48 protein-coding genes are annotated in these 49022 nt (G+C 50.7%); 24 read left to right on the forward strand and 24 right to left on the reverse strand.

From position 1 onward, the window contains the following. Positions 1 to 311 precede the first annotated feature (311 nt). Entirely contained in the window at positions 312 to 1565 is a 1254-nt protein-coding gene (locus CX651_RS12450; RefSeq protein ID WP_101056313.1) for a uracil-xanthine permease family protein, read from the reverse strand. A gap of 211 nt (positions 1566 to 1776) precedes the next feature. On the opposite strand from CX651_RS12450, the gene CX651_RS12455 reads away from it, so the two are divergent. Both CX651_RS12455 and hda read left to right on the forward strand, forming a co-directional pair. Beyond that, on the forward strand, positions 1777 to 2922 hold the full coding sequence (locus CX651_RS12455) for a DUF2066 domain-containing protein (RefSeq protein ID WP_101056314.1): 1146 nt from the start codon (positions 1777 to 1779) through the stop codon (positions 2920 to 2922). A gap of 77 nt (positions 2923 to 2999) precedes the next feature. After that, entirely contained in the window at positions 3000 to 3710 is a 711-nt protein-coding gene (gene hda, locus CX651_RS12460) for a DnaA inactivator Hda (RefSeq protein WP_039032924.1), read from the forward strand. Between the two features lie 79 nt (positions 3711 to 3789). On the opposite strand, the gene CX651_RS12465 is transcribed toward hda, so the two are convergent. Then, positions 3790 to 5739, reverse strand: coding sequence for a PKD domain-containing protein (locus CX651_RS12465; protein ID WP_101056315.1), 1950 nt, complete (start codon positions 5737 to 5739; stop codon positions 3790 to 3792). Between the two features lie 325 nt (positions 5740 to 6064). On the opposite strand from CX651_RS12465, the gene CX651_RS12470 reads away from it, so the two are divergent. Beyond that, the gene (locus CX651_RS12470) at positions 6065 to 6343 is read left to right on the forward strand and encodes a peptidylprolyl isomerase (RefSeq protein WP_025010268.1); all 279 of its coding nucleotides are present in this window, start codon (positions 6065 to 6067) and stop codon (positions 6341 to 6343) included. Here the strand turns inward: CX651_RS12470 and CX651_RS12475 are convergent. From CX651_RS12475 to CX651_RS12480, 3 genes are read right to left on the reverse strand one after another with little or no spacing between them, the layout of a single operon-like run. Next, entirely contained in the window at positions 6340 to 6609 is a 270-nt protein-coding gene (locus CX651_RS12475) for a hypothetical protein (protein ID WP_101056316.1), read from the reverse strand. The genes CX651_RS12470 and CX651_RS12475 overlap by 4 nt on opposite strands. 1 nt (position 6610) lies before the next feature. After that, positions 6611 to 6766 carry a hypothetical protein gene (locus tag CX651_RS19870; RefSeq protein ID WP_157822684.1) on the reverse strand — a complete coding sequence of 52 codons (156 nt, stop codon included), beginning with the start codon at positions 6764 to 6766 and terminating at the stop codon, positions 6611 to 6613. Further along, entirely contained in the window at positions 6763 to 7236 is a 474-nt protein-coding gene (locus CX651_RS12480) for a mechanosensitive ion channel family protein (protein WP_093982769.1), read from the reverse strand. The genes CX651_RS19870 and CX651_RS12480 overlap by 4 nt, the downstream gene beginning before the upstream one ends. Before the next feature lie 391 nt (positions 7237 to 7627). On the opposite strand from CX651_RS12480, the gene CX651_RS20265 reads away from it, so the two are divergent. The 6 genes from CX651_RS20265 (at position 7628) to CX651_RS12505 (ending at position 13002) form a co-directional block, all read left to right on the forward strand. Further along, on the forward strand, positions 7628 to 8677 hold the full coding sequence (locus CX651_RS20265; RefSeq protein ID WP_198552053.1) for an EAL domain-containing protein: 1050 nt from the start codon (positions 7628 to 7630) through the stop codon (positions 8675 to 8677). 23 nt (positions 8678 to 8700) lie between these two features. Next, positions 8701 to 9006, forward strand: a complete 306-nt coding sequence (locus CX651_RS20270; RefSeq protein ID WP_268249216.1) for an EAL domain-containing protein — start codon at positions 8701 to 8703, stop codon at positions 9004 to 9006. Continuing rightward, positions 9006 to 10874, forward strand: a complete 1869-nt coding sequence (locus tag CX651_RS12490) for a VRR-NUC domain-containing protein (protein WP_101056317.1) — start codon at positions 9006 to 9008, stop codon at positions 10872 to 10874. The genes CX651_RS20270 and CX651_RS12490 overlap by 1 nt, the downstream gene beginning before the upstream one ends. 165 nt (positions 10875 to 11039) lie before the next feature. Beyond that, on the forward strand, positions 11040 to 11573 hold the full coding sequence (locus CX651_RS12495; RefSeq protein WP_373296827.1) for a PepSY-associated TM helix domain-containing protein: 534 nt from the start codon (positions 11040 to 11042) through the stop codon (positions 11571 to 11573). A 67-nt stretch (positions 11574 to 11640) separates the two neighbouring features. Next, a complete protein-coding gene (locus CX651_RS12500) occupies positions 11641 to 12174 on the forward strand; it encodes a DUF2271 domain-containing protein (protein ID WP_101056319.1) in 534 nt (177 codons plus the stop codon). 3 nt (positions 12175 to 12177) lie between these two features. Continuing rightward, entirely contained in the window at positions 12178 to 13002 is an 825-nt protein-coding gene (locus CX651_RS12505) for a DUF4198 domain-containing protein (RefSeq protein WP_025010276.1), read from the forward strand. Positions 13003 to 13293: 291 nt separating this feature from the next. On the opposite strand, the gene CX651_RS12515 is transcribed toward CX651_RS12505, so the two are convergent. The 3 genes from CX651_RS12515 to bepA all read right to left on the reverse strand — a co-directional run bounded on the left by CX651_RS12515 (position 13294) and on the right by bepA (position 15614). Beyond that, positions 13294 to 13671 carry a DUF2069 domain-containing protein gene (locus CX651_RS12515; RefSeq protein WP_101056321.1) on the reverse strand — a complete coding sequence of 126 codons (378 nt, stop codon included), beginning with the start codon at positions 13669 to 13671 and terminating at the stop codon, positions 13294 to 13296. After that, positions 13672 to 14022 carry an arsenate reductase (glutaredoxin) gene (arsC, locus tag CX651_RS12520; RefSeq protein ID WP_101056322.1) on the reverse strand — a complete coding sequence of 117 codons (351 nt, stop codon included), beginning with the start codon at positions 14020 to 14022 and terminating at the stop codon, positions 13672 to 13674. Between the two features lie 122 nt (positions 14023 to 14144). Next, positions 14145 to 15614, reverse strand: a complete 1470-nt coding sequence (gene bepA, locus CX651_RS12525) for a beta-barrel assembly-enhancing protease (RefSeq protein WP_101056323.1) — start codon at positions 15612 to 15614, stop codon at positions 14145 to 14147. Between the two features lie 102 nt (positions 15615 to 15716). On the opposite strand from bepA, the gene CX651_RS12530 reads away from it, so the two are divergent. Next, entirely contained in the window at positions 15717 to 15962 is a 246-nt protein-coding gene (locus CX651_RS12530; protein WP_101056346.1) for a sulfurtransferase TusA family protein, read from the forward strand. Positions 15963 to 16023: 61 nt separating this feature from the next. Next, positions 16024 to 17118, forward strand: a complete 1095-nt coding sequence (locus tag CX651_RS12535) for an AI-2E family transporter (RefSeq protein WP_101056324.1) — start codon at positions 16024 to 16026, stop codon at positions 17116 to 17118. A gap of 86 nt (positions 17119 to 17204) precedes the next feature. Here the strand turns inward: CX651_RS12535 and CX651_RS12540 are convergent, their stop codons facing one another. Beyond that, entirely contained in the window at positions 17205 to 18098 is an 894-nt protein-coding gene (locus CX651_RS12540) for a LysR family transcriptional regulator ArgP (protein WP_101056325.1), read from the reverse strand. Positions 18099 to 18254: 156 nt separating this feature from the next. On the opposite strand from CX651_RS12540, the gene CX651_RS12545 reads away from it, so the two are divergent. Continuing rightward, on the forward strand, positions 18255 to 18881 hold the full coding sequence (locus CX651_RS12545; RefSeq protein ID WP_101056326.1) for a LysE/ArgO family amino acid transporter: 627 nt from the start codon (positions 18255 to 18257) through the stop codon (positions 18879 to 18881). Positions 18882 to 19011: 130 nt separating this feature from the next. Here CX651_RS12545 and bcp read toward each other — a convergent pair whose 3' ends face one another. Together bcp and CX651_RS12555 are read right to left on the reverse strand one after the other, a co-directional pair. Continuing rightward, positions 19012 to 19479: a thioredoxin-dependent thiol peroxidase gene (bcp, locus tag CX651_RS12550; protein WP_101056327.1), complete on the reverse strand. Its 468-nt coding sequence runs from the start codon at positions 19477 to 19479 to the stop codon at positions 19012 to 19014. Positions 19480 to 19519: 40 nt separating this feature from the next. Beyond that, positions 19520 to 20068: a glycine cleavage system protein R gene (locus CX651_RS12555; protein WP_101056328.1), complete on the reverse strand. Its 549-nt coding sequence runs from the start codon at positions 20066 to 20068 to the stop codon at positions 19520 to 19522. A gap of 174 nt (positions 20069 to 20242) precedes the next feature. On the opposite strand from CX651_RS12555, the gene dapA reads away from it, so the two are divergent. The 6 genes from dapA to CX651_RS12585 all read left to right on the forward strand — a co-directional run bounded on the left by dapA (position 20243) and on the right by CX651_RS12585 (position 29134). Next, a complete protein-coding gene (gene dapA, locus CX651_RS12560; RefSeq protein WP_101056329.1) occupies positions 20243 to 21127 on the forward strand; it encodes a 4-hydroxy-tetrahydrodipicolinate synthase in 885 nt (294 codons plus the stop codon). A 4-nt stretch (positions 21128 to 21131) separates the two neighbouring features. After that, positions 21132 to 22232 (forward strand): outer membrane protein assembly factor BamC, encoded by a 1101-nt coding sequence (bamC, locus tag CX651_RS12565; RefSeq protein ID WP_101056330.1) that lies wholly within the window; start codon positions 21132 to 21134, stop codon positions 22230 to 22232. 414 nt (positions 22233 to 22646) lie between these two features. Then, a complete protein-coding gene (locus CX651_RS12570; protein WP_101056331.1) occupies positions 22647 to 23732 on the forward strand; it encodes an efflux RND transporter periplasmic adaptor subunit in 1086 nt (361 codons plus the stop codon). Further along, on the forward strand, positions 23729 to 26821 hold the full coding sequence (locus tag CX651_RS12575; protein ID WP_101056332.1) for an efflux RND transporter permease subunit: 3093 nt from the start codon (positions 23729 to 23731) through the stop codon (positions 26819 to 26821). The genes CX651_RS12570 and CX651_RS12575 overlap by 4 nt, the downstream gene beginning before the upstream one ends. A gap of 448 nt (positions 26822 to 27269) precedes the next feature. Next, entirely contained in the window at positions 27270 to 27542 is a 273-nt protein-coding gene (locus CX651_RS12580; protein ID WP_052247918.1) for a hypothetical protein, read from the forward strand. A 233-nt stretch (positions 27543 to 27775) separates the two neighbouring features. Then, complete coding sequence (locus CX651_RS12585) at positions 27776 to 29134, forward strand: transporter substrate-binding domain-containing diguanylate cyclase (RefSeq protein WP_198552054.1); 1359 nt, start codon at positions 27776 to 27778, stop codon at positions 29132 to 29134. Between the two features lie 71 nt (positions 29135 to 29205). On the opposite strand, the gene dgt is transcribed toward CX651_RS12585, so the two are convergent. After that, positions 29206 to 30663: a dGTPase gene (gene dgt, locus CX651_RS12590; RefSeq protein ID WP_268249215.1), complete on the reverse strand. Its 1458-nt coding sequence runs from the start codon at positions 30661 to 30663 to the stop codon at positions 29206 to 29208. A gap of 189 nt (positions 30664 to 30852) precedes the next feature. On the opposite strand from dgt, the gene CX651_RS12595 reads away from it, so the two are divergent. Beyond that, complete coding sequence (locus CX651_RS12595; RefSeq protein ID WP_146226000.1) at positions 30853 to 31314, forward strand: hypothetical protein; 462 nt, start codon at positions 30853 to 30855, stop codon at positions 31312 to 31314. A 175-nt stretch (positions 31315 to 31489) separates the two neighbouring features. On the opposite strand, the gene ttcA is transcribed toward CX651_RS12595, so the two are convergent. The 11 genes from ttcA to ccoN form a co-directional block, all read right to left on the reverse strand. Beyond that, on the reverse strand, positions 31490 to 32452 hold the full coding sequence (gene ttcA, locus CX651_RS12600; protein ID WP_101056336.1) for a tRNA 2-thiocytidine(32) synthetase TtcA: 963 nt from the start codon (positions 32450 to 32452) through the stop codon (positions 31490 to 31492). Positions 32453 to 32529: 77 nt separating this feature from the next. Beyond that, positions 32530 to 33456 carry a universal stress protein UspE gene (uspE, locus tag CX651_RS12605; RefSeq protein ID WP_039032955.1) on the reverse strand — a complete coding sequence of 309 codons (927 nt, stop codon included), beginning with the start codon at positions 33454 to 33456 and terminating at the stop codon, positions 32530 to 32532. 89 nt (positions 33457 to 33545) lie between these two features. After that, on the reverse strand, positions 33546 to 34298 hold the full coding sequence (gene etrA / locus CX651_RS12610) for an electron transport transcriptional regulator EtrA (protein WP_025010389.1): 753 nt from the start codon (positions 34296 to 34298) through the stop codon (positions 33546 to 33548). 55 nt (positions 34299 to 34353) lie between these two features. Then, positions 34354 to 35046 (reverse strand): sulfite exporter TauE/SafE family protein, encoded by a 693-nt coding sequence (locus tag CX651_RS12615; protein ID WP_101056337.1) that lies wholly within the window; start codon positions 35044 to 35046, stop codon positions 34354 to 34356. After that, the gene (ccoS, locus tag CX651_RS12620) at positions 35036 to 35263 is read right to left on the reverse strand and encodes a cbb3-type cytochrome oxidase assembly protein CcoS (protein ID WP_101056338.1); all 228 of its coding nucleotides are present in this window, start codon (positions 35261 to 35263) and stop codon (positions 35036 to 35038) included. Before ccoS ends, CX651_RS12615 begins: the two co-directional genes overlap by 11 nt. Continuing rightward, a complete protein-coding gene (locus CX651_RS12625) occupies positions 35260 to 37656 on the reverse strand; it encodes a heavy metal translocating P-type ATPase (RefSeq protein WP_101056339.1) in 2397 nt (798 codons plus the stop codon). The genes ccoS and CX651_RS12625 overlap by 4 nt, the downstream gene beginning before the upstream one ends. A gap of 8 nt (positions 37657 to 37664) precedes the next feature. Further along, positions 37665 to 38144 (reverse strand): FixH family protein, encoded by a 480-nt coding sequence (locus tag CX651_RS12630; protein WP_101056340.1) that lies wholly within the window; start codon positions 38142 to 38144, stop codon positions 37665 to 37667. A 104-nt stretch (positions 38145 to 38248) separates the two neighbouring features. Next, entirely contained in the window at positions 38249 to 39229 is a 981-nt protein-coding gene (gene ccoP / locus CX651_RS12635; protein WP_101056347.1) for a cytochrome-c oxidase, cbb3-type subunit III, read from the reverse strand. Positions 39230 to 39234: 5 nt separating this feature from the next. Beyond that, positions 39235 to 39411 (reverse strand): CcoQ/FixQ family Cbb3-type cytochrome c oxidase assembly chaperone, encoded by a 177-nt coding sequence (locus CX651_RS12640; protein WP_039032950.1) that lies wholly within the window; start codon positions 39409 to 39411, stop codon positions 39235 to 39237. A 10-nt stretch (positions 39412 to 39421) separates the two neighbouring features. Then, positions 39422 to 40027, reverse strand: coding sequence for a cytochrome-c oxidase, cbb3-type subunit II (gene ccoO, locus CX651_RS12645; RefSeq protein ID WP_025010382.1), 606 nt, complete (start codon positions 40025 to 40027; stop codon positions 39422 to 39424). Between the two features lie 12 nt (positions 40028 to 40039). After that, positions 40040 to 41476: a cytochrome-c oxidase, cbb3-type subunit I gene (ccoN, locus tag CX651_RS12650; RefSeq protein WP_028779894.1), complete on the reverse strand. Its 1437-nt coding sequence runs from the start codon at positions 41474 to 41476 to the stop codon at positions 40040 to 40042. 265 nt (positions 41477 to 41741) lie between these two features. On the opposite strand from ccoN, the gene CX651_RS12655 reads away from it, so the two are divergent. Continuing rightward, a complete protein-coding gene (locus tag CX651_RS12655) occupies positions 41742 to 42203 on the forward strand; it encodes a hypothetical protein (protein WP_101056341.1) in 462 nt (153 codons plus the stop codon). A gap of 36 nt (positions 42204 to 42239) precedes the next feature. On the opposite strand, the gene CX651_RS12660 is transcribed toward CX651_RS12655, so the two are convergent. Beyond that, on the reverse strand, positions 42240 to 43817 hold the full coding sequence (locus tag CX651_RS12660; protein ID WP_101056342.1) for a DUF3369 domain-containing protein: 1578 nt from the start codon (positions 43815 to 43817) through the stop codon (positions 42240 to 42242). Between the two features lie 506 nt (positions 43818 to 44323). Here CX651_RS12660 and CX651_RS12670 point away from each other — a divergent pair. The 4 genes from CX651_RS12670 to CX651_RS12685 all read left to right on the forward strand — a co-directional run bounded on the left by CX651_RS12670 (position 44324) and on the right by CX651_RS12685 (position 48737). Further along, positions 44324 to 45601, forward strand: a complete 1278-nt coding sequence (locus tag CX651_RS12670) for a tyrosine-type recombinase/integrase (RefSeq protein ID WP_101056343.1) — start codon at positions 44324 to 44326, stop codon at positions 45599 to 45601. A 956-nt stretch (positions 45602 to 46557) separates the two neighbouring features. Continuing rightward, the gene (locus CX651_RS12675) at positions 46558 to 46815 is read left to right on the forward strand and encodes a hypothetical protein (protein ID WP_101056344.1); all 258 of its coding nucleotides are present in this window, start codon (positions 46558 to 46560) and stop codon (positions 46813 to 46815) included. Next, the gene (locus CX651_RS12680) at positions 46812 to 47099 is read left to right on the forward strand and encodes a hypothetical protein (RefSeq protein WP_028779881.1); all 288 of its coding nucleotides are present in this window, start codon (positions 46812 to 46814) and stop codon (positions 47097 to 47099) included. The genes CX651_RS12675 and CX651_RS12680 overlap by 4 nt, the downstream gene beginning before the upstream one ends. Continuing rightward, positions 47100 to 48737, forward strand: a complete 1638-nt coding sequence (locus tag CX651_RS12685) for a PepSY-associated TM helix domain-containing protein (protein ID WP_101056345.1) — start codon at positions 47100 to 47102, stop codon at positions 48735 to 48737. Positions 48738 to 49022 lie beyond the last annotated feature (285 nt).

Raw genomic sequence — 49022 nt, forward strand, 5'->3', positions numbered from 1 at the left:
GTCTGCGAGGAGACTTGTCCATCCTCTTTATAGACAAACGCCCTAAGCCAAATCGGCCTAGGGCGGTAAAAATATCAAAGACCCGATATCCTGTTAATCACAAGGCAGCTCCGCTTAAGTGAACTACGTTGCGGGTATGTCCTGGGGATTTTTGTTTGCTGAACATCCCAGACGGTTTTTATTCGAGTCTGTGAGGCTCGTTAGGTGTTCTTATGCTCCCCATTGGGAAATGACAGATTAGAAGTAAAAAAACCGATGACAATGGCATCGGTTTTTTTACTTAATATGTTTTAACGCAGCAAGTACTCAGTTTAGGTTTCATCTGCTACAGAGTTAACGGTTTTGCTCGTGTGAGGCTTGCTGTTTGGCAGCAACAGGTTCATCAATATGGCTACGATACCACAAAGGCTGATGCCGGTGAGGCTGAATGAACCTATACCGAAAGCCATACCTCCGATACCGAATACCAGTGTCACTCCAACGATAGAAAGGTTGCGAGGCTCACTGAGATCCACCTGGTGTTTGATTAGTGAGTTGAGGCCCACTGCAGCGATAGAGCCGAACAACAGACACATGATACCTCCCATTACAGGTACCGGAATGGTCTGCATCAGAGCACCCAGCTTGCCGACGAAGGCCAGCAAAATAGCAGTAATGGCTGTCCAGGTCATAATTCTAGGATCGAAGTTGCGCGTCAGGGTTACTGCGCCAGTGACCTCAGAATAAGTGGTGTTGGGTGGGCCGCCAAAGGCGGTAGCTGCTATGGTGGCAACACCGTCACCTGCTAGAGTGCGATGTAAGCCGGGCTTTTTCAGGTAATCTTTACCGGTAACATTGGAGATAGCCAGAATATCCCCTATGTGCTCCACCGCAGGGGCGATGGCAACCGGGATCATGAAGGCTATGGCGTGCCAGTTAAATTCAGGAGCGACGAAGTTAGGCATGGCCAGCCAGGCGGCTTCGTGTACAACATTGAAGTCCACTATGCCGTAATACAGACTCAAGCTGTAACCGACGACAATGCCGGCCAGGATTGGCATCAGCCTCAGCAGTCCCTTGGCAAAGATGGCCACGGCTATGGTAGTCAGGAGTGATGCCAAAGAAACAAACAGCGCGGTATCTTGGGCAACAATTACTTGGCTGCCATCTCCGCTTTTACCAAGCGCCATATTCACCGCAACTGGTGCCAGGCCGAGACCTATGATGATAATAACCGGCCCCACCACTACAGGGGGCAGAAGCCTCATTATAATGCCGCTACCACGCAGCTTTACCACAGAGGCCAATATTAGGTAAACACAGCCGGCAGCCATCAACCCGCCCATGGTGGCTGGGATGCCCCAAGTTTGGACGCCATACATAACAGGTGGAATAAAAGCAAAAGACGACGCGAGGAAAACAGGGATTTGACGTTTGGTGATCAGTTGGAATAACAGGGTGCCGAATCCGGCGGTAAACAGGGCTACGCTGGTATCGAGGCCGGTGAGCAACGGCATCAGCACCAGGGCTCCGAAAGCGACAAACAACATTTGTGCGCCTTGCAGAGGACGGGCAAGGTATTTCATTTTTTTATCCGTATTGTGGTTAAACCGGCCAATATTACCAGATGGCCACAATGTGTGGGGGGCTATTTGCCGTTTCAGATCAAATTTTTCACAATTTCCGCAGCTGAACCCGAGATGAACCAAGAGGCAGGTTTTTCATCTCCATCGGCTCGCCAAGTGGGGCATATATGATACACTTTTGCCATTCCGACCATTTTTTACCGTCGCAAAGATGCTGAATTCATTTGTAAAGCCAGTTGTTTTTCTTTCCCTGTTCTGCGCCACAACTTTGGTTCAGGCTGTAGAGGTTAAACAGCTGGATGAAGCTACTGTAGCCGTTGGGTCTAGATCCAGTGCCGAGAAGAGCAAGGGGCTCAAGAAGGCATTGGAAGATGTTATTTTAAAAAATTCCGGCTCACGCAGCGCTCTCGAAAGTCCTGAGATCCAAGCCAAACTTGCCAATGCCAATGCCCTGGTCAGTCAATTTGGTTATCTTGATACCGATGAAGGGCTCAAGCTAAAAGCCAATTTCGATCACCGTAAGATAGTCGACATGTTGCGTAACGCAGGCTTGCCTGTATGGGGCAAACAGCGCCCTTTAACTCTGTTTTGGCTTAGTACGGATATCAACAATGAAAGGGTTATCCTAAGTGATGACTCAAGCGCTGAAGAGCGCAAGGCGTTTGCCGATGCCTCAATGGAACGTGGTGTGCCGCTGATGTTTCCTTTGATGGATCTTGATGATTTGATGCGTATCAATGTCAATGACGTGCGCGGTTTGTTTGCCGATACTGTTGCTACGGCCTCCGCTCGCTATCAGGCTGACTTCTTTGCGATGGGCGCACTTGAGGCAAATGGCAGTGAATTCAACTATCAGCTAGTACTTTATCCCAAGACAGATATCAGTCAGTCCTTTGGCCAACCTCTGCTCAATCGTCAGGGACAAGCTGCCAGTAAAGACGAGGCTGTGGCCGAGATGATGTTGTCACTGTCCGATTACTTTGTTTCCCGTTACGCCATAGCCGACTCGGGGGATGGTTTACTGAGCAAGGTACGTTTTACCGGCATCAGCCAGATGAAGCAGTTGGTGGAAATTGAGGCATTTCTCAATCAACTCAGCGCGGTGCGTGAAGCAAGCCTTAGCACTCTGCAGGGGGATAGCGCTACTTTTAAGGTGCAACTCTTTGGCTCGGAAGATGACTTGAAAAACCTGTTGCGTTTGGAGCCTCGCTTATCTGCGGCACAGAGCGGTTTTCAAGATGTCGCCGACGGCCAGGGCTACGATGGTTTTAACTCATTGCCTCAAGCAACCGAGAACACAGAATTCAACGAGAATGTGAGCCAGCCCCTAGGTCCTTACCAGTGGCACAGCCGTTGAGGTTTTAACCGCGGCGCCAGTCATGCTAGACTTGGCGCCCGCATTTTTTGATTGACCGCGATTGGGAACGACCCTGAGTGACACAAAACTCACCCTTGCAACTTTCACTGCCCGTTCACTTGCCGGACGATGAGACTTTTAACAGTTACTATCCTGCGGCAGGAAACGATGAACTTATCCAGACCCTGAGGGCCTGTGCTGAAGGCCACAGCCAGGGGGCTGTTTATTTATGGGGACCGGTAAAATCGGGAAGAACCCATTTGATGCACGCCGCCTGTGCCCACGCTAATGAATTGGAACGCAGCAGTTTTTACATTCCTCTGGGTATTCATGCTAGTATCTCCACCGCTTTACTCGAAGGGTTGGAGCAACTCGATCTGGTTTGTATCGATGATGTCGATGCCATAGCCGGTCATCCTTTATGGGAAGAGGCGATATTCGATCTTTATAACCGGGTAGCCGAACAGAAACATTGCGCTCTGGTGGTCAGTGGCAGTGCTGCGCCCATAGATGCCGGTTTTGCCTTACCGGATCTGGTCTCAAGGATGCAGTGGGGACTCAATTATCAACTCCAGCCCATGGCCGATGAAGAAAAGTTGGTGGCATTGCAGCGCCGAGCTGCAATGCGTGGCCTGCAGTTACCAGAAGATGTAGGCCGCTTTCTGCTGAATCGTTTGGCCAGAGACTTACGAACCTTGTTCGATGTGCTGGACAGGCTGGACAAGGCTTCTATGGTTCATCAACGTAAGTTGACCATTCCCTTTATCAAAGAGATGCTACGGCTTTAGTCCTTAGTTCGCTAAAGATAGTAAAAGCAGCGCTGCCCTAGAGCAGCGCTTTTTTTACAATGACAAACCAAAATAACAGTCAGGGTCTGTTTATCCCCACAGGAGTTCTGTGACGATCGCCACTCAAACGCAGCGGCACTTGAGTCTGTTCACTCTGTTGCTGATGCTGGATATTGCTCTTCGGCGCCATTGGCGTGGCTGATATGCCGAGGTTGGCGGCCCAGCTCAGGCCTGGCTGCATCTGCAGCGGCGCCGGCAAACTATCCAGCAGCAGCTGATTATTAAGCTCAGGCATCATCTCATTCAGCACCAAGCTTGTGCGGTTTCTAAGTTCAATGGCGCCGATACGTCCCCGTTGGCCCCAGTCAACAATGATGCTGTTTGCGGTCACGGTTACGGGTTTATCTGTGACTGCCACATCCCGCTGTACCCCAAGGCGATAGCTCATCATGGCTTCTTCAAACAGCATGGCGGCGTCTTCTCTAGAGGTGCTGTAGTTGTAAAAATCATTGGCTCTGTCGGCAGAGAAGAAGCTGCTGACATCCCCGGGCGAGTATGCCTTTTGGGTGGCTGTGGCGGTTTCACCCATAAAGCTTACGCTGGCCAGGGCACTCATTTCTGTGCTATTCAGCGGATAGGCGTTGCTGAGTTGATCCGATATCAAGGCTTTTTGCGTCGTGCGCCGGTAAAAGTCGTCCAACAAAGTCGGCCCCTCAAGGCTTGAATGAACACTGCGCGGGAAAAAGTCATTGGCATGGGCCAACTCGTGGTATAGAAGCGAGGAGAGATCGGTTGTCAACTCGCTTATAGGGCGGTTGCTGCGCTGGCTGCGTTCACGGTAGAGAGAGGCATAATCGTTGTCTTTGACATAACGCCAGGGGATCAGGAACTGCAGCTCATTACCGAAACCGGCACGATAGTCCGGCGCTTCATTGATACTATCGCGCTCGGTTGCCGTCAGCCAAAGGTCTTCCGGATCCAGGTAAATGGCGCCGGTAACCACCCAGTAAAAGGAAGGACGGATATCGTAGCTTATCACCACGGCGGTGACAGATTGCAATAAAGTGGCAAAGTCACCATGAGTGTCCATCTGTTCGATAAAGGCTTCAAAATTACGCCCCATCCAGTCGTGGGATACCAGTACCCGGTCCATTATCACTTCTTTATCACTGATACCGCCGGCGCCTTGCCCAATCAAAGGTAAGGTGTTGAGCTGGCAAGCGCTTAACTGATTGGAATAAGTGCAGCGTTTTAGTACATCGGCATAAGGTGAGTTACGCCTGTAGGCATGGGTGCGAGCAACTGGCGCATCAAAGTACTCTGAGGTAATTTGCGCTTCATCAGTTATCAGTATGCTGACTTCATCGCTTAAGATCTCGCCATTAACATTGGCGCTGGCTCTCAAGATCACCCCCGTATCCTGGCTAACCTCGGGGGCGACAAATAAAGGACGTTCAAGGTTGGACAAGTCCAGATTAAGATCAGGCCCGGCAGCAATACACCAGTTGATGTTGTTTGCCGCAGCGCCATTGACTCTATCCAGTCGTACGCTGACATTGTTGCCCTCTACCACCTGATGATCCTGGCGAATGTTAAGGCCATTTTCCACTGCCACTGTCAGGCTGACAGTCTCTTGCAAGCTGAGATCATTGCCGCTGACATTCAACTGAAAGCGGTAGTCACCGCTTTGTGGCGGCACAAACGCCAGCACTGGGCTGTCATTAATGGCTATATCGACACTGGGCCCTGACAATTGCTGCCATTGGAACAGCATATTTCGGCTGTTAAGCGTGCCCAGAGTGGCAATAACACTACTTTGCTGGCCGGCTAAGTAGTGGCTTTGCAACTTAAAAACCAGACCCGATGCCGTTGTTTGATTGTTGAATTCACTTTGTTGCTCACAGCGCGACAAGGCCGGAGGTGGAGTAACGACAGGAGGGATAAGGTCACCACTATCATCGTTGCCACCACCGCCACAGGCGGTGAGTAAGAGGGTACAGCTTAAAGGGAGGTAAGACAGTATCTTCATGGCACGACTCCACTTGGTTGACTGCTTGTTATTGTTTGTTGTTGTTTTATATAAAAATGGTTGTAACTATTGGGTACTATAGCACGGGCCAGTAGGGTCACCAATAGTCCGGGAGAATGGGAATTTTGTTGCAAACTATGTAGTAGGAGAGTGGTGGCAGAACCTATTTGAAGCTCTGACATAAGTTTGGTTAAAGTTTGCCCCAAGGCAAATAAGGTCAAAATTGCGCAGCTTGTTTCATGTCGAATGGGGGGAGGATTCAAGATTATGGTAAAATCGCCTGTTATTGGTTAGCGAACGAAGATGACTCAGGAGAAACAACAACATGGCCCGAGCTTGTGCCCGACACATTTTGGTTAAAACCCGTGAAGAAGCGGAAAAACTCAAGGCCCGGATCGCCAAAGGGGAAGACTTTGGCAAGCTGGCGAAACAATACTCTCAGTGTCCTTCCAAAAAACGCGGCGGCGATCTCGGGGAGTTTGGCCCGGGGCAGATGGTCAAGGCCTTCGATCAAGTGGTGTTCAAAAAGCCTGTGCTGGAAGTACATGGTCCGGTCAAAACACAGTTCGGTTTTCATCTGATCCAGACTATTTATCGTAATTAAGCTAAAGCCTGCGGCGGTTTTCTGGCAAAGGCTCGATAGCTCTGAGCCGTATCGTCGGCCAAAGTTCTACAGGCTGTGACTTCATCTTTCAGGTCGACAAAGTCTTCCAGCAGCTCCTGCAATTGCATGGGCGTGTGGTAACACATAGGCGTGCCCAGCCCTGAGGTGAAACATTTCGCCATGGGGGCGCAAAACTCAGTCAGGTGGAACAAGCAACCCGGCTTAAGCACGCGTTTAAGCTCCAATATGGCGGCTTTTTGTGCCATTTCAGATGGCATGCAGGTCAAAACGGCGCAGCTCAACACCGCATCCAAACTCCAGTATTCTGGCATCGGGTTTCACCAAGTGGCAGAAGCGCTGCACATCGATTTCCAGATTGAAATTGACCTGGTTGGCAACCTTATCCCAAAGCTGCGCCGTCATTGCTTATCCTCATCAATAATGGAAACTTTATTGTTGAGGAACAAAGAGTTGGGAACCAGATGCGTCACGCCTTCATCCTTTACCGTGATATAACGCAGATTGAGATCCACCACAGTCCCCTTGGAGCCGGTAATATCGATTTTATTGCCAAGTTTTATCGGCTTATAAAGCACTATCATAATGCCGGCAATCAGGTTGGATATGGCATCTTTGAGAGCAAAACCCAGAGCAAAACCCGTGAGCCCGAGCCCGGCAACCAAGGCGCCAACATCAAAGCCCAACTTGGATAAGGCCAAGACGGCACCGATAAATATCAGTACCACGCGCTGGGAATTGGAGATCAAACGAAACGATTCGCTGGCTGCCGAGTCAAAGCGGGCGGCCACTTGTTTCAGGAAACGGTCGATAACCAGGCTGACCACCACAAATGCAGCAAACACCAGGATTGCCTGGATGACATTTTCATTCATTCTTCTGCTCCGAATAATTAAATCTTAATCGTTGAAATTTTCAGTTTTCCGCCCCAAATAACCAAATGTTGAGATAGAAGCAAGAGTCAATCTTTAAGTTTCAGTCACTTACGAAAACTAGGCTCGACGTTTTATCGAGCAATTCCCCTGGTTCTGACTGCAAACGGTTTTATACTGCAGAATAGAGTATTTGCTACCAGCGTTATTGTATCTGGCACTCTGGCTGGGTATAAGTGGATAACATTTTGCGAGGACGATAATCATGAAGGCCGTATCCGAGAACAAACGGGTTTTGTTACTGTTGCTGTTACCTGTTGTTCTCTTGCTGCTATCAGCGGAGTTATTACTAAGGCCAGTGACCTCTATAATAGTCAAAAATCAGTTCAAGCTCATGGAAGAGTACCTTAGTCAGAGACAGCACTCTATCAATGACATTATTCTCCACCAAGTACCAGAGTTTCATTTTGATTGTGGCCCGCAAGACGCCAAACTATTGCGATCACCGGAAAATTACAATCGCTATTTTCGGGTGATGGGGATAAAAACCAAAACCGGCATGGGCTGCAGTTCGCTCGGCTCGGATTTACTATTGCCGGATCTTCCCGATGAGGCCTTCATAGGGCGGGGCTTTGGCCTTACCACTACAGGCGCCATGTTCGACACCGAGCAGGAACTCTTGATTTATTTCAGAAGCAATGGCAATACCGCTTACTGGATTTTGGACAGCAGTTGGATCCGTGAAATTATCAATCTTCCCTGCCGCGATTGTTTTTACATAGAGTTTCTACATCATGCCCCAGGTTCCGAAGGGCTGGTATTTGAGCGCGGCAATCGCTCGGTACCCAAAGAATCTCATGTGCATTTTCTCAGTGTGATGGACAAGCAGCATCAGGTGGAGCAAAAACTCTGGTTTGGAAAGAAACTCGATGATTATGCCAGAGAAAAGATCTTTGTTTATGGTTTACCCTTGAGCGTGTTACTCGGAATGCTGCTCGCCGGGGCTTATTGGCTCTATCTGAGCTACCACAGTTCGCTCAAGAGTATGATCCAAAGGGGAATTGCCCGGCAGGAGTTTATCCCTTTCTATCAACCCATAGTCGATATTAATCAGGGCAAAATTGTCGGTTATGAAGTCCTGGTGCGCTGGAAGAAGGGCAAGGAGTTTATTCCCCCGGCCGCCTTTGTAGAGCATGCCGAAGCCTGTGGCCTGATCATTCCCATTACCGAATCTTTGCTGCAGCAGGTACTGCAACAACTGCCGAAGCTGGAGAGCGGTACTTGGGTCAGTATCAACCTGGTGGCAAAACATCTTGAGGAGGCTCATGTCAGTCGCGTGCTGCAACAGCATAATTGGCCGGAGCCGGACAGACTTAAATTTGAGATCACCGAACGTTTGCCTATTGCCGACATTGACGCGCCAGGCAGGAAATCGCCAGGCTGACAGAGAGGGGGTACAGCTTTAAAATTGATGACTTCGGCACCGGATATGGCGGTTTTAAGTATATTCAAACCTTGGGGATCGACAGCATCAAGATAGATAAGATGTTTATCGATACCATAGGCACCAATGATCTCAAGCGTGGTGTGCTGGATGCCATTATCGCCTTTGGTATGGAGTCAGGGCTTGAGATGATAGTCGAAGGCGTGGAGACGGCGGAGCAGGTGGAGTACCTCAAAAAGCGCGGTATATTCCTGCTGCAGGGATACTATTTCGCCCGCCCCATGCCGGTTGAACAACTGAAAACCGTGAAATCAGATGAAGTTCCCTAATGGTAGAAACCTTAGCGGCAAAAACCTTAGTGAAACCGGCCACTCTTGAACTTGCAAGCGATTATTACCTGAGCAATTTTGAGCTCTTGCTGGAGGGTAGCCGCCGCTATCTGGATATTTTGCCAAGCGAGCTTGCCAGGTTACGCGCGGCATACCTTGCCTGCTCCAAGCCTTCGCGGATGTTGCTGGTGCGTCTCTTGTCCCGCAAGGGCGAGTGGTTTCGCACCGATAAGCTTAACTACCCGGAAATAGGGGCTCTGGAGCCTGCGATAAAGGGGCTTGAGCAAGCGGAGCTCATCAGCACTTCATCATTGCCAAATACTGAAACCTGGCTCAAAGGGGTCACCCTCACAGAGCTGCGCCGGGCGCTTCTCAAACTGCAACAGAGTCGAGCCTCGGAGGGCGAGAATAGTCTCGGGAGCCTGGTCGATATTGCGCAGCATCTAGGTAAAAACATAAATGGTGCCTCAAAGGAGACGCTGAAACGTACAATGCTGGCGCTCGGGCCCGAAGACTCACAGTTAGTGATTGGCGAACTGAACTCTGAGCTTGACATAGACTGGCTTGAGCTTAAATGCCAGAGGCTTCTCGATGGCCTATTGCTGCTCTATTTTGGCAACCGTTATCAGGATCTGAGCCAGTTTGTGCTCAGCGATCTGGGCTTGCAGCGCTTTGAAGTCACAGTGCTGGACAAGGCCCACCGCGCCTATGACAGCTCAGAGCAGCTTAACGTCGCGTTGGCATTTGGCCATATGAGTCAACAGATAGAAGAGGCGATTCTTGCCAAACAGCTGCTGGATATTCCATTACTGCTTGAGCAGCTTAACGCCGTTTCAGCAATGCCCGAGGCCAACCCATTACTCGAGCGGCACCGGCAAAAACTACTGACGCTGATAGGCCGCGAGGCCGAAAGGCAAGGGCAAACCACTCTTGCCATCAGTGTTTATTCGCAGTGCGAACATTGGCAGGCAAGGGAACGTCTGTGCCGTTGCCTGGAAAAACAGGCTCAGTGGCAGGCTCTGACTCATGCGCTGCTGCATCTTTGCGACCTTGCCGGTAATGAGAGTCAGTGGCAAATCATAGAACGTATTGGCAAACGCCTGCTTAAAAAATTGCCAAATGGCAAAGACAGCAAGTTTGCCTCACCATCAGGCCATGGTGAAGCGCCTGATTCCTTGGCGCTTGAATCTTTGATGTTAAGGCTGCAAGCGCTGAATGAAAATGTGCCGGGTAGACTGGGTGCGCCGCCAGCGATAGCTCTGCAACTCACTCCCAATGGTGAACGAGTTGAAATGCGTGTCGCTGCGCACTTTGAAGCGCTCGGTTACCGGGCGTTTTTTCTCGAGAATGCCTTGCTTTGTGGCCTCTTTGGACTCGCCTTTTGGGACATTATTTTTGCCCCCGTTAAGGCGGTATTCGATAATCCATTTCAGCGCAGCCCACGGGATATGTTCACCGAGGAGTTTGTCAGTCGGCGTCAAGAGGCCATCACGGCGCGTCTTGATGAAATCGCTCGGGAGCCCGGCGCTGTTATTTGGCGCCATTTTCAGCAAAAGCAAGGACTGGCAAACGATTGGGTTTACTGGGAAAACCTGCCGAAACAGGCGCTGGAGCTAACGCTGGCGGCACTTTCCGGCGCGAGGCTCGCTCAGGTATTTGAATGTATGCTTGGCGATCTCAAGCATTACCGCAGTGGCCATCCGGATCTTGTGTTATTTGACGCCGAAGGGCGTATCAGCTGGCTTGAAGTCAAAGGCCCGGGCGATAAACTGGCCGATCATCAAATATACTGGCTCAACTTCCTCAGTGACTTGGGAGAGGCACGGGTTTGCTATGTTGACTGGGTAACGGCTGGCGAGTGTAAATAAGGTAAATAGCATTAAGGTAAGAATGATTGTTATTTAATATTGACCAATAACAGTCAATTAACAGGTTGCCCACCGGCGGCCTGTGCCATGTGGAAACCTTAATTGAAGTTCAGAGTCAGCAAATCATCGCTCCATTTCGCCCGCATCGTTCATATCTATGTTTCCATGGCACTGCTGCTGTTGATGCTGTTCTTTGCCTTTACCGGCATCACTCTCAATCATCCTGATTGGTTTATCCGCCAGGGCGGAGAAAGCCTGGCATCGGAAGAAGTCCTGCCGGGATTTTTGTTGCCGGTGAATAGTGAAGATCCGGATTGGCGCGAAGCCACAGCGCATTGGCTCAGTAGCCACTGGGGAGTGGATGGTCACAGCGCCGAGTTCAGTGAAGATGAAGTGGCGCTGGTGCACAAGGGGCCTGGGCGCTATCAGAGTATTACCCTGGATCTGCTGGACGGGAAAGCCTATATCGAGCAGATAGATTATGGTCTTATCGCAGTACTCAATGATCTGCATAAGGGCCGTAACAGCGGCACCTTGTGGGTTTGGCTACTGGATCTCAGCTCAATTCTTATCATCCTGTTTTCCCTGACCGGCGCTTTCCTGCTGTTGCCTCAGAGCCGTAGATTGAAAAAATCCTTACTGGCCATGGCCGGTGTCAGCAGTGCCTGTGCCCTTATCTATCTGCTGTTTGTTCCTTGAGTTCAAAGTAACAAATAGCAAAGCATGAACTCGTACCCACCTTTGGTGTGTTGTGAATGGAGAATGTATGAATGGCAAACCTTTGAAAACCAGATTGTCTCTGTCTCTGGCGGTATTACTGAGTAGCAGCTTAACCCTGGGGCAGGCCCAAGCCGATTCGCTGGAGATTAATCTGACACTGCCGGAAATCACCACGGGCCAATACCACAGGCCTTACACAGCCGTGTGGGTGGAGGATGCCAAAGGGCAGAGCGTGCGAACCTTGAGCCTTTGGGTCATGCAGGAAGGCGAGGGGTACAAGTGGCTGAAAGACATTCGTCGCTGGTGGCGCAAGGCCGGGCGGGATGACATGAACTTTGTCGATGCCATTGCATCGGCAACACGGCCAGCGGGCAAGTATCCCATCAGCTGGGACCTCAAAGATGACCAAGGGAGCCAGGTTGCCAATGGTAAATATACCTTGCTGGTGGAAGTGGTACGTGAGCACGGTGGCCGGGATTTGGTACGACACAAATTTCAGCTCGACGGCAAGCCCTTCAAAGCTGAAATAGTGCCCACCATAGAAACCGGCACGATTAGCCTTCAATACCTAGTGGAGTAAAAGATGATGAAAACAAGCAAACTCTTGTTGGCCCTGGGGGCCTGTCTGTTGGCACAAACGGCGCAGGCCCATGACAGATTTATACTGCCCAGCCAGTTCAATGTCTCTGCCGATCCCGGTAAAGGTGTGTGGATCACTTCAGATGTCAGCGCCAGTAATGAAGTCTTCCTGTTTGACAAACCTTTTGGCTCTGAAGATGTGCAAATCATCACGCCATCCGGCACCAAGGAGCGACCATCCTCGAGCTACCGCGGCAGCCGTAAGTCTGTGTTTGACTATCGCCTGACCGAAGACGGCACCTACAGATTCGAGAAAGAGACCCAGCCAAGATATATGTCGCGCTATAAGCTCAAGGGCCAGCAAGACAGCGTCCGTAGTCGTACCGACAAGCAAACCACCAAGGCGATGATGCCCAAAGGGGCGTACGATCTCGAAGGGGCGCTGTATTTCTCTCGGGTCGAGTCCTATGTCACCCTCAACAAGCCAAGTGACAAGGCTTTTGAAGTGAAAGGGGAATACCTGGAACTCAAACCCTTGACCCATCCGGCTGACATAGTCGAGCAGGAACCCACTGAGCTGCAATTCTATTTCCAGGGTAAAGTGATTGCCGGTGTGGAAGTTGCGATTGTGAAGGAAGGCACGCTTTATCGTAACCAGAAACAGGAATTGACGCTGACCTCAGACAAAGAAGGCAAGGTGAGTTTTGAACTGCCCAGCGCCGGCCGCTATATGTTGCATGCATCATTCGAGCAACCTAACGCCGACACTCGTCTTGCGGATAAGACAGTCAGTGAAATTTTCCTCACTTTCGAGGCCGGTCTGCAATAACCTTTGGTAAATAAATTGCTCTAAGCTGGCACTTTCAAGGCTTATCACCTTATGAGTGCCTGTCACACTTGTATTGCTGCGGCTTTCAGCCGCATTGATTTTTGGAGGCACTGTATCTTGTGATCTGAACCTTTAATTATCTTGGAAAGCTTTCCTGTTTTATTATCAATAATATCAGTAGTCTCCAGCACTCTTTCTGAGCTTTTGGGGTAGAGAATAGCGAGATTTTCTTTGAACCATGTCAAGGGATTAAAAATCCCCCTGGATGTCACTGTTTCAGGGGGAAGTCTTTCAGTCCTTGGTGCGTTTCTTGAGTCCAAGCCCCAACTCGCGGCCGCGCTTGCGGGCGTAGAAGGGCATGCTGATCAGTAAGCATGCGATCAATAGACTCTCAATCAGCGCAAACCACCATTCATTGCCCTGGGCTATATAGAGCAAGGTCAAGCCGTGCAAAAAATAGAGACAGAGAATGAAGCTGGCCCAAGCAAAGGTATAGGGGTTGCCTTTGAGGATCCCCGCTAGCGGCAGCAGCAAGGGCACCAGCCAAAGACTGGTAAACAGCAGTGAGTATTCGCCGTTGAGCCCCTTATCGATAAAGGCATAGGCCAACAAGGCCGTCAGTAACAGATAGCCCGTGCGTGAGACTTGTAATAGCGCATGACTGCTCATTTACAGGATCGCCAACACGTTTTCCGGTGGACGGCCAATGGCGGCTTTACCCTTGGCAAGCACGATTGGTCGTTCTATCAACTTGGGAGTAGCTACCATGGCGGCAATCAACTGGGCTTCTGTCAGCTCAGGATTATTCAACCCCTGAGCCTTGTATTCTTCTTCTTTGGTGCGCATCAGTTCACGGGCACTGATGCCCAGTTTGGCCAACAGCTCACTGATTGTGGCAGCATCGGGTACTTGTTTCAGATACTCGACAATCTGGATTTCGACGCCTTTGGACTCCAGTAGTGCCAGTGTTTCACGGCTCTTGGAGCAGCGTGGATTATGGAAAATAGTGACCTGGGTCATGGGTTTTCTCTTTACCTTGGCTGAAAAGTGCGACGATGATAGCAAAAATCTGCGCTGACGTCAGGGGAAAGTGGCCCGGCGAATGGGCCAATGAAAACCAGCATAATCAAAGTTTAAGCAAACTATTTCTTCAATTCGTCCAGCGCCCTGTCAGCGATTCGGAATTGGCGTATCTTGGCCTCGATTCTGGCAATCTGCAATGGCTGACCATCGGCGGCCTTGTAGGCAAAGTTGAGCTGATCGATAGCCCCCTTATAATTGGCCCGCAGAGCCATGGATTCCGCATTGGAAAAGTGTTCCAGCGTCTTATTACCGGTTTGTTTGTAAGCTTCGGTGAGTAATTGATAGGGCAAGGGATTTTGCTTATCCAGAAACGCCATGTCCTCGAGGATCGGGATTGCCCGCTCTGGCTGTTTACTTTCGAGATAAACGCTGGCCAGGTTGGCGTTGATCACTTGGGAGGTAGGTTTGAGCCGTCGCTGGGCTTCCAACATCTTTATCGCGCCCTGATAATCTTTACGCTCCACCAGCAGGTCGGTTTTGGTATCGAGATAGAAGAGGTTGTCCTGATCTTTTTCCAGCAATTGATCTATGAGTTGCTCGGATTGTTTGAAGTCCTTGAGGCGAAACAGTGCCAATGCCTTACCATAGAGGGCCGCATCTTTAAAAGCATAGTTATGCTTGGCTAATTGGGTTTCAAAAAGTGACAGAGCCGCATCGTCGCTGTAGCTGGAAAAGCGCACCTGGATCCTGGCCTTGGCCAGGTGGAAGTTAAGGTTGTCTGCCACATATCTGTGTGGATACTGAGCCGCGCGGTTACGGGCATCGGTGATCCGCGACTCGGGCAGGGGGTGAGTCAGCAGCATTTGCGGCGGCTTGGAGGTAAAACGGTAACGGGCCGCCAGTTTGCCGAAGAAGTTGGCCGAGGCGTTGGGATCAAAACCTGATTCCACCAGAATTTGCATGCCTATCCTGTCGGCTTCTTTTTCATGCAAGCGGGTATAGTTTATTTTGGACTGGGTCGACAGCGCCTGAGTGGTGGCCAGTGCCGCCATCCCGGCCTGAGGCGCCGCTATGGTCAGCAATATTGCGCCGAGCAGCCCGGCAATGGTGGCCGGACTGGCTTTCTCCTGGGCTTCGAGTGAGCGCGCCAGGTGCCTCTGGGTTACGTGAGTAATTTCGTGCGCCAGTACCGAGGCCAATTCACTTTCATTGTCGGCGTTGAGAAATAGGCCTGTATGGATTGCCACATGGCCGCCGAAAAAGGCAAAGGCGTTGATTTCATCGTTTCGCAGCAGGAAAAAGTAGAAGGGTGTCTTGACTCCGGTGGCATGCGCCACCAATTTGTTACCCAGTTCTGTGGCATATTGGCTCAAAACAGGATCGGATAACACAGGCGCCTGGGAACGAATGACCCGCATATAGGCGTCACCATAGACCATCTCTTTTTCGAGACTGAAGGTGTTGACGGCGGCGGTACCGAGATCCGGCAGGTCGTTATTGGCGAAACTATGGCTGGCGGTGGCAAGTAAAAGGGTAGTGGCACCGGCCAGAATGGATTGTCGGAACTTGGAAAAAGTCAAAGTACTCAAGCTGATTAAATTTCCTGTATGCCACTAATGCATAACTGCCTGGCTTGTGGTTTCAGTTGCAACTTAGGATAATAGCCGAGGTTTATGTTTAGCAAGCTCATCATGGTTTTAATTGATTTAACTCAGAGTCGATGTCCCGAAGCCCTGGTCAAGGCCAAGATGGCGATGAAACGTTTGCTGCCCGGTGAAACTCTGTGTCTCTTGCTTTCAGACCCAGGATCGCGGCAGGATGTTCCCCGTTTCGCCAAAAAACAGGGTTATGATTGTCGGATAGCGTCCGATGAGTCGGCCGTTTTGCGTTTACATGTCTCAGTTACCCAACAGGGTAGAAGCGCAGAATCTAACTAGACAGCTTCTTGACGAAGCGATAATCAAGATGGCGTAGCCATCATCAGCACAGGAATCCCGGATGTTTAGCTATTTGAGTCGTTGGTACCAGGCCCGCTTCAGTGATCCTCAGGCTCTGACACTATTGTTTATTCTGCTTGGCATCGCCTTGACCATTTACTTTGCCGGTGGTTTGTTGATGCCGCTGCTGGTCGCTCTGGTATTGGCCTTTTTGCTGGAATGGCCGGTGGCACAGATGGCGAGGATAGGGGTAAGCCGCACTGCAGCAGCCTCTTTGGTGCTGATCCTCTTTATCGGCTTGATGATCTTGTTGTCATTCGGCTTGATCCCCAGCATCTGGCGCCAAGGGGCTGCACTGCTTAGCGACCTGCCCAATATGCTCGACAAAGGAATAATCCTTTTGCAGGAGCAGGCGCAACAATATCCGCAGTTTATCTCAACAGATCAGCTAGATACCATGGTGTCCGAACTCAAAAAATTGCTCGATACCCAGCATCTCTTGGATATTGCCACTCAGCTCCTTGGCTATTCGGCATCCTTGCTGGTATTGATGGTTTACGCCATCCTGGTGCCTTTGCTGGTGTTCTTCTTCCTCAAGGATAAAGATGAACTGATCCGCGGCAGTAAGCGTTTTTTCCCCAGCAATCGTGAGCTGGCCCGTAAGGTTTGGTTCGAGATGAATCAGCAGATCTTCAATTACATTCGTGGCAAGGTGATTGAAATTGTAATAGTCGGGGTCGTGAGCTACGTGTTCTTCGCCTTGATGGATCTGCGTTATGCAGCGCTGCTTGGGGTGTTGACCGGACTTTCAGTGCTGATCCCATACGTTGGTGCCACCTTGGTGACCTTACCGATTGCCCTGGTTGCCTTCTTCCAGTGGGGTGTCAGCCCCGAGTTCGGTTATTTGATGCTGGGTTACGGCATCATTCAGGCGCTGGATGGCAACCTGCTGGTGCCTTTACTCTTCTCCGATGCGGTGGACTTGCACCCGGTGATCATCATAGCCGCTGTGTTGGTTTTCGGCGGTCTTTGGGGCGTTTGGGGGGTTTTCTTTGCGATCCCGCTGGCCTCTCTGGTCAAGGCTGTACTGAACGCCTGGCCCAATGCCGAAGCTGATACGGCCAAAAACGCAGCCTTAGAGGCGCAAGCCGAATAGGGCGGTAAATTTCAAGTTAACCGACACAGGCGGCCTATGGTCGCCTGTGTTTTAAGCAATGCCTGTTTCTGTTTATAAGCCGGTATTTATTCCGGTAACAGGTGATTTCTGGCACTCGCCGCCAATGCCCTGAATACCAACGTGGTCTGCTTAGCCTTGAGGTTCCAGTGCTGCCAATAGAGTGGTACCCGCATCCGCATCATGGGTGTCAGCTCTATCAGGCGCCCGGATGCCAGCAACGGCCGGGCTTGCAGATGGCCCACCAGTCCATAACCCAACCCCTGCAAAATAGCTTCCAGAAAGCCTTCCGATGACGGCACTGTGTGTTGCCACCATTGTCCCGGCAGCATCTCGAAGTAGCGCTTCAAGTACTTTTCATGCAGCTTGTCGCGGGTGGAGAACACCACTGCCGGTGCCGAGGCCAGTGAATCATTATTCGGCAGGCCGTCGAAAAAGCGTTCGGCAAACTCAGGCGTGGCCACACAGGCATACTCCATTACCCCGAGAAACTCGCTGGAGCAGCCGTTCATCGCTTGTCCCAAAGTGGTCACGCAGCCAACCGCTTCACCGTTTTTCAACAGGTGATGAGTGTAAGACTCGTCATCCACTATCAGCTCCAACAGCCAACCGCGGCGGGCGAACATAGAACTGATAGCCGGCAAAAACCAGGTTGCCAGACTGTCCGCATTCACCGCGATTCTCACCACAGTGGGCATGGCCGGATCGTCGGCATCCATTTCGGCTCTAAGCTCAGTCTCTAACAATTCGACCTGAGCATAGTGGCGTAAAAGCCGCTTGCCTGTTGGTGTCGGCACTACAGGGTTACTTCTGATGAGCAGCGCCTGTCCCACTCTTTCTTCCAGCTGCTTTATCCGTTGTGATACCGCCGATTGGGTCACATGCAACCGTTTGGCTGCCCGCTCAAAGCCGCCTTCGGCTACCACCACCGACAGTGCCTTGAGATGACTGTAGTCCAGCATAACGACTCCTTGGGTTAATTCTTGCTCGGTTATAAGTTTTGCTAATGACCAATAAAAAACATTAGTTATATTAATTTTCTTGCCGGGAGTAAACTGCCGCCATTGAAAACCTTTATTGGTCGCCGATTATTGCGACGACCTGCTGTTGGAGAGATTATGCAAACCGCTTTCATTCAGGGCATGGGGATAGGTGCCAGTTTGATCATTGCCGTGGGAGCTCAGAACGCCTTTGTATTGAAGCAGGGCATCAAACGTGCCTATCCGTTTCCTATCGCCTTGACCTGTTCTTTGATAGACGCCCTGATGATTACTGCAGGGGTCGCCGGGCTTGGTCAGTTGATCTTGGCCGTGCCGGCCATTAAACATCTGGCGAGCTTTGGCGGCGCCGCCTTTTTGTTGTGGTACGGCTTTAATGCGCTGCGTTCCTCGTTCAAGAGTCAGGGGTTGCAGACAGGGGATACCGAAGCGGCGGATTCGTTTCGCAAGGCGATGATCACCACCTTGGCGATCAGCTTTTTGAACCCACATCTGTATCTGGATACCGTAGTTTTACTGGGCAGCATAAGCACAAAGTTTGATACCGAGGTCAGGGGCTGGTTTGGTGCCGGGGCCGTACTGGCTTCCTTTATCTGGTTCTTTAGTTTGAGCTTTGGTGCGCGCCTGTTGGCTCCCGTGTTTAGCCGTCCCGCGGCCTGGCGTTATCTGGACAGGTTTATCTGGTTGACCATGTGGTCAATCGCTCTGGCTATCCTGTGGCCCTATTTTCAGGGAAGGGGTTTCTGAGGGAATTAGCTATTTTGCAGAAAAACCAAAGCCCGCATCGCGGGCTTTTTAGTGTCTCTGGCTTGGGCTATAGAAGCTTAGCTATTGTAATGAATGCCAGCAATAGAAGTTAGCAAACCAGCCGCGGGATTTATCCCTTGAGATAGTCCAGCACCACCTGATGGTGATCTTTGGTCTTGAACTTGTCGAACCTGTGGCTGATGGTGCCATCTTGGTCAATCAGAAAACTCAGGCGGTGAAGACCATCATAAACTTTGCCCATAAACTTTTTCTCGCCCCAGACACCGAAGGCATCGGCTACTGCGTGGTCTTCATCGCTGAGCAGGGTGAAGTTAAGCTCATGCTTATCGATAAACTTACCCAGTCTCGCCACGGGATCAATGCTTATTCCAAGCACGGTCACATTAAGTTCGTCCAGTTCCGCCTTGCTGTCTCTCAGGCCACAGGCTTGCACTGTGCAGCCTGGTGTCATCGCCTTGGGGTAGAAGTACACCAGTACCCGGCCTTTTTTCAGGCAATCTTGCAGTGAAACATTTTCATCGTTTTGGTTTTTAAGGGTGAAGAGTGGCGCTTTATCGCCTGCTTTTAAGGTGTTCATGCGTTCAATCCTTTTGATCTTTATCTGGGACAAGTGGGATTCAATCGGCCTTGGGAACCGCAATTCCTTGCATACGTTTGATGTTGCAGGTCAGGGACATCTCTTCGGCCAAGGCTTGGATGCTGGTTTCCAGCTTATCCAATTCGACTTTTTCCGGGATATTGATGGCCAGGAAAACGTGCTGGGTCTGGTTGCCGTCCGGCAGCTCTTCCGAGTAGGAGCGCACCGCACCGAGATCCAAAGACCTGTCAGCCAGAAACTGGGATATACGCTTCATTGTGCCGCGTTGATCTTGGCCATTGAAAGTTACTTCAATACGCGAGATATAATTTTGCGGCGTGTGCTTGGAAGTGCGCTTCATCACTGTCATCAGCTCAAGCTCGACACTGAGACTGGGAAGGCTGGTTTCTATCTTGGTAATGGATGCCCAGGAGCCGGACAACATCATAATCAGAGTAAACTCGTTGCCGAACAGCGCCATGCGGCTGTCGACTATGTCACAGTCGCAATCACTGGCCAATCTTGCCAGTTTGCTGACCAGGCCGGGACGGTCGGCCCCCATAGCGGTAACGACCAGGTAGTTGGTCATGAATTTTCCTCATATTTCCGGTATCATAGAGCGAAAACTCAGCCCCTTTGAGCTGAGTTTTTTGTGCAGTCAACCATGCTACCACAACTTATTCGATTTGTTAGCCCTGACAGTGCTTGTCATTGGCTGGCTGCACCAGTACCATAGCGAATCCTGAAATCTTGGGGACATAAGATGATAAACGGAAGCATCGTAGCCTTAATTACGCCCATGCAAGGCGATGGCTCAGTGGATTTTGCAAGTCTCGAACGTTTGGTGGAATTTCATATCGAACAGGGGACTGATGCCATAGTTGCAGTTGGTACCACAGGCGAATCAGCCACTCTGCCCATTCACGAACACCTTGAAGTGGTGTCGCAAACCCTTTCTTTTGCCGCAGGTCGTATTCCCGTTATCGGGGGGAATGGCGCTAATGCCACCGCCGAAGCCATAGAACTGACCCGGGGATTGTCGAAACTCGACGTGGCCGCCATGTTGGGGGTTACTCCTTACTATAACAAGCCGACGCCCAAAGGCTTGGTTGCCCATTATAAGGCGGTTGCAGCCAGCACGGATGTTCCCCAAATTCTGTATAACGTTCCCGGTCGTACTTCGGTTGACATGAAGCCGGAAACCGTTGCCCAGCTTTGTGATGTGCCTAATATCATTGGGGTTAAGGAAGCCACAGGCGACCTCTCCCGGGTGAAACAACTGCGTGAGCTTTGCGGTAATGATTTTCTACTGTTCAGTGGCGATGACGCCACAGCGCGTGAATTTTTGACCCTTGGCGGCAATGGGGTGATATCGGTTGCCAATAATATCGTCCCTAAAGCCTTCAAGGCCATGTGTGACGCGGCATTGCAAGGACGAGCCGTAGAGGCAAAAGCCGTTGATGAATCCCTGAGCGGCTTGTACAGCGCACTCTTTTGTGAGGCTAACCCAATACCGGTTAAGTGGGCAGTTCACCGTATGGGACTCATCAGCGAAGGCACAATTCGTTTGCCTCTGACTGAACTTTCTGAAGAGTTTCATGGTCTGTTGCTTAACGCAATGCAAAAAGCCGGGATAGAGGTTGAATAATTTAATGCTAAAGCAAGTTACCCCCTTAGTGATGGTTGTCGCTGTTGCAGCCTGCAGTACGCCGATTGATCGTCGCCAGGCCAACGGCGACTTCGAATACGTAGATGCCGGCACTTCAGCACCTTTGGTGATCCCGGAAGGTTTGGACACTCCAAGATTCAGTAAAGAGTTTGAGATCCCACAGCTTGGTGCCAAGAGCAATCCTGAGTTCGTCGGTGAAAAACTCGATATCCGCCCGCCTCTACAAGTACTGCCTATGGCGGAAGGCACTCATGTGGAAGAGGGCAGTGATAATATTAAAGTCGTGGTTGAGTCCATCGACAACAGCGTTGATCTTAAGCAGGAGATCTTCAGCACAGTTAAGGGTTACCTGCAAAAGCAAGGCTACGGCATAGTCTCTGAAGATTATGATAAAGGTTCTATCGAAACAGATTGGATTGAAACTGAGCAGGTACTCGATTCTTCCTGGTTTGGCAGCGATAAAGTATACCAGCTGCGCCAGCGTTTCCGTTTCGATGTCGAAGTTCGTCCTCATGGCCGTACCGGTAATTTGCTGATCACACTTATCGACCACGAAGAACATTATGACGGCTCAGAGCTGCCGGTATTGCTCAGCGGTGAAGATAAGCGCCGTTATACCATAGACATGCTCAACAGTGCCGTGGCCTATATGAGCCTCAAGCGTGAGCAGATGATCAAGGCCAACCGCATCAAGCAAAGTCTCGGCATTGATATGTCACTGCATCAGGGCGGTGACAGTGAAAGCTACTGGGTGGCCGATGCGCCGTTCAAGCGTACCTGGGATCGTCTACGGCTAGTACTGCCTGAGCTAGGCTTGGAAGTGGTAGACATGGACTCAAGTAAAGGCTTGTTCTACGTTAATCTGAATGACAACTCCGGCTTCTGGAGTTCCCTGTGGGGCGATAACAAGTTGGCGCTCAAAGAAGGCAGTTATCGTTTGTTGCTGAAAGAAGACGCCGCCAACAAAGAGCAGACTGAAATTCGTCTGCACGATGTGGCCGATCAGCCACTCGCCAATGAAACCATTGAAGCCGTTTATCAGAACCTGGCGGATTTGATGCGCGAAGATCGTAAGGTGCGTTAAGCGCTTCTGGTTTATCACTGCGGGTTTGATTGGAAAGGCGCCGAATTCGGCGCCTTTTTTATTCAGTTGCCAAGCAATTGCGCCAGAGCCCTTTGGTAGTATCAACTGGTCCTTCCTGTAGCCACTTAACTTGTAATGTTTTTGTATGATTTTTGTGCTGCACATTCAGTTATACAGAACGCTAGATGAAATAGTTCAGTCACTGCGCAAATGGCCTTATATAGAATACTCTTTGGCTTTTGGGTTATTAGGCAGCTTTTATCTCCGCGAGCTAGTGGTTGATACAGATTCTTTAACCATGTTTCCATCTGTGTCAAATAAATGTAATTTGTAAGTAAAAGTAAAACGTATTGAAGCCGATAAGTCGCAGGGTAAACTGTTTTACCCATAAAATTCTGTACCTTCGGACAATCAATGAAAAAAATAATACTCCTAGTGGTACTACTGGCGGCAGCAGCCATTGGTTATCAACAATGGCATCAGCAGCCAGCCCCGATGGAGAAAAAAGCCCGCCCGGTACCCAATGTTGTGGTGTATAAGGCCGCTATACAGGCTGTGCGGGATGAAGTGGAGGCGCTTGGTACCTCCAAGGCTTATGAATCAGTGACCATCACCCCCAAGGTCAGCGATGTGCTGACCTCGATTCGTTTCGATGATGGTCAGATAGTCAAGCAAGGACAACTGCTTGCCAAACTGCAGGACGCCGAACAGCAAGCCAGGGTGGAATTGGCCAGGATCAAGGTGCGGGAGAATACCCGTGAGTTTGACCGTATCAGCTCGCTGGTAACCAGCAAAACAGTTGCTGAAACCGAACGCGACCGATTGCAAACCCTGATAGAAAGTGCGAAGGCCGAAGTCGAGCAAGCACAGGCGGCACTGCGGGATAGGCAGATTACCGCCCCCTTCAACGGTCGCCTGGGTTTACGCCAGGTCTCGGTCGGTAGCCTGGTGACCCCGGGAGTGGTGATCACCACCTTGGATGATATCTCGGTTATCAAGTTGGACTTCTCGGTTCCCGAGCGGTTTATTCAAGACTTGTTGCCGGGCAAAACCGTGGAAGCCCGGGCGGTTGCCTATCCGGATAAGCTGTTTCGAGGCAAGGTTGTTTCCATCGACAGCCGGGTTAACCCTACCACAAGGGCAGTTGTGGTGCGCGCCGAGATCCCCAACCCGGATGGTCAACTGCTGCCTGGCATGTTGATGAAGGTGAAGCTCATCAAGCAAAACCGTGAGGCTTTGCTGCTGCCCGAGTCAGCGATTATTCCTATCCAAAACCGCCACTATCTTTATCTGGCCAACAGCGAAGGTGTGGTGGAACAGCGACAGGTTACCATTGGGCTGCGTAGCCGTGGCTGGGTAGAAGTTCTCGAAGGCGTCGAGCTGGGTGAACAGGTGATCATTCGCGGGATCCTCAAGGTTCGTCCCGGTGACAAGGTCAAGGTGGAGTTCAAGGAACATTTCAGCTTCCTGACGGCTGAAGAGGCGAAGACCACAGCATGATACTGACAGACATTTCCGTTAAACGGCCGGTTTTCGCCTCGGTCATCAGTCTTTTGTTGATTGCTTTTGGTCTGGTGTCTTTCGGTAAGTTGCCGCTGCGCGAATACCCGGATATTGACCCGCCGATAGTTTCGATAGATACCAGCTACCGTGGTGCCAGTGCCTCTGTGGTGGAAAGCCGGATCACTCAACTGATTGAAGACAGGATCAGCGGCGTTGAAGGCATACGCCATATCAATTCATCCAGTACAGACGGCCGCTCTTCCGTGGTGCTGGAATTTGATATTGACCGGGATATTGAAGCGGCGGCCAACGATGTCCGCGATCGCATTTCAGGTTTGCTTGATAACCTGCCGGAAGAGGCCGATCCGCCTGAAGTGCAAAAGGCCAATGGCGGCGATGAAGTGATCATGTGGCTCAATCTGGTGTCGGATCAGATGACCACTTTACAACTCACTGACTATGCCCGCCGTTATCTTACCGACAGATTTTCCGTCATCGACGGGGTGGCCAATATGCGTGTCGGTGGCGGCAAGGTCTACGCCATGCGGGTCTGGATTGACCGCCAGGCGCTGGCGGCCCGTAACCTGACGGTGGCCGATGTCGAATCGGCGCTGCGATCGGAAAACGTCGAACTGCCGGCCGGCTCCATCGAATCCAAGGAACGTCACTTTACCGTGCGGCTTGAGCGTAGCTTTCGCACCGCCGAAGACTTTGCTAACCTGGCGCTGACTCAAGGGGGCGACGGTTACCTGGTTAAACTCGGAGATGTGGCCCAGGTCGAAATCGGCTCCGAAGAAGAGCGGATCATGTTCCGCGGTAACGGCGAAGCCATGATAGGCCTTGGGGTTTCCAAACAGTCTACCGCCAATACTTTGGAAGTGGCGCGGGCGGTGAATAAACTGGTAGATGAGATCAACCCGACTCTGCCCCAGGGTATGGAGATCAAACGCTCCTACGACAGCTCAGTGTTTATCGAAGCCTCTATCGACGAGGTGTATCAGACGCTGTTTATCGCCATTATTTTGGTGATCATCGTCATTTACCTGTTCCTTGGCAGCGTGCGCGCCATGTTGATCCCGGCACTAACTGTGCCCGTATCCCTACTAGCCACTTTTATCGTGCTCTACGCCTTGGGATACACAATTAACCTCTTGACCCTGCTGGCGATGATTCTGGCTATCGGTATGGTGGTGGATGATGCCATCGTGATGCTGGAAAACATTCACCGCCGCATCGAAGAGGGCGACAGTCCATTGAAAGCCGCTTTCCTCGGCGCCCGTGAGGTGGCCTTTGCGGTTATTGCCACTACGGCGGTGTTGGTGGCGGTATTTATGCCAATCACCTTCCTCGATGGCGATCTCGGTAAGTTGTTTAAAGAGTTTGCCGTCACCATGAGTGCCGCCGTGTTGTTTTCCTCGATAGTGGCGCTGACACTCAGTCCCATGATGTGTTCCAAACTGCTTAAGCCCGCGAGCCAGGATACTTGGCTGATGCGCAAGGTCGATAAGGGAATGAACGCTCTGGCAGGCTTTTACAGCCGCAGCCTTACCGGCGCCATGAAGCACCCCTTGCTGGTTTCCCTGTTGGTGGTGGCGGCTCTTGGAGCCAGTGCCTACATGGTTAAACTGATCCCGCAGGAGTTTGCGCCTCAGGAAGACAGGGGCTCTATGTTTCTGATGGTCAACGGCCCGGAGGGCGCCAGCTATGAATATATCGAAGCCTATATGAACGAGGTGGAACAGCGTTTGATGCCTCTGGTCGACAGCGGCGAAGTCAAACGTTTGTTGATCCGTGCGCCTCGCGGTTGGGGCGGCTCGGCCAACTTCTCCAACGGTATGGCGATCATAGTACTCAATGATTGGGGCCAGCGCCGTCCCGCCAAGGAGATCATCAATGATATCCGTGGCAGGCTCGCCGATCTCGCCGGCGTCAGGGCGTTTCCTGTGATGCGCCAGGCCTTTGGCCGCGGTGTCGGTAAACCTGTACAGTTTGTCATTGGCGGCCCCAGTTATGAGGAACTCGCCAGATGGCGCGACATCATGCTGGAAAAAGCGGCGGAAAACCCCAACCTGGTCGGTTTGGATCATGACTACAAGGAAACTAAGCCTCAGCTCAGAGTAGTCATCGACAAAGACAGGGCGGCTGATCTCGGGGTCTCCATAGCTCATATCGGGCGTACACTGGAATCCATGTTGGGTTCTCGCCTGGTGACCACCTTTATGCGTGATGGTGAAGAGTATGATGTGATTATTGAAGGCAACCGCGACAGCCAAAACACCGCCTCGGATATGCAGAATATCTATGTGCGCTCAGATCGCAGCAAGCAACTGATCCCGCTCTCGAACCTGGTGAGCATTGAGGAGTTTGCCGACGCCAGTCAGCTCCATCGCTACAACCGGATGCGGGCGATAACCCTGGAGGCCAGTTTGGCGGAAGGTTACAGCCTGGGTGAGGCGCTCGATTATCTCAATGATTTGGCCCACACCTATTTACCGGCAGAAGCCTTGATAAGCTACAAAGGCCAGTCACTCGACTATCAGGAGTCCGGCAGCTCCATGTACTTCGTGTTCCTGCTGGCGTTGGGAATAGTGTTCCTGGTATTGGCGGCGCAGTTTGAGAGCTATATCCACCCCATGGTGATCATGTTGACTGTGCCGCTGGCAACAGTGGGCGCTCTGGTGGGCTTACTGCTGACCGGCCAAAGTCTGAATATCTACAGCCAGATAGGCATCATCATGTTGGTAGGGCTGGCGGCCAAAAACGGTATTCTTATCGTCGAGTTTGCCAACCAGCTCAGGGATAAGGGACTTGAGTTCGACGCCGCTATATTGCAAGCGGCCAACCAAAGGCTCAGACCGATACTGATGACAGGTATAACCACGGCCGCCGGCGCCGTGCCTCTGGTGCTCGCCGAGGGGGCAGGCGCCGAGACCCGTTTTGTTATTGGCGTGGTGGTGCTCTCCGGCATCTTGCTGGCTACAGTGTTTACCCTGTTGGTGATCCCTGTGGCTTATTCACTGTTTGCTCGCCGTTCCAGCTCACCGGAAGCAGTGGCCCAACAGTTGGAAAAGGAGCTGACAGAATGACGCTATAGAGCCCAAGTACCAACTTGGGCTCTATAGTCCATGGGTATTAGTCTTTTAGAATGATATCTATCATTAGGGGTCAGCTTGAGCTGAAAATTTGGTTTTAACAAAATATCAGTCTCTTTTTTCACCAAGATCTTTCTGTGCAAATTTGCTACAATGTTTGCTCACCTTGTATTGACCTTTCCTCGGAGACTATATGTCCGAGGGGATTCTGTTTGCCCAGACCCGACTGAAAAGCTACCGCCAACTTGCCGCGGCAGGAGTACTTTTCCCTGCAGCTATCGCCACTAAAAGCGGAAGCGACTTTACAGCCAGGTCTCTCGCATTTGCTTTAAAAGGAATGGAAGCAAAAGGTGAAGCTACTGCCCGAGCTGGACGGGCAAGGTCGGGCCCGTCAGGACCTTGGATACATAGTCAGAAGCGACCTATCGGAGGTAAATGCATTATGACAATAGCTGACGTATTGACAGAGAAACACTCACCACTTTATCACACCGAAGATAAGACGGTTGTCTCCCATACCCAAAGGGATGAAGGCGACTGGATCCAACACACACTGATGTTGGAAAATTGCGATGCACCATTTCGTTTTAAACGCCCCAAAAAATATCGTTCGCTCAAAGGTGCCAGAGTATCGGTCGATTATTATCCCCAAACCACCATAGTAGCCGGATTTGAGATGGAAACCATGAAGGTGGTACGGATCCGCCGTTGCTGAAAGTTGATGCCGGAATGCCTGTTTCAATGTTAGTATTTTGTGTTCCTGGTGGCCGTTTTTGAACTTGGGTGTACAACCTGGGTATGACCCGCCAATGTCGAGCCTTGAAAGGATATTCCGGCCTGATGAAACTTGCTGTTATTGTCTCACTTACTCCTTGGCTTCAGCTGTTGTCGGTTCCTTTGTCTCGACTATGTCAAAGTCAAACAAGGCTTATTTTTCTGCCTCTGTTATTGGTAGTTGGCGAAAGCCTGGCTGCAGAGCAAGCGGATAACGGTCAGAGTGAAGTTCCCATCAGAGAGCTTGTTGTCACCAACTCAGGTTCCTGGAAACCATTTTCTTACCGGAATGATGCCGGTGAACCCAGCGGCATGTTAGTGGATATTTGGCGAGAATATGCCAAAGCCAATCGAGTCAAAATCCGCTTCATATTGACCGATTGGCAACATTCGCTGGATTTGGTTCGCAACGGCCAAGCCGATATTCATGCCGGATTGCTTTGGTCTCAGGAAAGAGAGCATTATCTTGATTATGCCCAGGGACTACTTGGCATTGAGAGCCAACTGTTCTTCAACCAGGCACTGCTTGGTACAGAACCTGATCGTTATCTGGATAGCGGCGGTAAAGTGGGAGTTGTCAGCGGCGGCTATGAAGAGGCTTTCGTTCGTCGAGAGTTTCCAAATACCAGCTTAATTGTCTATGCCAGTAACGAGCAGATGCTCAAAAGTGCAGTAGCGGGGAGTTTGAAGGCCTTTGTTGCTGATCTGCAGGTTGCGAATTTCTACCTGTATACCTCGCAAGAGCCCACACTTTTTGTTCCGGTTCGTCATCTCTACAGTGCTCAAATTCGCTCAGCCGTCAAAGAGGGGAATGTCACTTTACAGGAAGAAATTCGGCAAGGATTAGCGCGCATTCCTGATGCCGAGTACCAAAGGATCCTTAATCGTTGGATGTATGTGGAAACGGTTTATCCTCGCTATCTATTGCATGTTGTTTTGGCTTTGCTTTTTCTGGCAGTCATAAGCTACGTATTTATGCTTCGTCGCACTGTGGCTATCCGCACTGCAGAACTGGAAGCGGTTAACGCAGAGTTGGTTCATTTGGCGGCAACCGATAGTCTGACAGGAATAACCAACCGGCGGGCATTTATGGAGGCATTGGAACAAGCTTGCGACAGCCGCAGTTACGATAGTTTAACCCTATTGTTGTTTGATATTGATGATTTCAAAAGGATCAATGACAGTTATGGCCATCTGGTGGGGGATGAACTCATCTGCCAACTGGTACAGAGGGTGGCAACGCTCTTGCCGGAAGGTGCCGTATTTGCCCGGGTAGGCGGCGAGGAGTTCTGTATCCTGCAGTTGGGAATGGCAGAGAGCGCGACCCAAAAGCTAGCCAGGAGTTTATTGTTGTCCGTGGGCCGAGCCCCATTTCCGACTAAAGTGGGCGAACTGCCACTCAGTATCAGCATAGGAGCCGTATACGCCGGTCCGGGACAGCGTGATCCGCTTTCGGTACTTGCCGATGCCGATCGCTTGATGTATCAGGTTAAGGCGTCCGGGCGTAACGATCTGCTGTTCCGACGTTTCTGATAATAGCTGTTGGCCCCCTGGGGCCTGGTTCTTATGCAACTAAATTTTAATAGCCATTATCAAGATCAGACTCAGTCAAGTACCATAAGCAGCCTGTACTCATCCAGAGCATATTGATCTGTCATCCCGCTGATATAATCCTGCAGCAAACGGCACCTGTGATAAAACTCAGGATACTGATTAGCTTCAATGGCTCTTTTATAGGTGGCCAAGTGTTTACCCGGCAGCTTATGGAATAGCCGGGTTTCGATAAGCGCAGTCTTGGGCAGGCCTTGTACCAGTTTGCTAAACTCATCTTCGCTCAATGCCAGCAGGGAGCGATAGTTGTCCAGTAACCCTGTGATTATCCTGTATCCCTGCAGTTCAAGTTTTTCCACTTCCCGGTGACAAAATACCTGTTTGATAGCGACTTGCTTGAGGGTTTCTGTAATGGCGTGCTCATAGCCGCCATCCTCGAGCAGCGACTCGTTCAGGTTGCCGTGGTACACGGCATCAATATTGTCGATAAAGCGCTTGGCAGCATGGTTGACCAAAGGGTGGATCAGCCGAACCCTGAGGAAAGTAAAGAACTGGCTTTGTTGGTTGATTGCCAGATGGCGGGCGCTGCTGTCTGCCGCTTCAATCGATTTGCTCATGAAGTCCTGGTGCCCGAGAGCGTCTTGCTTGACCGCAATTTGCCGCTGGTATTCGGCTATCAAACTCTGTTTTAGGGTATCCAACTCTATGATGCCTTTTTCCACCGCATCTTCAATGTCAGCAAGGCAGTATGAAATATCATCGGCAGCCTCCATGATATAACTCACTGGGTGACGACAACCGGGCGCCATTTCCATGGCTTGTGTCAGTTCGGCAATAAACATGGATTCACTGGCATAATAACCAACTTTTTTCATCAGATAGCTATGCTCAGGGCTGGCTTTATCTTTCACGAGCGTGCCCGGGCGGGTGTATTTCAAAATACCAGCCAATTGACTGTAGGTGAGGTTGAGCCCTAGCAAGGTGTGGATCAAGCGTATGCCTTGGGCATTACCTTCAAAGTGAGATAAATCTTGAATTAATTCAGGATATTCGGAATCGAAACCCGAAGGGACAAGAGAGGTAAGATTCTGACTGAACCAATGACTGATAGCGGCCTCACCGAAGTGACCAAAGGGGGGATTACCGACGTCATGCATCAGACAACTCATTTCCACCAGGGTTTCCAGTTGCCGCTCCAACTCCTGCAGACCGTATAGCTCAGCATCCGGCCCCAGGTACCTAAATATCCTTTGTGCGATAAAGCGCCCAACTTGTTGTACTTCCAACGAATGTGTCAAGCGGCTTCGTACCGCGGCATTGCGCTCCAGCGGGAATACCTGAGTCTTTTGCTGTAGGCGGCGAATGGCGGCCGAGTTGATGATACGGCCGCGGTCACTCTCCAGTGCCAGCTGCAATTTTTCTGGATTCTCGACCCGAGCGTCCGCTTTGCCAAACGGGCGTTGTGCAGTCATTTTACGGCGAAAATCTATCTCAGAAAATGTGGATGACACCGAGAAAACCTCCAAATAAGTGGTTGGCTGAAAAAGAAAAGATCCGCAATTATTGCATTACGTCAATGTGCCACAGTTTATCCCATGGAGCCAATTTGTGACACTCAATGTAAATTTGCGATGAGTTCGGTAGCGTCGTTGACTATCGCAGAGTACTATCCTGACAAATCCTTTGTCAGAGAAGTGTTGATGCTCAAGTCTTTAAGTGTGATGTTGCTGCTTATTTTAGCGGCGACGCTTGGTTTCCTGGTGTTCCATGGCGATGATACCATGCCGGACAGACTCAAAGGGGAGTGGACAACCGGTTGTCTCAGTGACGAAAAACTGGGTAAGGAGTTTGTCATGCGTTTTGAGGAAAACCGCTACTATAGTGTGGCTAACCTCTATGATAATAACCAATGTACAGGCGTGCCGCTGAGTCAGATAAAGGGCAGTGCTTATGTTGAATCCATTGGAGACAAAATCACGACTTGCGAAGGCCTTGAAGCAGATGAAGCCATGCTGTATTGGGATGAGCTGGGTGATGCCAAAGCTTTTGTCTATTACATCAATGAACAGGGAGAGCTGTTAACCGGACGCCCCAATGAAAACAAGAGTTCTTCGGCTCAGTGGTGTCTCGATCAGGACGCCAAGTTCCACCGTAGTCAATAATCCAGCCAAGTTGCAGGGGATGGGGCAGATTTGTTCCAGCCCCATTGCTGCTGAAATTCGCCATTCGGCGCAAAGCCATTCAGCTGCTGGCGGTATTTCGTATTTTTAATGACCGTCGTAAGATGCAGTAATGGCTCCGAACAAGCAAAGGCGGCTTGTTCGGATAATTGCTTGATCAGGGCTGATAGACACCCACTACTTCTATACGCTGACTCGAGTCTGCATGTTTGGCTGCATTATCGAGATCGATATGGCCGCTGTTGCTGACATCCATAAAGTCAAAGGCAGGCAAATCGGCTTCGGCAACTTCCCCGCTGGCAGGAGCATCCGGATTACGCTCCAGTGCCATAAAGTCAAACACGTTTCTATCAACGCCTTGGGATGGCGCAGTATTTTGCATCGCAGTAAAGATGGTTTCAATGCGGCCGGGGAACTGTTTGTCCCACAGCTTGAGCATATTCTTAACCTCGGCGCGCTTGAGGTTTTCCTGGGAGCCGCAAAGGTTGCAAGGAATGATAGGGAAGGCTTTCAGCTTGGCGTATTCGGCAATGTCTTTTTCGCGGCAATAGGCGAGGGGGCGGATCACCATATTGGCACCGTCATCCGATAACAGCTTGGGTGGCATGGCCTTCATCTTGCCACCATAGAACATGTTGAGGAACAAGGTTTCTATGATGTCATCTCTGTGATGGCCAAGCGCTATCTTGGTGGCACCTATTCGCTGGGCAAACCCATAAAGGGTACCGCGGCGCAGCCTGGAACAAAGCGAGCAGGTGGTCTTGCCTTCGGGGATCTTATCTTTGACTATCGAATAAGTATCTTTTTCTAGAATATGGTAAGCCACACCTAAACTATCCAGATAGGCCGGCAACACTTCTTCCGGGAAGCCGGGCTGTTTCTGATCCAGGTTGACGGCGACAATTTCAAACTGCACAGGCGCCCGCTGCTGCAGGTTCAACAAAATGTCCAGCATGGCATAGCTGTCCTTGCCGCCGGAGAGGCAGCACATCACGCGATCGCCTTCTTCAATCATATTGTAATCGGCAATGGCGCTGCCGACTTCGCGGCGTAAACGCTTTTGCAGTTTGTTGAGACGAGTGATTTGTTTCTTATCCAGCTCTTGCATAACTTCAGACATAAAAAATAAGCGCCCAGTAACACTATGGTTCAGGGCGCGTATTATTCCAGCTAAAGCCGGTCGGGTAAAGGGGCGACTCAGGCCAGAGGCGACTTATAACCGTCGGGTTTTACCGCCAGCAGATCGCAGTTGACCGAATCTATCACGTGTTCTGCTGTGTTGCCGATAAGCGCGGCAGAGAATCCGGTACGACCCACAGTGCCGAGAACGACCAATTCGGCGTCCAATTGTTCTGCCAGCTCAGGGATAACATCCTCTGGCAGACCTTCTTTCACGTGGCAGTGGGCGGTATCGACCCCGTAGCTATTGGCCAAATAATTGACCCGTTGCTCGTGCTGCATGCGAATGGTTTCGTTGTAGGTATGAGCATCAAAGTCCGGCAGTTCAATCGCCAGGTTGACCGGAGTTCCAGGATAACCGTTAACCAGGTGCACCTCGGCATCGAACTTGGCTGCAAGTTCCTGAGCATGCTCAATGATCTTGCCGTTCAGGGATTGATGTTCTTCATCTTCAGAGGCAACGTTGACGGCGCAGAGAATTTTACCTTTTACCGGCCAGTCATGCTGTTTTACCAGCAACACAGGCACGGGAGCCTTACGCAACAAGTGCCAGTCGGTGGGGGTGAAAATAACCGCTTTGAGTTTGTCGTGCTCATGGGTGCCTTTGACTATCAGGTCATATTCTCCCTGAATGGCAAAGTTGATGATGCTCTCAAACGGGCGGTTGTGCCACAGTACTTCACTGTCTATCTCGAGTCCGGCTTGCTGGTGTGGTTTTAGCAGATCGGCAATCCAGGCTTTACGTTGGTTAATCACCCCTTGACGCATGGCCTCACGTTCCTGATTGGAAAGAATTGAGGTCATTTCATAGGAGAAATCAAAGATAGACAGAAACACAGTGATCTTGGCCTTGCTGCGGGTGGCGAGTTCCACCGCTCGGGCAAGAGCAGGCTGCTGTTCTGATGTGGGGTCGACTACGACCAATAGCTTTTGATAGTCCCTCATGGCTTTTTCCTTATTCCGCAGGATATACCTATATCATGCGATATTGGCTGTGATTTGTATTGCTTGAGATCAATATATTGAATCGCTTGCTATCTTGCTATCCGGGCAGCTCCAGCCAACCTGTCGAGCTCTTCCAGATCCAGTATAGTGATATATTTGCCTTTCACTTCAATTAGTCCGGCCTTTTGGAACCGTCCCAACAAACGACTGATGGTTTCCACTGTGAGACCGAGATAGTTGCCTATATCACCGCGGGTCATGGTGAGGCGAAATTCTCTGGGAGAGAAGCCGCGGCTACCGAATCGGGCCGCAAGGTTACTGATGAAAGCGGCCAGGCGTTCCTCGGCATTCTTTTTGCTTAGCAGCAGGATCATCCCTTGGTCACTCATTATTTCATTACTCATCAGGCGCATGATCTGCTGCCTGAGTTTGGGCATGGTGCCTGAGAGTTCGTCCAAAGTATTGAAGGGGATTTCACAGACCATAGAGGTTTCCAGGGCCTGGGCAAAACTCTGGTGTGATTGGGCATGGATACCGTCAAAGCCTATGACATCACCGGCCAGATGGAAGCCGGTGATCTGCTCATCACCCTGTTCTGTGATGGTATAGCTTTTAATCGTTCCGGATCGAATAGCATATAGAGACTTTAGTGGATCTCCGGACTTGAACAGCTGTTCACCCTTCTGAATGGGTTTCTTGCGTTCGATAATATTGTCAAGCTGATCCAACTCATTGGTGTTGAGCGTAAAGGGAATACACAAGGTCCCCATGCTGCAATCATGACAATGAATGGTACAGCCCCCGGCAGCAGGGCGACGATGCTTGTTGTTGTCTATTGTCATAGTCTTTCTCAAGTAAAGCGACTCTTCCCATGTTAAACCAATTCACTGACCCCGGCTAGTCGAGCTGAGCCAGAGCAATATAGAGTGTTTGGATCCCGAATCCAACCAAGAGTAAACCGGCAATCAAGCGTACGGCGCGCTTTTGAGCCCAGTCGGCCAGCGCCTTGGCGGCAACACCGGCGCTGAGCAGGGCAGGTAATGTTCCCAAACCGAAACAAAGCATAATAAGCGCGCCCTGGCTGGCGCTGCCACTGGCTACGGCCCAAGTAAGAGTACTGTATACCAGGCCACAAGGTAGCCAGCCCCATACCATACCAGCCAATAAAGCCTGCCCGGGGTGAGTCACGGGTAACACTTTTTGGGACAATGGTTTAAGTAAACGCCACAATCCCTGACCCAGGCGCTCAATCTGCACCAGCCCTACCCAAATGCGGGCAATATAAAGACCCATGGCGATCATCATCACACCGGCAATGAGCCTGAGCACCAAGAGATAAATATCAATATCAAACAGCATGCCAAGCCCGGCGGCAGAACCGCCCACCAAAGCACCGGCCAAGCTGTAACTGAGAATACGGCCAAGATTATAGGGAAGCAGAAACGAGAGTTGTTGCGCCAGCGGATTCTGGCCTCGACGGGCGGCGGGAAGCTGGCTGGAAAAGGCGCCCACCAAACCACCGCACATACCAAAGCAGTGCCCGGCTCCCATCAGCCCCACCAAAAAGGCGCCGGTGAGGTTATATTCCATTGCCTCTATCCTGAGGAGCTTGAGTGACTTGAGCTTCAGCCGTTTGAGTCTGTTCCTGTTGAGTCTTGCTGTTCGTTGGTTCCTCATCAAACAGAATCGACACACTGTGGCGCTCGAGATCATCAAATTGATCCGATTTTACCGCCCAGAAGAACACACCAACAGCAATCAGCACAAACAACATGGCAATGGGGATTAGTACGTAGATAATACTCATAAGCGGACCCTGAGAAGTCTGAGGCTGTTGCTGACAACGATCAGCGAACTGGCCGACATGCCGATGGCGGCGATATATGGTGCAACATGACCAGTTACGGCCAGAGGCAGTATAAGAAGGTTATATCCCAAAGCCCAGGCAAGATTTTGGCGAATGATACGATTGGCTTTGCGAGCAACCGCTATGGCTTGGGTAAAACGCCATAGATGGTCGCCAAGCAGAATCAGATCGGCACTGTTTTTCGCCAGCGCCGTGCCACTGCCCATGGCGATAGAGAGATCGGCGCCGGCAAGCACAGGGGCATCATTGATGCCATCGCCGAACATGGCCACCTTATGTTGTTGTTGCAAACGGCGTACATAGTCGAGTTTGGCTGCCGGGCTCATGTCTGCGTGCACTTCAGCTATGCCCACTTGCCGAGCAAGGGACTCGACATGGGGCCGGGTATCACCACTGGCAATCGCCAGACGGATATTGTTTGCCTTGAGCGCATCCACAGTATCTTTGGCGTCTTCTCTGAGCCTATCTTGCAAAATAAAACTGGCCACCAAGCCTTGCTCATCGGCGAGGAACACCTGTTGCTGCTCGCTCGGGGCAAGCTCGATTCCGACAAACTCGGCGTTGCCTATCTTAAAATCACGGCCATTGATCTTACCACTAATGCCGCGAGCCACCTGATGATGCACGTCTTCCGCTGCAAGTGCGCCGCCATAAGGGCTAAAAGCCAGGGCTATTGGATGCAATGAACCTGCTTCGAGCGCTGCCGCCAATTGTTGTACCTGCAACTCGCTATACTCAGCCTCACGGCCTTTGGTGATGCTGGTCTCCAACAAGGTCAGATTGCCACAGGTCAGGGTGCCTGTCTTGTCAAAGACGACAGCATCAATTTGCGGCAACTTTTCAAACACTCCCGCTTTACGGGTAATCACCCCCAGGCGAGTAAACAGCGCAGTGGCGCAGGTCACTGCCGTCGGGGTTGCCAAGGCCAGCGCGCATGGGCAGGTAGCTACCAATACAGACAGGGTGACCCAGAAAGCATCTTCGGGGGAGAACTGGTGCCACACCAGATAAGTGATAGCCGCTATGCTGAGTATGGTGCCGGTGAAATAACGCGACAGCTTATCGGCCGTCATAGCGACAGCGGGTTTGTTATTGGAGGCCAGCTCCTGCAAGCGGATGATTTCTGCCACCAGTTGATCCTGGCCTATGGCGTTCACCCGTACTTTCAGTGGTTGATCCTGGTTGATGGTACCGGCATAAACCTGGTCTCCAGGCTGTTTGCTCTGCGGCATCTGCTCGCCGGTAAGCATGGCCTCGTTGACCGCAGAATGGCCGTGCTCAACCGAGCCGTCGGCGGGGATCACTTCCCCCGGCCTTACCAGCACCAAGTCGTCTATTTGCAGGCGTTTGGCGGGGATCTCTTCGTTGCTGCCATCATCCACAATACGTTGGGCGGTCAAGGGCACCAACTTATGCAGGTTACTCGAACTGACCGAGGCTTTCTGTCGTGCCGCCTGTTCAAAATAGCGCCCAAGCAACAGGAAGAAGGTGAACATGGACACAGACTCGAAATAGACTTCGCCTGTGCCTTGTATTGTCGCAATACAGCTGGCGATATAAGCGCCGCAGATGGCGATGGAGACAGACACATCCATATTGAGCCTGCCTGCGAGCAAGGCCCGCAGGGCACTGAAATAGAAAGGCTGCGCCGAATAGAACACCACAGGTGCGGCAAACATCATGCTCACCCAGCGGAAATAGTCGCGATATTCCACCTCAAGCCCGGTAAAGTAACCGGCGTACAGCGCCAGGGCGAACATCATCACCTGCATGGTAGCAAAGCCCGCCAAGCCAAGCCTCAGCAGAAACTTACGGCTGTTCTTTTTACTCTGAACTTCCTGATCATCTAACTGATACGGCGCCGCCTGATAACCGATACGGCCGATTTGATTAAGTATTTCAGACAGTTTGATGTCGGCTGGACGCCAACTTATCAAGGCCCTTTGAGTGGTGGAGTTAACCTGCACCGAATCTATGCCGGGCAACTGTTTGACTTTATGCTCGATGAGCCAGGCGCAGGCGGCACAGGTAATGCCGTCAATCGATAGCGAGACTGAGGTTTGATTGCCCTGATCGTGCACAAAATCCTGTTGCACTTCGGGAAGATCGTAGGCACTGAAGGTCTTGAGCTCGTCCGGCACCAGAGCGTTTTGCCTGCTGCCGGGTTCGGAGCGAAATTTATAGTAATTGGTCAGTCCGGCATCCATGATGGCCTGAGCCACTGCCTGACAGCCAAGACAACACATGGGCTGAGCCTGACCATCAATCACTGTACTGAACTGCATACCCGTGGTCACGGGCTCCCCACAATGAAAACAGACTGTATGTGTCATGACAGCACTCAATTGAGCCAGTAGGTTTTATCCGCTTCTATCTGCAGTCTTTGCTGCAAACGCCATTTACGGTCAAATCCTTCGATTCGCACAACCCAGGCGCCATCAAGCGACTCACTGGGGATATAGCGATAGACCTTGGAGGCATCAGCCGTCAGCATTTGGGTAAAATCCTTTTCTGCCAGAGTAGGGTGGTAAAACTCCAGATTCATTGCCGCCAGATATTCCGGGCCGCCGTGTTGGGTTATCAGGAGTTCACCATTATGCCATTCAAGAGAAAACTGCATCCCCAGTTGACGGGCATATTGAATTTTGTGGATGTCCTGGTTAATTGCCTTGCCGTTTTTATAGTAGTCGTCGGCAACCAGGGAATCGGAGTTGGTGAGGGCAATACGCAAAGTGGCAAAACTGGCTATAACGGCGCACATGGGCAAAACGATAAGAAACCAAGGCCAGAACTGCTTATACCAGGCTTGTGGAGCGCTCATACTGTTTACCTACTATTCTATTTGGGCGGCTATTCTATCGCGAAAGCGGTTTTTTAAAAACAAAGGCCCCGAAATTATCGAGGCCTTTGAAAAGTCAAGCGAACTTACTTCTCTGCCTGATGTGACAAGCTGTATACGTAAGCGGCGATAACGTGAACTTTCTCTTCACCGAGAACGTCTTTCCAAGGTGGCATAACGCCACTGCGGCCGTTCTTGATGGATTCCATTATCACGCCACGGCTGCCGCCGTAGAGCCAGACATTGTCGGTCAGGTTAGGGGCACCCATCAGCTTGTTGCCTTTGGCGTCCATACCGTGACAGGCAAAACAGCCCTTCATGAATGAACCCTGGCCTTTGGCAGCCAAAGCCGCGTCGTGTTCACGACCGGACAGGCTAATCACATATTCGGCCAAACCTTCAATCTCGCTGTCATCGATAGGCAGACCACCTTTAGGTGGCATCATACCGTGACGACCGTTCATTATGGTGGTCTTGATGGTTTCCAACTCGCCGCCGTACAACCAGTCACCGTCGGTCAGGTTGGGGAAGCCTTTGCCACCGCGACCAGCCGAGCCGTGACACTGGGCACAGTTCTGCAGGAACAGACGGCCACCTACTTTGAGAGCTTCTTCGTTCTTAACCAGCTCGGCCAATGGCGTTGCTTTATAGGCTTCAAAGATAGGGCCGTACTTCTCATCGGCAAGCTTCACTTCCTGATCGTACTGTACCCAACGGCCTTCTTCTGTTGCGTCGGCAATCGCCTTGGCAGAGTCGGCCTTGATGCCTTGCTCTGTACCTATGCTCTGGTTGGAACTACTCCAGCCGAGCAGGCCTTTGTAGTTACCCAGGCCAGGGTAGAGTACCAGGTAGAGCAGACCAAAGACGATGGTGATATAAAAGAGATAGCTCCACCACTTAGGCAGTGGGTTGTTGATCTCCTGAATACCATCATAGCTGTGGTCCATCAGGTCGCCTTCTTTAATCTCCGGCGTGGTGTTTTTGGAGCAGAGCCGTAGCAGAATAAAACATCCTGCGATCACCAGTAAGCTGAGTACGGTGATCCAGATACTCCAGAAGTTACTCATTAACATTATTTGTGTTCTCCTGAGTCCTTCGCATTCTGGTGTTGTTCCTCATCGGAAAACACCAGATTAGCTGCTTCGTCGAATTGCTTTTGACGACGCGAGCTATATGCCCAAGCAAATATCCCGACAAAAACCAGGATCAAAACCAGCGTTATAATCCCTTGTATAGTGCCGTAGTCCATATTTGCCTCCTTATTTCAGTGCGTGTCCCAGCGACTGCAGATAAGCGATCAGCGCCTGCAGTTCTGTCTTGCCTTCAACGGCTTTTTGGGCGCCTTCGATATCTTTATCTTCGTATGGCACACCAAAACCACGCATCACTTCCATTTTCTTGGCTGTGTATTCACCTGTAAGGGTGTTTTCAGCAAGCCAAGGGAAGGCAGGCATGTTGGACTGAGGAACAACGGCACGGGGATCGATCAGGTGAACTTCATGCCATTTGTCACTGTAACGACCACCCACACGGGCCAAGTCGGGACCTGTACGCTTGGAACCCCACAGGAAGGGGTGATCCCAAACAGATTCACCGGCAACCGAATAGTGACCGTAACGTTCGGTTTCAGCGCGCAGCGGACGGATCATCTGACTGTGACAGTTGTTACATCCTTCACGGATATAGATATCACGGCCTTCCAGCTGCAGGGCTGTGTAAGGCTTGAGACCGGCTACCGGCTCAGTGGTATCTTTTTGGAAGATAAGCGGCGTGATCTGCACCAGGCCACCAATACTGATGGCTATCACAGTGAAGATACCCAGCAGACCGACGTTCTTCTCAACTATTTCATGATTGAATTTCATCGTTACTGCTCCTTATGCGGCTTTGGCTTCTGCGATGGCAGGCAGAGAGTCTTTAGGGGCATAAACAGTGCGCAGCACGTTGTAAGCCATGATCAGCATACCCGTTACGAAGAAACAACCACCCAGGAAGCGGACGAAGTAGAACGGATAAGAGGCTTCCAGACTTTCAACAAAGCTGTAAGTCAGGGTGCCGTCTGCGTTCACTGCGCGCCACATCAGACCTTGCATTACACCGGAGATCCACATGGCAACGATATAAAGTACGGTACCGATAGTCGCCAGCCAGAAGTGCAGGTTCACCAGCTTGGTTGAGTACATGCGGCCATGACCAAACAACACAGGGATCAGGTGGTACAGAGAACCGATAGACACCATGGCAACCCAGCCAAGTGCACCAGAGTGAACGTGACCAATGGTCCAGTCGGTGTAGTGAGACAGAGCATTTACTGTCTTGATGGCCATCATAGGACCTTCGAAGGTAGACATACCGTAGAAGGACAGAGATACCACCAGGAAGCGCAGAACCGGATCGGTACGCAGTTTATGCCAGGCACCGGACAGAGTCATGATACCGTTGATCATTCCGCCCCAAGAAGGTGCGAACAGGATCAATGACATCACCATACCCAGAGACTGAGTCCAGTCGGGCAGGGCGGTGTAATGCAGATGGTGAGGACCGGCCCAGATATACAGGGCGATCAGTGCCCAGAAGTGGACAATCGACAGACGATAAGAGTAAACGGGACGCCCGGCCTGTTTGGGAACGAAGTAATACATCATTCCGAGGAAACCGGCTGTCAGCAGGAAGCCTACCGCGTTATGACCGTACCACCATTGCACCATGGCATCGACGGCACCGCTATACAGTGAGTAAGACTTCCACAGGCTGACAGGAACAGCCATGGAGTTCACTATGTGCAGTACGGCTACTGTGATAATAAAGGCGCCAAAGAACCAGTTAGCCACATAGATGTGGGAAGTGGTTCGTTTGATAATGGTACCGAAGAACACGGTCGCATAAGCGATCCAGACCACGGCGATGGCGATATCAATAGGCCATTCCAGTTCGGCATATTCTTTACTGCTGGTAATACCCAGCGGCAGAGTGATTACGGCCGAGAGAATGATGGCTTGCCATCCCCAGAAAGTGAATGCAGCCAATTTGGGTGCAAACAGACGGGTCTGACAGGTGCGTTGAACGACATAATAGGATGTGGCGAAAAGGGCTGATGTGCCGAACGCAAAGATCACAGCATTGGTATGTAACGGTCTTAAACGACTGAAAGTTAACCAAGGAGTCTCAAAGTTCAGCTGTGGCCAGATTAACTGAGCCGCGATAAGTACACCTAATGACATACCAATAATGCCCCACAAAACTGTGGTTAAGGCAAATTGGCGGACAACGGTGTAATTGTAATCAGCGCCTGTTGGCTGGGAATGGTTCATCATATTGCTTCCACTGCTTATTACTTTTACTTGTTGTTCAGTAAAGGACTGGCCTTTACCTGTTATAAAATGACTCGAGTGAAGGCGTCCCCTATGAGAGTCACACTCTTGTGTCAATGGCTTGACCTGCATATTTGGAATAAAACGTCAGGCGATGCAATGATACTTGAGCTACATCAAAAAAGATACCAATCTGCCAGACACATTGTTGATCCAGATCAAACTTGACCATAGAATGTTAACACCTTGCAGCATAAGGTGAAATTTTATGCACAGTGCGACTCTTTCCAAGTTATTTTGCGCCGTTTTCAGCTTGTTTGCGCTTCTTGGGTGTGACCAGGCTAAAGTTCCCAACGTAACCCAATCTGTCAGCGATCCCAGTTTGTGTGATTTTTCCGTGTCTGCTTGTGTTAAGAAATTGGGCGAGCAGCAGATCTCTCTGATGTTAAACCCAGAATATGCCCCCAGCGAAAAGCCTATTCACTGGCAGCTTGGCTTTGATCGCCCGGTGTCCAATCTCAAACTTCGTGTAGAAGGCAGAGATATGTTTATGGGCGTCATTCCCATGACGCCATCTGCCACCGAAGGGGAAACATTTGAGGGCCAGCTGATTTTTGGCTCCTGCAGCAGTGGTTATATGGTATGGCGGGTGTTTGTCAGTTGGCAGCAAGGTACAGAACAGTACTCCACTTGGTTCGACTTTCTTGCTGACCGTCACAAGCAAGAGTAATAAGAATCACCTTATTGACGCGCCATTGGCAATAACTCAAGATCCCGCGTCATCACGCCAGCTGTTTTTGATTTTGATGAAAACATCTATGTTATCGATAAACAGCTTTAAAAAGTCCGGATCAAAATGGTTGCCGCTGCAGGATTGCATCTCACTCAGCACCTCATCGAGCGGCCAGGCCGGCTTATAACATCTGGCATGGGATAGGGCATCGAACACATCGGCAATGGCAACGATTCTGGCAAAAGGGTGGATCTCTTCACCCGATAGGCCTCTGGGATAGCCACTACCATCGTATTTCTCATGGTGTTGCAGGGCGATGGTGCCGGCGGCCTTTAAAATGGGCCGCTCAGAATTGGCCAGGATCTGATGGCCGATTATCGGGTGCTGGCGCATCACATCCCACTCAATATTGTCCAGTTTTCCCGGTTTGAGCAGCACATTATCGGGAATGGCAATTTTTCCTATGTCATGCATAGGTGCAGCGCGCTTGAGCAAATCGGCTTCAGTCTCCGGCAAACCGGCAAGTAGTGCCAGTGCGTGGCAATATTCTGCCATACGTTTTACATGATTGGCCGCTTCCTTGGAGCGGCTTTCCACCACATCGCCAAGACGTAGAATCAGCTCCGACTGAGTATCTTCCACCTCCTGGTTAAGCAACAGGTTTTCAAACGCCACCCCGACGTTGATGGCAAAAATATCGATAAGCTGTTTATCCAGATCGGTCAACTGGCTGACAGAATCCATATAAAGCAGGTTGACCCAGTTATTCTTGGCCGGAAAGTAGCCCACAAAGCAGTCATCACGATAGAGACAGCGCTGCTCTTTCAGAGCTTCTTCCATCAGTGAGCGGATCTCTGCAGGCAAGGGCTTTTCGTGGTGGTTGGTAAACTCGCCCGTGGCGGCAATGATTTGAATTTTTTTGTTTTCACCGGGCTCAGTCACTGCATCCATAGCGTTACAACCGAGTATGGTTGTGGTGTCTTTTAACTCCAACAAGTTGGCGACCTGAGTCAGCAAGCCATCAGCAAACTTGTGCAGAGTGCGGAGTTCAAACAGACCGGAGGTGGCTTCCAATACTCGTTCCAAACCACGACGATGACTAAGCTGCATCTGCCGCGCTTGCTCAATTTCGGTAATGTCCCTGAAAGAGCGCAGGGCAGAGTAAACACTGGTTGTCAGTTTGCGGGAGTCCAGTTCGGCCTTGGCTTTATAGTCATTGATATCATAGTTGACTACCACATCGTCTTCAGGTGCCTGTCCTGGTTGGCCGGTCCGCAAAATCAGCCTGATGGCTTTGTTGTTTTGCCTTTCACGGATCCAACGTACCAACTCAAGCCCGGCATGATCGCTTTCCATCACCACATCAATAAAGGCGACGGCGACATCCTCTTCGCCTTGCAGTATCTCTTTGGCTTGTTCGCCACTATAGGCGTTGATAAAGCTCAAACCTCGGCCATCCAGCTTAAAGCGGGAGAGGGCAAGTTTAGTCACTGTGTGCACATCAGGCTCATCATCCACCACAAGTATTTTCCAAGGGGGCAGATTATCTGTGGGGGCTGAAGCTGTCTTAGAGGCAAATAACGGGCCTTTCTTGGCCGTGTCAATCCGCATCGGTCTGACTCCAATCATTTGAATAGTTTTGATTTACCAATCAAAAGTGTAGTCCAAGCATCGAGAAGGGCTAGCAATAGTTCACAAAATTAGCTGATGGTGGGATAGGGGGATTTTCAGTAGAGTCAGGATCCACTATATTGAGAATTATTCTCATTATCAGAGGTAAAAGAATGAAAGCCAACAGCAGAACAATACCGTATAAAACTGATCAGGAGGTCTGCATGGCGATACCCGTCGGCAAACTGGCTGAGTTGATCCACAAGGGTGAGTTATGTGCGGCGGATTTTCGTTGTCTCGACAGTCAATCCAAAAAGCAGGTTTGGCAATTGTGCCTTTGGTGCTGTAAGCAAAGAGTCCATTGCGATCGCCAGTGCAGTCAATGTGAAACAGAGGTTAGTGCCGATAAATAACATTATCGGCATCAGTCAAAAAAGGGTAAAATCTATAATAATCATTGCTATAGAATAGGCTTTACCTTGGAAGACAATCAGCCATTAAGAGCCATGCCACTGTTTGACCGCGCAGACTTGCTTTTGCAGGGTAACCCTGTGGTCAACAGCTATATTACCCAATTAAGCCTAGGTAAAGTGGCCGATGCGGGTCTCTTGCTTGAGCATGCAACCGATTGGCTCTATGAACAAAGAGACTGTGAGAACAACTACAAGGCTTATCGCAGCGAGTTGACGACCTTTTTTCACTGGTGTTTCGATGTTGCAGGTATATCTGCCGCCAATATGGGCCGACGGGAAATGGGTCGTTACGTGGCTTATTGCCAGGCGCCACCGACAGAATTAGTGGGTTATTTCAATGTAGCGCAATTTAAGACGGATAAGCTCAGTCAAAGCCGGGAGCCCAATCCCAACTGGCGGCCGTTTATTGGTCGCAAGGCGCTCGGCAAACCTTTGCCTTACAGCCTGAGTGATAATGCTTTAAAGACAAAAATTGCAATACTTTCATCATTTTATACTTATCTTATGAGCGAAGAATATTGTGAGCGCAATCCGGCGCAACTCTGGCTCAATCACAGTCGCTTTGCCAATAAGAGTAAGTTCAGGGTGGATCCTGCCGAAGAGCAACTCAAGGTGTTCAGTGAGCTGCAATGGTCTTATCTTGTGACTTGTGTACAGCGCCTGGCAGAAGCCGAGCCGGCACAACATCAACGCAGTCTGTTCTTGATTAACCTGATGTACGGCTGTTATCTGCGGATCTCGGAAATTGCCGCTCGTGCCGGTTATGCGCCAACCATGAGTCAATTCAAGCGCCATAATCACAGCGGTATCTGGTATTTTCATATTCCCAGGAGTAAAGGCGGCAAGGCCAGAAACGTAGCCGTATCCAAGGCGTTATTGCAATCACTGCAAAGTTATCGGCGCCATTTGGGGCTGAGCGATTATCCCGAAACCAATGAAACTACGCCGCTGTTTATACGGCATCGAGCCGCCGGCCGTGGTCGGGAAAGTGGCGAGCTCAATGCCAACCTCGGCATACGTCAATTGCGGGATGAAATTCAGTTTTTGATCAACTGCGCCGCCGACGATGCCGAGAAAGATGGCTTTATCCGTGAAGCCAATGAAATGCGGCAGCTCACTGCGCACAGCATCCGCCACACAGGGATCACCCATGACATCAATCTCAATGGCCGACCTTTATCCCATGTGCAGGCCGACGCCGGTCATGAAAGCATAGACACAACATCACAGTACCTGCACACCAGCCAAGAGGAAAGACACCAGAGTGCATCCGCCAAGCCACTGGATAGACTTCAGGGAATTGAGAGTTAATCCAAGAATATTGCTTAGAGGTTTAAGGTGGCTCAGGGAGGAAATCGCCTTAAACCCAAGGATTACCGGTAATAACCCTCAGATTTCAAACAGCTACACATATAAATGCGCACAATGTATATTATGTTAAATTTGTTCCGAGTGAATCTATCTACATACCCTTTCTGCTTTCCCTGTTTGCCCCACAAATCCATGCACCCGCATCATGGAGCTGTTTCATGTAAAACATGCTCGGCAAGAATGTCCTGAATTGAGTTAAGTCCACTCTCGTTGTGTTGACTCGGGTTTTGCTTCAACTTTTGAGACTAATTTTTCGCATTGCTTTGATTGTAACTACACTCGGTTGTTACTGACAGTCATCAAGACTAGTTGATTGCCCAGCGGGTTGGCTAATGGTTTCCCGCCATAGCTTATGGGTTTTCCGATAATCTTGCTGCACCGCAATTGTCTCTACATCTTTTAGATGGCTGATCTGAAACAACCAGAAACTCGGACGCTTTACTCTATTTAACATAGTCATCCAGAGGTTAAGTTTCCATTTGCCCGTCAAATAGATCCGGTAATCGCAGTGACTTCAACAATGTCTTGAACAGTGAACGACATTCCTGAGATTTTGTGCTTTCCATACTAGGTTTTCCTTTGGTTATGTTCCCAGAAAAGGCTTGCAGCATCTTTTAAAAAACAGCCGTCAATCAAAAATGAAGTGCCTTCTCCACATAGCTGTTTAACTTTCTTGCCGAGATCATAAGGGCTGCATCCCCGGTTTTATTTCCTCAGGGTTTATGTGGAGTAACACATAAACTCCTCATCGATTTGAATAGGGTTAATCTATGATATCAGTAACTTGTATTTAAGTTGGCCCTAATTGTAAATGGGAATAAATATCATTTAATAGGGCTGATACTTGTGCTATGTTGCGATTCTTTATCAAACCAATTCTTCGGACATCGCAACTCATGTGGTACCTCCTGTTGATCCTGACGATGGCCCTGGGTTCGCTGCTTATCTATTTGGGCAGTAAACATCAGGTATTGCTTGCCAAATCTTTGCCCTGGCAGGCCAAACTGCTGGGCACTTTATTAATGCTGCTGACTCTGCTCGGTTGGGGGTTACTGTTGACGGCCTCAGCCGCGCTGTTTTTTTGGCTAATGCTGCTTTCCATGCTGCTGGGCTCCCTGCCCTTCATTTCCCTGCTCAAGGGAGACAACGAATGACAACCATTAAAAAAGATAAAATCCGTCCTGACTGGCTGGGAAAAACCCTTGCCGGCGCCTTGCTGGGCTTTGCCCTGGCAGTGGCACTCAGTGGTATCTTTGCCTGGGTGGGACCTGGTGGAATAGATGCCAAAGATAAGGTGCAATTCAATATGTGGCTGATAGCGCCACTCTGGCTTTCATTCTTCAGCTTCAGCTATTTGTTCTACAGTGCCCGCCGCGCCATTTTCTGGCTAATGGCGGCCAACGTGCTTGCATGGCTGCTGCTATGGTGGGTTAAGTAAATGCAGATCCGCAGCGATATTCTCAGAATTTATCAAACACTTCATACCTGGGTGGGCATACTCGCCGGGATTTTACTGTTTATCGGTTTTTATGCCGGCGCCCTGACCATGTTCAAGGAAGAGATTGCCGCCTGGTCATCACCACCGCAAACCATTTTGCCACAGGTGAAACTGGAACAGATGGACCAACTACTCAGCGAAGCCAGAGCGCAACACCCTGAGTTAAGTAAGGGCTTCAGCCTTCATCTTGCCAGCGACAAGCATTCGCCTTTGAGTTGGTACGCCTCCGGCAGTGAGCGGCAATGGGGTCTGGGCGATGAGCTTTGGCATGCTGGTTTAAACCATCAAGGTGAGCTCATCTCCCATAAGGAACCCAAGAGCCAACTGGCACGCTTGATAGACGAGCTGCACCGCACCGGCGGTATTCCCGGTGATATGGGACACGAGCAGCTCGGTGCTTATTTTATGGGGGTTGCCGGCATTCTCTATTTTCTGGCATTGGTTTCCGGGGTGATCTTCCTGCTGCCAACTCTGGTGAAAACGCTGTTTGCCTTAAGGCGCAAGAAAGGGCCCAATCGTTTTTGGCTCGACAGCCACAATTTGCTTGGCATCACCGCCCTGCCATTTCATATCATTATCAGTTTGACCGTGGTGGTGTTTGTCTTTCACGATCAATTGTACGGCGCCTTGGGGCAGTTTGTTTATGGCGATAAGCCGATGTTCAACCGCGAAGCGCCCAAGGGCGAAGTGCGCTCACTGAGCACCCTGCCCCCGGTAACAGAACTGGTTGCTCGGGCCGAAAGCTTCGCGCCCGGTTATCAGGCACTCAGTTTGACCTATGTGGGCATGGATACTCCGGCTCCCATGGTCCGGATGGCCATGTATAACGAAGAAGCGTTGATGCGCGGCCCGATAGGAGACTTTCTTTATATCAACCCCTACACCCTTGAGGTGGGCAACAGCACCTTTACTCCGGGGGAAGAAGGCGTTTGGGGCCGGATGGTTTCGGTATTCTTTGGACTGCACTTTGGCTCCTACGGCGGCTATCCCGGTCGCTGGCTTTATTTTTTCCTCGGAATGAGTGGTGCCATGCTGTTTTACAGCGGTAATCTGCTCTGGCTGGAAAAGCGCCGCAGTAAACAGCGCAAGGGGGAGCCCATTCCAGAGCAACCAAGAAGAGTCAGGCTCCTTGGAGCCGCTACTGTAGGAATTTGCTTGGGTTCAATGTTAGGCGTTGCGCTGGCCATGTTGCTGGGTAAATGGGGATATGCTCATGTAGAAAATATCAATCATCTGTATCTGTGGAGCTACTACGCCAGTTTCCTTATCGCCCTGGCTTATGCTTTCTGGCGTGGTGCTGCCAGAGCCGCGGTAACACTGCAAGCGCTATCGGCGCTGGTCTGTCTGGCAATGCCGCTGACATCCATCCTGGCGTTGTTGGCCCCCGGTCTTGAAATTTGGGCACCGGAGACCCCAGGCACCTGGGCGGTGGATCTTACCGCATTCGGTTTTGCCGCCATCTTTGCCTTTGGCGCGCTCAAAACCTTTAAACGAGCGACCCAGGGTCCGGCTGACAGTATCTGGGCCATACCACAAAAACAGCCTATTGCTGCGCTGCAAACCAGTATTCAGTCTTAAGCTGTTATTTGAATCATTCCATAACCAAGCCCCGCGAGCGGGGCTCTTTGAATTTGGCAAAGGAGCAGGGATTTGAACCCTGCATAACGGCGCTATAAACCCGGCAATCCGCTAACCGCCTATACCAGGCTAATCGCTATCATCAAAACCGAGATACGAAAAAGCCCGCCTGTTTGCACAAGCGGGCCTCTCTGAATATGGCAAAGGAGCAGGGATTTGAACCCTGCATAACGGCGCTATAAACCCAGCAATCCGCTAACCGCCTATACCAGGCTAATCGCTATC

The organism is Shewanella chilikensis, from assembly GCF_002836945.1.
Taxonomy (GTDB): domain Bacteria; phylum Pseudomonadota; class Gammaproteobacteria; order Enterobacterales; family Shewanellaceae; genus Shewanella; species Shewanella chilikensis.

Coding starts and splice junctions, on each gene's coding strand:
- CX651_RS12450 (WP_101056313.1), bottom strand. CDS start 1,565: ATGAAATACCTTGCCCGTCCTCTGCAAGGCGCACAAATGTTGTTTGTC.
- CX651_RS12455 (WP_101056314.1), top strand. CDS start 1,777: ATGCTGAATTCATTTGTAAAGCCAGTTGTTTTTCTTTCCCTGTTCTGC.
- CX651_RS12465 (WP_101056315.1), bottom strand. CDS start 5,739: ATGAAGATACTGTCTTACCTCCCTTTAAGCTGTACCCTCTTACTCACC.
- CX651_RS12470 (WP_025010268.1), top strand. CDS start 6,065: ATGGCCCGAGCTTGTGCCCGACACATTTTGGTTAAAACCCGTGAAGAA.
- CX651_RS12475 (WP_101056316.1), bottom strand. CDS start 6,609: ATGGCACAAAAAGCCGCCATATTGGAGCTTAAACGCGTGCTTAAGCCG.
- CX651_RS19870 (WP_157822684.1), bottom strand. CDS start 6,766: ATGACGGCGCAGCTTTGGGATAAGGTTGCCAACCAGGTCAATTTCAAT.
- CX651_RS12480 (WP_093982769.1), bottom strand. CDS start 7,236: ATGAATGAAAATGTCATCCAGGCAATCCTGGTGTTTGCTGCATTTGTG.
- CX651_RS20265 (WP_198552053.1), top strand. CDS start 7,628: ATGGAAGAGTACCTTAGTCAGAGACAGCACTCTATCAATGACATTATT.
- CX651_RS12490 (WP_101056317.1), top strand. CDS start 9,006: ATGGTAGAAACCTTAGCGGCAAAAACCTTAGTGAAACCGGCCACTCTT.
- CX651_RS12495 (WP_373296827.1), top strand. CDS start 11,040: ATGGCACTGCTGCTGTTGATGCTGTTCTTTGCCTTTACCGGCATCACT.
- CX651_RS12500 (WP_101056319.1), top strand. CDS start 11,641: ATGAATGGCAAACCTTTGAAAACCAGATTGTCTCTGTCTCTGGCGGTA.
- CX651_RS12505 (WP_025010276.1), top strand. CDS start 12,178: ATGATGAAAACAAGCAAACTCTTGTTGGCCCTGGGGGCCTGTCTGTTG.
- CX651_RS12515 (WP_101056321.1), bottom strand. CDS start 13,671: ATGAGCAGTCATGCGCTATTACAAGTCTCACGCACGGGCTATCTGTTA.
- arsC (WP_101056322.1), bottom strand. CDS start 14,022: ATGACCCAGGTCACTATTTTCCATAATCCACGCTGCTCCAAGAGCCGT.
- CX651_RS12530 (WP_101056346.1), top strand. CDS start 15,717: ATGGTTTTAATTGATTTAACTCAGAGTCGATGTCCCGAAGCCCTGGTC.
- CX651_RS12535 (WP_101056324.1), top strand. CDS start 16,024: ATGTTTAGCTATTTGAGTCGTTGGTACCAGGCCCGCTTCAGTGATCCT.
- CX651_RS12540 (WP_101056325.1), bottom strand. CDS start 18,098: ATGCTGGACTACAGTCATCTCAAGGCACTGTCGGTGGTGGTAGCCGAA.
- CX651_RS12545 (WP_101056326.1), top strand. CDS start 18,255: ATGCAAACCGCTTTCATTCAGGGCATGGGGATAGGTGCCAGTTTGATC.
- bcp (WP_101056327.1), bottom strand. CDS start 19,479: ATGAACACCTTAAAAGCAGGCGATAAAGCGCCACTCTTCACCCTTAAA.
- CX651_RS12555 (WP_101056328.1), bottom strand. CDS start 20,068: ATGACCAACTACCTGGTCGTTACCGCTATGGGGGCCGACCGTCCCGGC.
- dapA (WP_101056329.1), top strand. CDS start 20,243: ATGATAAACGGAAGCATCGTAGCCTTAATTACGCCCATGCAAGGCGAT.
- bamC (WP_101056330.1), top strand. CDS start 21,132: ATGCTAAAGCAAGTTACCCCCTTAGTGATGGTTGTCGCTGTTGCAGCC.
- CX651_RS12570 (WP_101056331.1), top strand. CDS start 22,647: ATGAAAAAAATAATACTCCTAGTGGTACTACTGGCGGCAGCAGCCATT.
- CX651_RS12575 (WP_101056332.1), top strand. CDS start 23,729: ATGATACTGACAGACATTTCCGTTAAACGGCCGGTTTTCGCCTCGGTC.
- CX651_RS12580 (WP_052247918.1), top strand. CDS start 27,270: ATGACAATAGCTGACGTATTGACAGAGAAACACTCACCACTTTATCAC.
- CX651_RS12595 (WP_146226000.1), top strand. CDS start 30,853: ATGCTCAAGTCTTTAAGTGTGATGTTGCTGCTTATTTTAGCGGCGACG.
- ttcA (WP_101056336.1), bottom strand. CDS start 32,452: ATGTCTGAAGTTATGCAAGAGCTGGATAAGAAACAAATCACTCGTCTC.
- uspE (WP_039032955.1), bottom strand. CDS start 33,456: ATGAGGGACTATCAAAAGCTATTGGTCGTAGTCGACCCCACATCAGAA.
- etrA (WP_025010389.1), bottom strand. CDS start 34,298: ATGACAATAGACAACAACAAGCATCGTCGCCCTGCTGCCGGGGGCTGT.
- CX651_RS12615 (WP_101056337.1), bottom strand. CDS start 35,046: ATGGAATATAACCTCACCGGCGCCTTTTTGGTGGGGCTGATGGGAGCC.
- ccoS (WP_101056338.1), bottom strand. CDS start 35,263: ATGAGTATTATCTACGTACTAATCCCCATTGCCATGTTGTTTGTGCTG.
- CX651_RS12625 (WP_101056339.1), bottom strand. CDS start 37,656: ATGACACATACAGTCTGTTTTCATTGTGGGGAGCCCGTGACCACGGGT.
- CX651_RS12630 (WP_101056340.1), bottom strand. CDS start 38,144: ATGAGCGCTCCACAAGCCTGGTATAAGCAGTTCTGGCCTTGGTTTCTT.
- ccoP (WP_101056347.1), bottom strand. CDS start 39,229: ATGAGTAACTTCTGGAGTATCTGGATCACCGTACTCAGCTTACTGGTG.
- CX651_RS12640 (WP_039032950.1), bottom strand. CDS start 39,411: ATGGACTACGGCACTATACAAGGGATTATAACGCTGGTTTTGATCCTG.
- ccoO (WP_025010382.1), bottom strand. CDS start 40,027: ATGAAATTCAATCATGAAATAGTTGAGAAGAACGTCGGTCTGCTGGGT.
- ccoN (WP_028779894.1), bottom strand. CDS start 41,476: ATGATGAACCATTCCCAGCCAACAGGCGCTGATTACAATTACACCGTT.
- CX651_RS12655 (WP_101056341.1), top strand. CDS start 41,742: ATGCACAGTGCGACTCTTTCCAAGTTATTTTGCGCCGTTTTCAGCTTG.
- CX651_RS12660 (WP_101056342.1), bottom strand. CDS start 43,817: ATGCGGATTGACACGGCCAAGAAAGGCCCGTTATTTGCCTCTAAGACA.
- CX651_RS12670 (WP_101056343.1), top strand. CDS start 44,324: ATGCCACTGTTTGACCGCGCAGACTTGCTTTTGCAGGGTAACCCTGTG.
- CX651_RS12675 (WP_101056344.1), top strand. CDS start 46,558: ATGTGGTACCTCCTGTTGATCCTGACGATGGCCCTGGGTTCGCTGCTT.
- CX651_RS12680 (WP_028779881.1), top strand. CDS start 46,812: ATGACAACCATTAAAAAAGATAAAATCCGTCCTGACTGGCTGGGAAAA.
- CX651_RS12685 (WP_101056345.1), top strand. CDS start 47,100: ATGCAGATCCGCAGCGATATTCTCAGAATTTATCAAACACTTCATACC.